Source organism: Cryobacterium levicorallinum (assembly GCF_004402405.1).
Lineage (GTDB): Bacteria > Actinomycetota > Actinomycetes > Actinomycetales > Microbacteriaceae > Cryobacterium > Cryobacterium levicorallinum.
Map to the genome: position 1 here is coordinate 56,764 of NZ_SOFE01000003.1, position 53,135 is coordinate 109,898.

Genomic DNA, 53,135 nt, shown 5'->3' on the forward strand with positions numbered 1-53,135 from the left:
GCTTGATCACGATCAGGTCGAGGTTCACGTGTGCCGGGCGCTCAACGCTCGACACGATGGTCTCCGCGATGTCCTCCGCCGATAGCGGATCTGGCACGTTGTCGTAGGCCGCGAACGCCTTGTCGGCGTCACCGTTGAAACGAACCAGACCGAACTCATCCGTTTTGACCATGCCTGGCGCGATCTCGATCACCCGAATCGGCTCACCGGAGAGCTCGAGGCGCAGCACCTCGGTCATGGCGTGGGCAGCGAACTTGGCCGCGTTGTAGCCGCCGCCACCGAGATAGGCCACGTGCCCGGCGATCGAAGTGATGGTGACGATGTCGGCCGACCCGGCCCCGGAGTCGATGCCGGAGCGCAGCAGCGGCAGAATCGCCGTGGTGACCCGCTTGACGGCGAGCACGTTGATCTCGAACATCCAGGCCCAGTCCTCGATACTCCCGGCCTCCACAGTGTCGAGGCCTTTGGCGCCGCCGGCATTGTTGACCAGGGCGTGCACCGGGCCGGTGGCGGCGAGATAGTCGCGGAGGGCGTCGACATCCGCTTGCAGCGTCAGGTCAGCGGTGAAGACATCCGCTCCCGTGTCCGCTCGCAGCGTAGCGAGGCGGTCGGCCCGCCGCGCGACCCCGACCACATCCCAGCCTCGCAGCCGGAACAGGCGAACGGTCGCCGCTCCGATTCCCGAACTTGCTCCGGTCACAACCACTCTTCGAGTACTCATTTCTCCATTGTGGCGGGAGAATGGATTCAATGAGCGCACTTGGCACCGCCACCACTCGACCGCAGAAGCGTCGCTTACCCCTCTGGGACAACGCGCGCTGGATCGCGGTCACCCTCGTGGTGATCGGCCACGCCATTCTCAAACTCATCGGCGAAGCGGATGTCGCATATACGCTGTACCTGTTCATCTACGCATTCCACGTGCCGGTGTTCGTTGCCGTGAGCGGCTATTTTGCCAAATCGGGGCCTCCCGACGCGCGACAGATGCAGCGGCTGCTCACCGACATCGTTTTTCCGTACCTCATCTTCGAAACCATCTGGACCGGGCTGCGCTGGATCCTCGGCGGCAAATTTCTGCTGGATTACTCCAGTGCCAGCTGGACCCTCTGGTTCCTGCTCGCCCTGCTGATCTGGCGGATCGCATTGCCCTACCTGGTCTTGCTGCGCTATCCCCTCACCATCAGCATTGTGATCTCCATCGGCGCCGGCTACATCTCGTCGATCGATGGCACCTTCACCCTCGCCCGCACCCTCGGGCTGCTCCCGTTCTTCGTGTTCGGCTGGAAACTGCGGCAGTGGCTGCTGACGGACACCTGGCTCGAACTGCGCGCGGGGCTGGTCTGGCGCTGGCGGGCCGGGGCGCTCGGGCTGTTTGGCGGGCTGTACCTGCTGATCACCCTCAATATCGAGACCCTGCGCGAGCTGCAGGTGCGCCGTTTTCTGCTCTACGACGAGTCGTACGCGACGTTTGATTACTCCTCATGGTGGGCCGGCGGCATCCGTTTGGCCGTCATACTGCTCGCCTTCGCGCTGATCGTGGCGTTCCTGATGCTGATCCCCCGGCGCACGACCTGGTTCAGTGAGCTCGGAGCAGCCACGATGTATATCTATCTGCTGCACACCTTTCTGCTCTACCCGCTGCGTGAAACCGGTGTACTCGACGGGCCGCAGCCGGGCTGGGTGCTTCCGGCGATGATCGTGCTGAGCGTGGCCATCTCGATCGTGCTCTCGCTGCCGATCGTGCGGAGGGTAATGCGGCCCCTGGTCGAGCCGAAAGCCCGGTGGCTGTTTCGCCCGGGCGCTGCGACACCGACGGGCACGATTGTGCTGCCGCATCGCGACCGAAAGTAGCATCCGGCAGAAGATGACGCCGTGTTGCGGCATCCGTTGCAGGGTTCACACCGGCTCCATATGCTCGTGGCCAGAGCGCCGGACAATCCGCGCCGAGTGATCCGGAGGCTATCGTGACCGACAATTCTTCATCGTGGAAGTTTGAGACCAAGCAGGTTCACACCGGAGCACACCCGGACCCGACCACCAACGCTCGGGCGACGCCGATCTACCAGACCACCTCGTATGTCTTCAACAGCGCAGAGCACGCCCAGAACCTGTTCGCGCTGGCCGAATTCGGCAATATCTACACCCGCATCCAGAACCCCACCCAGGCCGTCGTCGAGGAGCGCGTGGCCGCACTCGAGGGGGGCACCGCGGCGCTGCTGCTGTCCAGCGGACAGTCGGCGTCCACTTTTGCGGTGTTGAACATCGCCCAGGCCGGCGACCACATTGTCTCGTCCAGCTCGATCTATGGCGGCACCTACAACCTGTTCAAGTACACCCTGGCCAAGCTCGGCATCGAAACCACCTTCGTGGAAGACCAGGATGACGCGGCCGAGTGGGCCCGTGCGGTGCGCCCCAACACCAAGCTGTTCTTCGCCGAGACCATCGGAAACCCGCGCATCAACGTGCTCGACATAACTCTGGTAGCGGATGTCGCCCACGCCGCCGGCATTCCGCTGATCGTCGATAACACGATCGCGACGCCGTACCTGATTCGCCCGTTCGAGCACGGCGCCGACATCATCGTGCACTCGGCCACGAAATTCCTCGGCGGCCACGGCGCCGTCATCGGCGGGGTTCTCGTCGACGGTGGCAAGTTCGAGTGGTCGAAGAATGTGGAAAAGTTCCCCGGACTGACCGAACCCGACCCCTCCTACCACGGCGCGAGCTACACCACCGCGGTCGGTGACGGCATCGCCTACGTCATCAAGGCTCGCGTGCAGCTGCTGCGTGACCTCGGAAGCGCCATCGCCCCGGCGAGCGCCTGGCAGCTCATCCAAGGCATCGAGACGCTCAGTCTGCGCATCGAACGCCACGTGCAGAATGCCCAGGAAATCGCCGAGTGGCTCGACAACCACGACGACATCGCCTCGGTGAACTACGCCGGCCTGCCCTCGAGCCCCTGGTACGCCAACGCCAACAAGTACGCCCCGCTCGGCGTCGGAGCGGTGCTCTCCTTCGAACTCAAGGGCGGAGTCGCCGCCGGCCGCGCCCTCGTCGACAATCTGAGCTTGTTCAGCCACCTCGCCAACATCGGCGACGTGCGTTCCCTGGTCATTCACCCGGCCTCGACCACGCACGCCCAGCTCACCCCGGAGCAGCAGCTCACCGCCGGCGTCACCCCGGGCCTGGTGCGGCTCTCGGTCGGCATCGAAAACGTGGCCGACCTGAAAGCCGACCTCGAGGCTGGCCTCGCCGCGGCCCGCGCCGTCGTCAAGCGCGACCGCGCCGACGCCTGACCGGGTCGCTGGGCCCGGGCGCACAACGTAACATGCGCCCGGGCCGTCCATTCGGCCGACAGAATGGACGGATATGGAATGGCAATCATCAGCAGACACGGTCCCGTCGAGCTTCATCACCGAAGCCCAGGCGCGCTCGGTCCTCGGCAAGCCTCCGGCGACCGGTGCCTGGCGTGACGGTGACCCGGTGGGAAACCGGCAATTCGCCACTCTCGGCCCGCTGAGCTTTGAGGCCGGCGGCAGCCTCCCCATGGTGCGGCTCGCCTACGAGACCTGGGGCACCCTCAATCCGGCCGGCGACAATGCCGTGCTCGTGCTGCACGCGCTCACCGGCGACAGCCACCTGGCCGGTGCCCCCGGCCCCGGCCAGGAGACCGGCGGCTGGTGGGACGGCATCGTCGGACCGGGCCTCGCCATCGACACCGACCGGTGGTTCGTCGTGGCGCCGAACATGCTCGGCGGCTGCCAGGGCAGCACCGGGCCGGCGTCGCTGGCTCCGGACGGTCTGGAGTGGGGCATCCGTTTTCCCTATCTCACGATTCGCGACCAGGTCAGCGCGCAGCGCGTTTTCAGCGACCGACTCGGCATCGACCGCTGGGCTGCCGTCATCGGCGGGTCAATGGGCGGCATGCACGCCTTGGAATGGGCGATCATCACCCCCGAGCGGGTCGAGCGCCTGATCATTTTGGCCGCGCCGCCAATCACCACGGCCGATCAGATCGCCGTCAACTCAGTTCAGATCGAGGCGATTCGCACCGACCCGGCCTTTCGGGCCGGCGATTATTACGATGAAGCAGATGGTGACGGACCGACGCGCGGGCTGGCCCTCGCCCGCCGCATGGCCCTGTTGAACTACCGCAGCCCAGCCGAACTCAACGCACGCTTCGCGCGGGGCTGGCAGAGCGATATCAGTCCGCTCGGCGCCAACGGTCGCTTCGCCGTGGAATCGTATCTTGACTTTCACGGGAATAAATTCACCAGGCGCTTCGACGCCAACAGCTACATCGTGTTGGTCGAAGCCATGAATTCCCACGATGTCGGGCGCGGCCGCGGCGGCGTGGCGACCGCCCTCGGCCGGGTCACCGCCCGGTCCGTTGTCGTCGGTATCGACAGTGACCGACTGTTCCCGGTCGACGGCCAGCGCACCATCGCCGCCCACCTGCCGAACAATATCGATGGCCCCACCGCTGTGGTGCTGGAATCCGGGTATGGTCACGATGGCTTCCTCATCGAGAACGAAGCGATCGGCGCCCAAATACGGCGGGTGTTGGACTAGGGAGAACTCTCCGGCGTCCCGCCCGGTATGGTGCAGATAGACATGTTCATCTCCCACCAGACAGGCACCCATGCAACGCATCCTCAAGGAGCGAGACCGGCTCCTTCGCAGAGCGGTGCAGGCGGCCGGGCTGACCGGCTCGGCCACGACGCTGGCGTGCTTGTTCGTACCCGGTGGCCTTGCCGGAGACGCGCGCATTGCGGCGGTGGCGCTCATCCTGCTGCTGGCGGCCGCGCAGTACCTGCTCGGCAGCACGGGCGCCCTGCGCTGGGCGGTGCTTATCGTGCTCTGCGGAGAAGGAACGATCCTGGTCGTGGGCTTCGCGAGCCACCCCGGAGTTTCTCCCAACCCAATCGAGGAAAGCGTGATCGGCATGGTGGCGACCGCGCCGATGTGCGCGGTCGCGGCAGTACTGATCACGAGCGCACGTCGGCTGCTGATGCTCGGCTCCTTCTTCGTGCTGACCGTCGCGACTGTTGCCGTCGTTACAGTAGGCGCCCCCAACCAAGTCATTCTGCTCACCCTGACGGTGGCCATGTGGTTTTCCTTCACCCTCGCCTCCTGGTTTATCGCGCAGAGCGTCCCTCGGGTAATGCACCGCATTGCCGCGATCGGGCGTGCCTACCGCGCCGAACGGCACGCCAGCGAACTCGAGGCGCAACGCCGACAGGACGCCCGGTTGCTGCACGATACCGTGCTCGCCACGCTGACCCTGCTGGCCCATTCCGGGGTCGGAGTGAGCCCAGCAGCCCTGCAGAAGCAGGCTGGCGACGACGCCCGGCTACTGCGTCAATTGCGGCTCGGCGGCCTGCCGATGCCGAGCCGTTCCGGCGGGTATACCCTCGAACCAGCCTCGCTGCTGACCCTCGGCGACACGCTCGACGAAGTGCGTCAGCGCTTCGAACGGGTCGGTCTGACCGTCAACTGGCACGGCAGCGGGCAGGTGCAGTTGCCCAGCAACGTGCTCGATTCCTTTCTGCTCGCCCTCTCTGAGTGCCTCGAAAACGTGCGCCGTCACTCCGGGGTCGATCATGCCGACGTAACAATAACGGATGACGACGCCACCATTCGCGCGATGGTCACGGACACCGGGGTCGGCTTCGACCTCGGACAGGTCGGTTCGGAACGACTCGGCGTCGCCGAGTCGGTCGTTGCCCGGCTGCGTGACGCGGGGGGCAACGCTCGTCTGTTTTCCTCGCCGGGTGCCGGAACGACGGTTGTTCTTGAGGTTCCCAAATGAGTCCGCTGAGCGACACCGCACCCATTGATACCGTTCGCACGCGCGGTGTGGGTGCGCGCCTGCTGGGCGGGCCGGACGAGCGAAGCTGGCCGACATCATCCGCTGGCCAAACGACCCGGGCCGCACTGTCGCCGCTGCGGTTTCCGCGATCGAGCCTGCGTGGTGACGGTCATTTCACCGTTTTCCGCTCGGACCAAAACGGTTTAGGCGCCCGCCACCTCGGTATCGGTATGAGCATCAGTGCGGCCGTCATCGCCGTTTTTCTGGCTGTGCGGCTGGTGGTCGAGTGGGACCAGGCCCCCACGCCCACACTGAGTATTGTGGCCTGGCTGTTACTCGCCGCGATCGCGGTCGGGGTGAACCTGGCGGTCCACGAACTCTCCTCACGCATGCCCATGTGGCTGTTTCTACTAGCCCTCGGCCTCTGCGCGATCGTGGTCGCCCTCGACCTGGCCGGATCCATGGGAATTCCGGGAACGGCGGCCTTTCCCACCGCGGCTCCAGCCGTTGGCGCCTTTCTGCTGACGATTGCGACCCTGCGGGAATCTCGCGATATCACCCTGGCAGCGCTCGCCCTCGGTGTCATCATGGGCGCTGCAACCCTGCTCGAAGCCCGCAGCGACGTGCTGACGCTGGGACCAGATATTCTCGGGGTCACCCTCGCGGTGGTACCGCCGGTGGTCGGCGCGAGCATTGTGCAAGCGTTTCGGCGCATGGTTCAGCGCGAGCTCGACCTCGTGCTCGTGCAGAGCACCGTGTCCCAGCCACGGTTTGCGGTCGGCATGCTCGCCTCGGAACAGCTGGCTCGGCTCGACCTCGATGCGGAGACCTTGCTCGACGATGTGGCCCAGGGACGCACAGCGCTTCCGTTGGCCGCGTCGACGGCCACGACCGCTGCGTCGCTCGCCACCCAGTTGCGCGTGCACCTGATCGAGGGCCGCACCGAGACCTGGCTGCACCACGCGATCACGGAGAGCGAGTTTCTTGGCCCCGTCGTAGCCCTGAGCGACCCGGCTGGGCTCGCCGGGCTGTTGTCGCCGACCCAACGTGAGGGGCTGCTCCTGACGATTTGGCTGCTGATCGGGGATACCCAGCGATCGGGAGCATCCGTTTCACTGCGGTTCGGACCGATTGCCCCCACACGTGGGGTGGGGCTGCAGCACCAGGTGCGTTTTCCGATTCAATTGACCACAACTGGGGTATCGCGGCGGCGTGTCGATCCCGAAACCTGGCAGGCGATTTGTGCGGTTGGTCCGCACATGGATTCCAATTGGGCCGGAAGCTTGCGGGTAGACATCGAGTGCAGTGTGGACAATCCAGCTGATGCCTAGTATTGGGGATATAGACGATAAGGTGCACTCAGTAGGAGGCAACACATGACGACGACACCCCGGCCCATCCGCTTGGCCCTTGTTGACGACCACAGGATGCTCTTGGGGGCGCTCACCGAGTGGATTCGAAGCGCCGCTGACGACATCGAGATGGTCGCGGCGGTGACGACCTGGCCCGAGTTGCTGACCCACCGCGAGTTTCCGGTGGACGTCGTGCTGCTCGACCTCGATCTCAAGGACAACATTCCGGTGTCCCTGAAGATTGCTACGCTCAAGACGACCGGAGTGAAGACGGTGCTCATGAGCACCTACTCCGAGCCGGCTCTCGTGCGCGAAGCCCTCGCCGCCGGCGCCCTCGGCTACCTCGTGAAGAGCGAGGAAGCGAGCATGATTGTCGATGCCATTCGTGCTGCCTACAACGGCAAGTCCTACATCTCCGCTGAGCTCGACTACGCGCTCAACTCGACCGAGAACGTTGAAGGTCCCCGCCTCAGCGCCCAGGAACGCCGCGTCATGGCGCTCTACGGCGCCGGTGAGCCGGTGAAGGCCGTCGCCTACCAACTCGGCATCTCCGAGGAGACCGCCAAGAGCTACCTGAAGCGCATTCGCGAGAAGTACCGCTTAGCCGGGTACGACGTGGGTACCAAGGTCGCGCTGCGCAAACGTGCCATCCACGACGGCATCCTGCTGCAAACGGACTGACCTTCGTGTTGCCAACCGGCCCCATTTTTCGTAATGCGGGCCGGTTCGTTCGTTAACGCGGCTTCGATTGAGTGGATGCCGACGGGCACGCGCCGACATTAGCCCTTGCGAACGACGGGGATCAGCTGCGTGCCGTAGGGCACATGCTGGCCGCGCAAGCGGCGCCGACGGTCGATGATGAAGGTGAGCAGGGTCAGCAGCACGCCGAGCGCGCTCAGGGCAACGCCGATCCAGACCGGGGCGAGGTAGCCGAGCCCAGCGGCGATAGCCACGCCGCCGAGGGCCGCGCCGAGGGCGTTACCGACGTTGAGCGAGGAATGATTGAGAGCTGCCGCGAGCGACTGGCTTTCGTGCGCGACGTCCATCAGTCGGGCCTGAATGGTCGGCGAGAGAGCGGATGCCGCTGCACCGATAAAGAACATGCCGATCACCAAACCGACGAGCGACTGCGCCGACAGGCCGAGTGTGACGAGCGCTGCGATGAGCACGCCGAACGAGATGTACATGGTGCGGCGCACGCTCCAGTCGGCCAGCGCTCCCCCGGCGAAGTTGCCGACTGTCATGCCGAGGCCGATGACGACCAGAATAAGCGGTACCGTTGCGGCCGTGAGCCCGGTGATTTCGATCACCAGCGGGGCGACATAGGTGTAGACCGCGAACAGGCCGCCGAAGCCGATCGCACCGATCGAGAGCGTGATCCAGACCTGCAATTGGCTGAATGCTCGCAGCTCGGCGCGCATGGTGGCCTTGGGGTTGCCAGCCTGGAACGGCACGAACATAGCGACGGCCACGAAGGTGAGCGCGAAGATCGCGGCGACGACGAGGTAGGCGATTCGCCATCCGCTCACCTGACCGATCCAGGTGATCGTGGGCACCCCGATGACGTTGGAGATGGTCAGCCCGGAGAGCACGATTGCGATACCGCGAGCCCGTTTGCCGGGGCCCATCAGGCGGGCGGCGACGAGCGAGGCGATGCCGAAGTAGGCGCCGTGCGGCAGCCCGGCCACAAAGCGGGCAACGAGAACGGTCTCAAAGGTCGGCAACAGGGCCGAGGCGATCGTGCCGAGCGTGAACGCGGTCAGCAGGGCCAGGAGCAGTTGTTTGCGCGGCCAGCGGGCCGCAGCGGCCGCGATCGTGGGCGCGCCAACGACAACACCGAGGGCATAAGCCGAGATCAGCCAGCCGACCTGCGCGTTGGCGGCATCCGGCGCCGCAGCATAGAGACCGGGCAGCAGGTCGGCGGCCAGGTTCGGCAGCAGACCCATGGCAACGAATTCGGTCGCGCCGATGCCGAATCCGCCCAGGGCCAGGGCGAGCAGGGCAAGACGAATACGGGTCGACGACAGCTGCGTCGACCCGTCAGGAGTGAGGGGCATGCAACAAGCCTAAACCCAGGCCAGCTGGAGCGGACGATTCACTCGGAGAGGGCGGTCTCCAGGCGCTCGAGCTTGCCGGTCAGTTCGCCGGTGTGGCCGGGGCGGATGTCCGCCTTCAGCACGAGGGAAACACGCGGCCCGAAGGCGCCCACCGCCTCGGTCGCCGTCTTGATCACGGCGAAGACTTCATCCCAGTCGCCCTCGATGGTGGTGAACATGGAGTCGGTGTGATTCGGCAGTCCGGATTCGCGGACGATGCGCACCGCGGCGGCAACCGCATCGTGCACGGACCCCTGCGAGTCGGCGGCGACGGACGGTGCGACGGAGAATGCTACAAGCATGGTGGGCTCCCTAGATGAGTGGTTTGGTGGTGAGTGGTTTGGTGGTGAGTGGTTTCGTGGTGAGTGGTTTCGTGGTGAGTGGTTTCGTGGTGAGTGGTTTCGTGGTGAGTGGTTTCGTGGTGAAACGGTCGCGGGCGGGCCGGCCTGACCTGCCCAGCCGGTGCAGCGTGAAGAGCGCCCAGCCGAGCAGCACGAATTCGAGTAGGTTGCGCACGGTCAGCACCAGAATCATGAGGGGATGGGCCACCAGCAGCCAGTCGTACAGGTACGGGTAGACCAGCTGGGTGAGGGCGGCGAGCGCGAGCGCGAGCAGCGCCGGCGTGCGCCAGGCGCGCCCGTTCAGCACGAGCCCGAGAATGATCGGTGCGGCCAGCCAACTGATGAACTGCGGCGACCCCACCTTATTGACGGCGATGAGGGTCACGGTCAGGGCGAGGGTCAGCGGCGGAAAGACCGCCAACCAGCCGACTCCCCGCCGCTGGGCCCGCACTCCGAGCAGCAGCACGGCGGCGGCGACGAGCGCAAGCAACGGAGTCATCACGGCGCTTGCGGCGGCGGTGCCAGCGCCGGCCACTTGAAAGGTGAGGATCTGCTGGTCGTAGTAGATGAAGCTGCCGGGCACGTTGAGCACGGCCTGCCACAGCCACGGCACAGCGATGGGTGATTCAATCTGGATCCCCCGGCCCGCCTGCTCGCCCACGAAACTCAGTACGTGGATGCCACTGCCTCGAGCCAGGCTGAGCGCCCCGGCCGCGGCGACGACCGCCGCGGTGACGGCTGCGGCGACCCCGAGCATCCGCCAGCGCAGTTTGGACGCCACAAACAGGGCGGCGAGGGCGGCCACCGGCCAGATCTTGATCCAGGCCGCAATGGTCAGTAGCACCGTGCCCCAGAGCGGAAGGCGCCGCAGGCCCAGCAGGGCGATGATGCAGAGCGGCACCGTGACCGCATCGATGCGCAGCAGCGCAATCGGGCCAAGCAACGCCAGGAATGCCAGCCACCACCACGCCGCGGGTCGGTGCGTGCGCAGGAGTACGAAGAATGCCCCGGCGTTGAGCACGGTGATTAGCCCAAACCAGGTGCCGAGATAGGCCGGGCCGCCGAGGGCGAGCGCGCCGACGACGGGTACGAGCGCGAGCAACGGGTAGACGAAATTCTCGGTGACGCCGACGATATTGCCGGCCGCGGCGCCCTCCGCCCATCCGCGATACACCACTTCGACATCGCCGAGCGGATACCCCGGCCCGAACAAAGCCAGAGTGATCAGCAGCAGGTGCACGAGCACGAAGGCCGACCATAGCGCGGCGAGCGGATGCCGCAGCACCGGCCGCGCAGGCCGCGCGCCGGTTGCCCCGCGGGGCTCGTCGTGAATTCGCACGCTTTACCTTCGCACAGGCGGCGGCCCAGGGACACCGCCCGCGCAGCTCACCCGGGAGTTTCTCGCCCGCGTTCCGCTCTGGCGCGCCGGAAGGGCATCGCGACTGCGCGCCGCGCAAACGTCAGCACGCCGAGCGAGCTCGGCGCTGGGGAAAGGCGCGCGTCAGCGCGCCGGACGAGCCCCCGGCGCGATGCCATAGTCCAGAAACGCGGCGACGGCCCGCGGTACGGCGTCGGCCACGTCCAGGGCCGCGATCGGACCGCCGGCGGAGGCGAAGTTCGCCGCTTCGGCGTGGATGAGCGCTGCAGTGGCGGCGAGCGGGGCGAGGGACGCGGCATCCGCTTCGAGCTGGTCGGAGTGGGTCGCCAGCAGCGCCCCGAGGATGCCGCCGAGCACGTCGCCGGACCCCGCCGTCGCGAGCCAGGCCGGTCCGGTCGACACGATCAGGCGGGCGCCGGCCGGTGAGGCAATGTGGGTGACTGCTCCCTTGAGCAGCACCGTGACGTCAAACAGCCGGGCGGCGCGAATGGCCCATTCCCCCGGATTCGCTGCGATCTGCGAGGCTGAGCCCGGCTTGGCCTCGCCCTCGAGCATCGCAGCCAGTTCGCCGGCGTGCGGTGTGATGACTGTCGGTCCGATTGCGTGCGAGACCAGGTCAAGGGCGCCGGCGTCGATGACGGTGGGCAGGCCCTCGGCGAGCGCTTCGTCGAGGGCAGCGCTGACGGCATCCGTTCTCGTGGCGGCGTTGATGCCGGAGCCGAGCAGCCAGGCCTGTACCCGCCCGGGCAGGGTCACGATCTCGGGGCGGCGCTGCAGGACCAGGTCCTGAGCGCGGCGCGGCCCGAGGTAGCGCACCATGCCGACGCCGGTGCGCACGGCCGCGTCGACGCCGAGCACCGCTGCGCCCGGGTAGTCCTTGGAACCGGTGCGCACTCCGAGCACACCACGGGAGTATTTGTCATCTCCGGCCTGGGGCCGCGCGATCCAGTCGCGGGCCTGTTCGGCCTCCCATTCGAGCCAGCCGCGCGGTTTCACCATGCCTCCACGATAGGTCGTTTCGGTTCAGCACGATCACACCAACGGATGCCGCGAGCGGCTGCCTTCCGGACACGCCCGGTCGGTTGGAGCACCCCGGGAGACCACGACCGGTCGACTTTGCACGGGCGGATCGAAAACCCAGTAGTTCTTCCGGCAATCACAGTGTCCACCGAGAGAAGACGTGGGTAACACCCGAAGTAGGCTCAAAATTCGGCGCATGCCGGAACCCTCTGACGTCCACGCCCACCGGCGGCCGAGACGTCACGGTCCCCTACTTGGAGGTCTCAGTGTCTGTAGCTTTTTCTCTTTCGCGAGGAGCGTCGAAGCGGATGCTGGCGGCATCCGTTGTCGGCCTGCTGGTCGCCAGCTCGATAGCGCTGATCGCCGCTCCGGCGCAGGCCGCGACGTCGGGCTTTACCGCTGCAAACGGCATCCGATACGGTGCCAGCGCCGTCGACGGAACGATTACCGCCATTGGCTATGACGGGTCGGCATTGACCGTTGAGATTCCCGACACGGTCACAGAAGCGGGCGCGGAGTACACGGTCACTGCCATCGGGGCCGAGGCCTTTAAATATTGGGGCCTTACCGGGGTCATCATTGGCCAGAACGTGAAAACCATTGGCCAGATGGCCTTCAGCAGGAACTCCGTGACCGGGCCTATTATCATTCCGGCGTCCGTGCAGACGATCGAAGACGATGCGTTCAGCTCAAGCGGTATTCTAACGTCACTGGACATTCCAGCGTCAGTGACACACATCGGCGAGGCAGCTTTCGGCGACACTGGCCTGACGTCGGTCACTCTGCATGAGGGGCTCGAAAGCATTGATCAATACGCCTTCTGGGGAAACCCGATGACGGCAATCACCATTCCGGCGTCAGTGCAGACCATTGGCGCGAACCTCTTCTGGCACGGCCACGTCGTAGCGGTGACTTTCGCCGGCGCAGCGCCGACACTCTGGAGCACTGACGCCATCAATCCGGACTCGGGCCACGTCGAGCCGTCGCTGGGCGACGCTGCGGGCTTGACGGTGCACTATCTGTCGACGTTCGGAGTTGACGGAGGGCGTGCCAATGGGTTTACGACGCCGACCTGGATGGGCTACAACACCGTGATTGACCCGATCGTGTCGTTTGACGTCACCGGGCACGACGCGATTGCGGCGCAGCGCTTGGTTGCAGGCGAGCTGGCCACGGCTCCTACTGTTACGGATGCAGGCTTCGATGGCTGGTTCACCACGGCAGACTTCACGACGCCGTTTGATTTTTCGGTCGCTCCGACCGACGATGTGACCGTGTACGCGAAGTGGCCCGTGGCCGCGGTGGTTATTGGAGAGCCGGTTGTTGAGCCGGTCGCGCCGTCGTCGCCGACCCTGACTCTTGACCTCGGCCTGGCTGTTGGCGACGTTGTCGCCGGTGCTCCGGTGACGGTGTCGGGCGCGGGGCTCAAAGCCGGCTCCGATTACACCGTCATTTTGCGCTCCACCCCGGTACTGCTGGCCGGCGGAACGATCGACAGCTCCGGAGCGTTCACAGCCAGCGCTGTTCTGCCGACCGGACTGTCGGCCGGACAGCACACCGTGACCCTGACGGGCACGGCCACTGACGGCTCTTCCCTGTCTCGCGTTGCCTTCCTGACGGTCAGCGCGACCGGGACGGTCACTTATCTCTCCTACACCGCAGCGGATGCTGCCACCGCAGCGCTCGCGGCAACCGGATTCACGGCCGCGCCGCTCGGCTTCGCCGCGCTGCTGCTGCTCCTGGCCGGAGCCGCGCTCGTCGCGGCCCGACGTCGGAGCGTCGCGTAACGCATCCACTGAAGTCGGCCGTCACCGCGTGAATCATGCGGGTGACGGCCGTCTTGTGCGGTCGGAGCGCTGCGACCCGCCGCGAGCGCGCCCGATCTGGGTGCTCGCTACGGTAACGGGCGTAGCGGCCAGCCGAATCGGGCGCGGCCATCCGCTGATCCCTTTTGCTGGAACAGAAGCACCCATCCCAGTAGTTCGTAACGAAATCCCAGCACTCCCACTCTGGGCAAATGGGGGGGGGTGCTCGAAGTAGGCTCAAAATTCGGCGTGTGTCGAAACCCTCTGACGACCACGCCCGCCGGTGGCCGAGTCGTCACGTTCATCTATCTGGAGGTCGCAGTGTCTGTAGGTTTTTCCCTTTCGCGAGGGGCGTCGAAACGGATGCTAGCGGCATCCGTCGTCGGTTTACTCGTGGCCAGCTCGATCGCACTGATCGCCGGACCGGCACAGGCCACGACGGCAGGCTTCACCGCCGCGAACGGCATTGTCTACGGACCGAGCGCTGGTGACGGAACGATTACCGCCATTGGCTATACCGGGTCGGACACGACCGTTGTGATTCCTGCCACGGTCCTAAAGGACAGCACGAGCTTCCCGGTCACCGCCATTGATGAGTACGCATTTTATGGGAAGAACCTGAGCTCTATCACCCTCTCCGAGGGGCTCGTTAGCATTAGCAGTCATGCCCTCGGTGGAAACCTGATGACGGCTATCACCATTCCGGCGTCAGTGAAGAACATTGGTCAGGACATCTTCTATGAGGGCGCAGTCGTATCGGTGACTTTCGCCGGCCTCGCGCCGACACTCGATGACTCTAATGCCACCTATCCGCCGCTGGGTTGGGGTTCTAGGTATGACGGTGTCGTGGTTACGCCTGTGACGGTGCACTATCTGTCGCAGTTCGCAGTTGACGGAGGGTTTACGTCGGGAGCGTGGACGGACTACCTCACCGTGATCGACCCGATCGTGTCGTTTGACCTGACCGAGCACGGCGGCTCGATTGATTCGCAGCGCTTGATCGCGGGCGAGCTGGCCGTGCCTCCTACTTTGACGGATACCGAGGTCGGTTGCTGGACCAGCGATGCAGAGAGGATGACGAAGTTTGATTTTTCGGTCGCCCCGACCACGGATGTTACCCTGTACGCGAAGTGGGCCTCGTGTACGGCGTTCACCGCCGCAAACGGCATCACGTATGACACGAGCGCTGGCGACGGAACGGCGACCGCCGTTAGCCTTACTGATGCGGCGTCGAGGATCGTTGAGATTCCCGACACGGTCGAAGATATGAGCACGACCTATACGGTCACCGCCATCGGAAACAGCGCCTTTGCCTATAAGAGCATCACGGAAATCACCATTGGCAACAACGTGACCACCCTTGGCTCTTCGGCCTTTAAATCCAACTTGTTGACATCGATTAGCATTCCGGCGTCCGTGAAGACCATCGGCGGCAGCGCGTTCCACACGAACAGTTTCCTTTCGCCACTCGACATTCCAGGGTCAGTGGAAAGCATCGGCGCCGCGGCATTCGCAAACGACGGCCTGACCTCGGTCACCCTGCACGAGGGGCTCCAGTTCATTGGAGGGTATGCTTTCGCAAACAACGCAAGGCTGACGGCGATCAGCATTCCGGCGTCCGTGAAGACCATCGAAGCGAATATCTTCTATGGGGCCCCCGTCGTGTCAGTGGCTTTCGCCGGCGCAGCGCCAACGACAGTCCTCGGCGCCGACGACCTCGAGCCGTCGCTGGGTACGGCTGAGGGCTTGAAGGTGCACTATCTTTCGAAGTTCGGAGTTGACGGAGGGTTTACGACGCCGACATGGATGGGCTACACCACTGTGATTGACCCGATCGTGTCGTTTGACGTCACCGGGCACGACCCGATTGCTGAGCAGCGCTTGGTGGCGGGCGAGCTGGCCGTCGATCCTGAGCCGACGGACGCAGACTTCGATGGCTGGTACACCACGGCAGACTTCACAACGGCGTTTGATTTTTCGGTCGCCCCGACCGATGACGTGACCGTGTACGCGAAGTGGGCCACGGCTGATGTGGTTACGTCTACCTCACCGACCCTCACGCTCGACCTTGGCCTGGCCGTTGGCGACGTCGTCGCCGGCGCCCCGGTAACCGTGTCCGGCGCCGGACTGGCCGTCGGCTCGGACTACACCGTCATTCTGCGCTCCACCCCGGTACTGCTGGCCGGCGGAACGATCGACTCCACTGGCGCGTTCACGGCCAGCGCGATTCTGCCGACCGGAGTGACGGCCGGACAGCACACCGTGACCCTGACGGGCACAGCCACTGACGGCTCGGTCATCTCTCGCGTCGCCTACCTCACGGTCAGCGCAACCGGGACGGTCACCTACCTCTCCTACACCGCAGCGGATGCCGCCACGACCGTCACCGCGGCGCTCGCGGCGACCGGGTTCACCGCCGCGCCGCTCGGCTTCGCCGCCCTGCTGCTGCTTCTGGCCGGAGCCACGCTCGTCGCCGCCCGACGTCGGAGCGTCGCGTAACGCATCCACTGAAGACGGCCCTCACCACGCGAATCACGCGGGTGACGGCCGTCCTTCGCGTACTCCGCACGCTCGGGCCACTCGCCGATCGAGGCGCGAGCTTGCGAGCGATCAAGATCCCCGAGCTGCGCGGGCTACTCGCGGCGGGTGGCGTCTTGCACTTCGCCGACGAGCTCCTCGATGATGTCCTCGAGAAAGAGCACCCCGGTGGTTTCGCCTTCTGCGGTGAACGAGCGCGCGAGGTGCGCGCCAGAGCGACGCATGGTGGCGAGGGCATCTTCGAGGTCGGTGTCTTCAAAGATTGAAATCAGGGCACGGATGCGCTTGGCCGGGATCCGCCCCGAGTAGCTGTCCGGTTCCGCGAGAGTTGCTTCCCCGGCCGATGCGATATCGAGGTCGAGAACGTCCTTCAGGTGCACGTATCCGGTGAGATAGCCCTCGGCATCGGCCAGCACATACCGGGAGAACCCGTGGCGAGTGACGGCCTTCTCCACGTCGGCCGGAGTGGCCGACTCGGGCAGGCTGACCAGCTTGGACAGACCAACAGCCACGTCGCGCACCTTAAGGTTGGTGAACTCGAAAGCCGCGGTCAGGGCGCCGGTCCCGTCGCTCAGCACACCCTCTTTGGTGGACTGCGTGACGATCGTGGCGACCTCGTCGAGCGTGTACGCGCTCGTCGCCTCATTCTTCGGCTGCACGCCAAACAGTCGCAGCACACCATTCGCGCAGGCGTTGAGCGTGACGATCACCGGACGAAAGACGCGGGCGACGAACACGAGGGGCGGGGCAAGCAGCAACACGGCCTGGTCGGGGACCGAGAAAGACAGGTTTTTCGGTACCATCTCGCCGAACACCACGTGCAGGTACGAGACCAGCAGCAGTGCGACGATGAAGGCGATCGTGCCGATCAGAGCCTCCGGCAGGCCGGTCAGGGCCAGCGGCACCTCGAGCAGGTGGTGGATCGCCGGTTCGGAGACATTCAAAATGAGCAGCGAACAGACCGTGATGCCCAGCTGCGAGGTCGCGAGCATGAGCGTTGCGTGTTCCATCGCCCAGAGCGCGGTCTTGGCGCTGCGTTTTCCTGCCTCGGCGAGCGGCTCAATCTGGGAACGACGCGCCGAGATGACGGCGAATTCCGCTCCGACGAAGAAGGCGTTGGCGGCGAGCAGCACGACCAACCAGGCAAGTCCGGCCCAGTCGCTCATTTGTCGCTCACCTTCTTTCGATCAGTCTTGGGCCCGGGCGGAACCGCCGGCTCCGGCGCCACCTCCGGGGTGAAACGCAGCCGGTCGATGCGACGCCCTTCCAGGCGCTCAACGGTGAGGAATCCGCCCGGCACCGGTACGCGGTCGCCGGTGACCGGCAACCGCCCCAGCTCGCTCATCACAAAGCCGGCCACGGTCTCGTAGGGGCCCTGTTCCGGCACGACGACACCGGTACGATCGAGCAGTTCATCCGGTCGCAGCATTCCGGGAAAGGTCAGCGAGTCGGGCGAGCGCACGACGCCGGCCCTGGCTCGGTCGTGCTCGTCGGCGACCTCGCCGACCAGTTCCTCGACCAGGTCCTCCAGGGTGACGACGCCGGCGGTTCCACCATATTCGTCGACGACGATCGCCATCTGGTAGCCACGACCGCGCAACTCGCCGAGCAGGTCGTCGAGTTTCATCGTTTCGGGCACGCGAACCGGGTCGGTCTGCAGGGCCGACACCGGCACATCCGCTCGCCGATTGCGCGGCACGGCCACCGCCTGCTTGACGTGCACGACACCCGCGACGTCGTCGACGCTCTCGTCGACGACCGGGAACCGGGAAAAACCGGTGGAACGCGCGAGGTCGATGATGTCCTGCGCCGAATCGGTGCGGTGGATACTCGCGACCCGCGGGCGCGGAGTCATGACATCGGAGGCGATGTGTCCGGAGAACATCAACGTGCGGCGCAGCAGGGTCGCGGTGTCCTTCTCGAGCAGCCCGGCGCTGGCCGAGCGGCGTACGAGCGAGGAGAGCTCTTCAGCGGTGCGGGCACCCGAGAGCTCCTCCTTGGGTTCGATGCCGAACGCGCGCAACAGGCCGTTGGCGCTGTTGTTGAGCACGAGCACGGCCGGTTTAAACATGGCGGTGAACGCGGTCTGAAACGGAATGACCAGCCGAGCGGTCGGAATCGGCAACGCAAGCGCAAAATTCTTCGGGACCAGTTCGCCGATGACCATCGACACGAGGGTCGCCGAGACGATGGCGATCGTGGTGCCGAAGACGGGAACCAGGTCAACCGGCAGCCCGGCCGCGGTGAGCGGGCTGCGCAGCAGGGACGAGAGGGCCGGTTCGATCGTGTACCCGGTCAGCAGCGTGGTCAGGGTGATGCCCAGTTGCGCACTCGACAGGTGGGTCGAGGTGATTTTCAGCGCCGCGATGGTCATGGCGAGACGGGTTTCCCCGCGATCGCGGCGCACTTCAAGGTCGGCGCGATCGAGATTCACCAGGGCGAACTCACTGGCGACGAAGATGCCCGTTCCCACCGTGAGGATGAGGCCGAACCCGAGCATGATCAGCTCAGACAAGGATTTCACCGCCGGCAGTCACGGGCGAGGGTTTGTCAGGCGAGGGTTCAGCGGTGGGAGGGTCATCCATTATTTCTCCGAGTATACCGGGCGCACCTGCCTGCGCGCCCGACCACACCCACCAGCGCAGCACGAGAACCGTCCGGCAGCGCCCGCCCACATCTACCAGGAGACCGGCAGAGCCTTGCCCTCTTCGTACCCGGCCGCCGACTGAATGCCCACGAGCGCTTTCTCGTGAAAGTCGGCGACGGTGGTGGCGCCGGCGTAGGTGAACGACGAGCGCACGCCAGAGGTGATCATGTCGAGCAGGTCCTCGATCGACGGCCGCAGCGGGTCGAGGTAGATCTTCGAGCTCGAGATCCCCTCGGCGAACAGGGTCTTGCGGGCGAGGTCGTAGGCGTCGAGGCGCTCGAAGCGTGCCTGAACGGCCTTGGTCGAGGCCATTCCCCAGCTTTCCTTGTACAGCGCGCCGCGGGCATCCGTATTCAGCGTTCCTGGCGCCTCGGTCGTGCCGGCAAACCAGGAACCAATCATGACGGATGCCGCCCCAGCGGCCAGCGCGAGGGCCACGTCCCGCGGGTAGCGCACTCCCCCGTCGGCCCAGACGTGCGCGCCGAGCTCACGGGCCGCGGTGGCAGTTTCGAGCACGGCCGAGAACTGGGGCCGACCGACGGCGGTCATCATGCGGGTGGTGCACATGGCGCCCGGACCGACTCCCACCTTGACGATCGTGGCGCCGGCACCGACCAGGTCGCGCACGGCGTCCTTGGTGACGACGTTACCGGCCACGATCGGCAGCCCGAGGTTCAGATCGGCGACGATGCCGAGGGCACGCAGCATGCCGTCTTGGTGGCCGTGCGCGGTGTCGATCACCAGAATGTCGACGCCGGCGGCGGCGAGGGCGCGGGCCTTGGCGGCGACGTCGCCGTTGATGCCGATCGCGGCAGCGACCTTGAGCCGACCGCGGGCGTCCAGTGTCGGCTGGTACAGGGTGGAGCGCAGGGCGCTCTTGCGGCTGAGCGTTCCGACGACGGTGCCGTGGTGCAGCACCGGCGCGAAATCGATGTCAGCCTCCGTCATCAGGTCGAAGGCGCGGCGCGGCCCCTCGACGTCGTCGGCGTCGAGCGCGGCGAGTTCACCGTGCAGCAGATCGCCGAGGCGCGCATCGGGTAGCGCGGTCGCCAGCCGGCTGGCGACGATGCAGCCCAGGTAGTCTCCGCTGGTGGAGTGGATGACGATTCCCTGGCCGGGCGAGGCCGGAACCTGCCGCAACGCCATCTCGACGGTATCGTCCGGGGCAAAGGTGAACGGCGTGTCGAAACGAACCGATTGGGCTTTGACCCAGCGGATAGCGGCATCGAGGTCCTGCAACGGCATGTCCTGCGGCAGCACTCCGAGCCCTCCGCGGCGGGCCAGCGAGGCAGCCAGGCGTGGACCGGTGACCGAGTTCATATTCGCCGACACGATCGGAATCGTCGCATCCGTACCGTCATTCGGTGCCAGGGAGACATCCAACCGGCTAGTGACAGCCGATTGTCCGGGCACCAAAAACACGTCGGAGTAAGTCAAATCATGGCTGGGCGTCGTTCCATAGAACTGCATACCAAGAACGCTAGCCGTTCGACAGGGTGTTAGTGGTCGCGTGGGATGGGATTAGGCTGGACAGTAAGACTGACCTGGCGGTCACGATCGTCAGCGACAGGCTCAATGAAAGCGCAGAATGACCCGGCAACGGACCTTGCCGAGGGCATCCAAATTCAAAGCAGAGAGTGGGCGATCCCACGGTGTCAAGCCAGGTAACCGGTGGAGCTTCTGACGAGACAACGTCAGGCGAATTCGGAGCAAACGAGTGGCTCGTTGACGAATTGTATGAGCGATTCCTGATCGACAAGAACTTGGTTGATGAGTCGTGGTGGCCGGTGTTGGAGAGCTACAACCAGACCGCGAACACTCCCATTCCAGCGGATGCTGCCCCCGCAGCAGCGCCAGCAGCATCCGTTTCACCGGCGCCGGCCGCACCCGCCGCAGCCGCACCCGCCGCCGTCCCGGCCGTACCGGCAGCGCCAGCTCAGGTGGCTGAGAACCAGCCGACGGCCCGCACCACCTCGAGCGCGCCGAAGCCGGCCCCGGTTCCCGCCGACGCTCCCGTCACCAGCCCGCAGACCGTCGTCACCGACGAGTCAGCGCCGGTCAAGCAGGACAAGGTCGTTCCGCTGCGCGGTATGGCGAAGTCACTCGCGACCAACATGGTTACGAGCCTGACCGTGCCGACCGCGACCAGCGTGCGCACCATCCCGGCCAAGCTGCTCATCGACAACCGCATCGTCATGAACAACCACATGAAGCGGGCACGCGGCGGCAAGGTCAGTTTCACCCACCTGATCGGCTGGGCGCTGATTCGCGCGCTCAAGATGTTCCCGAGCCAGAACGTCTACTACGACGAGGTCGACGGCAAGCCCTCCGTGGTCGCTCCCGCCCACGTCGGCATGGGCCTGGCCATCGACATGCCCAAGCCCGACGGCACCCGCGCCCTGCTGGTTCCGGCGATCAAGCGTGCCGACACGATGACCTTCGGCGAATACCTCGCCGCCTACGAAGACCTCGTCACTCGCGCCCGCCAAAACAAGCTCACGGCCGACGACTTCGCCGGAGCGACCCTGTCGCTGACCAATCCGGGCGGCATCGGCACCGTGCACTCGGTGCCCCGCCTGATGAAGGGCCAGGGCTGTATCATCGGCGCCGGCGCCCTCGACTACCCGGCCGAATTCCAGGGCTCGAGCGTCAAGACGCTCACCGGCCTGGCCATCTCAAAGACCATCACCCTCACCAGCACCTACGACCACCGCGTCATCCAGGGTGCAGGGTCGGGCGAGTTCCTCAAAATCGTGCACGAGCTTTTGATCGGCCAGCACAACTTCTACGAAGAGATCTTCTCCGCCCTGCGCATCCCGTACGACCCGATCCACTGGGCCCCGGACATCAGCGTCGACCTCGCGAGCGCCGTCGACAAGACCGCGCGGGTGCAGGAACTGATCAACTCGTTCCGCGTGCGCGGCCACCTGATGGCCGACATCGACCCGCTCGAGTACTCACAGCGCAGCCACCCCGACCTCGACATCGCCACCCACGGGCTCACCTTCTGGGACCTCGACCGGTCCTTCGTGACCGGCGGTTTCGGAGCGAAGCGCCAGATGCTGCTGCGCGACATTCTCGGTGTGCTGCGTGACTCGTACTGCCGCACCACCGGCATCGAGTACATGCACATTCAGGACCCGGCCCAGCGCAAGTGGGTGCAGGAGAAAATCGAGAAGTCGTACGTCAAGCCCACCCACCACGAGCAGATGCGTATTCTGGCCAAGCTCAACGAGGCCGAAGCCTTCGAAACGTTTCTGCAGACCAAGTACGTCGGTCAGAAGCGCTTCAGCCTCGAGGGCGGCGAGTGCACCATTCCGCTACTGGACACCATTTTGCAGGGCGCCGCCGAGCAGGGTCTCGACGAGGTCGCGATCGGGATGGCCCACCGTGGCCGCCTGAACGTTCTCACCAACATCGCCGGCAAGACCTACGGCGAGATCTTCCGCGAGTTCGAGGGCACGCAGGACCCACGCACCGTACACGGCTCCGGCGACGTGAAGTACCACCTCGGTACCACGGGCATGTTCCGCGGTGAAGACGGCGCCGAGATTCCGGTGTCGCTGGCAGCGAACCCCTCGCACCTCGAGGCCGGCGACGGCGTGCTCGAGGGCATCGTGCGCGCCAAGCAGGACCGCAAGCCGATCGGCACCTTCTCCACCCTGCCGATCCTCATCCACGGCGACGCCGCGATGGCCGGCCAGGGCGTCGTACTCGAAACCCTGCAGATGTCCCAGCTGCGCGGCTACCGCACCGGCGGAACCGTACACATCGTGGTCAACAACCAGCTCGGGTTCACCACCCTGCCGCAGGATGCCCGCACCAGCGTTTACGCCACCGACGTCGCCAAGACCATCCAGGCGCCGATCTTCCACGTCAACGGGGATGACCCGGAGGCCGTGGTACGCGCCGGCGAACTAGCCTTCGCCTACCGCCAGGAATTCAAGAAGGATGTCGTCGTCGACCTCATCTGCTACCGCCGTCGGGGCCACAACGAGGGCGACGACCCCTCGATGACGCAGCCGCTGATGTACAACCTGGTCGAGGCCAAGCGCAGCGTGCGCAAGCTGTACACCGAGGCGCTCGTCGGCCGTGGTGACATCACCGAGGAAGAATACGAAGCCGCCCACCGCGACTTCCAGGATCGCCTCGAGCGCGCCTTCCTCGAGACCCACGCTGCCCAGACCGCGTCAATCCCGGTCATCACGCCGGAAATGGCCGCCACGGCCAAGGCCGAGGCTGAAGCTCAGGCCCGTGAAGACGCCGCAGGTGAGCCCGAGACCACCGGTGTCCCGGAGAGCGTCATCCAGCTCATCGGTGATGCATTCAATAACAAGCCGGCCGGTTTCACCGTGCACAACAAGCTGCAGCAACTGTTGCAGAAGCGCCTCGACATGAGCCGCAACGGCAATATCGACTGGAGCTTCGGCGAACTGCTCGCGCTCGGCTCGCTGCTGGTCGAGGGCACCCCGGTGCGTTTTGCCGGACAGGATGCCCGCCGCGGCACGTTCGTGCAGCGTCACGCGGTGCTGCACGACCGGGTGAATGGCCAGGAATGGCTGCCACTGGCCAACCTCAAGGACAACCAGGCCCGATTCTGGATCTACGACTCATTGCTGAGCGAATACGCCGCCATGGGCTTCGAGTACGGCTATTCGGTGGAACGCGCCGACGCGCTCGTGCTCTGGGAAGCCCAGTTCGGTGACTTCGCCAACGGTGCGCAGACCATCATCGACCAGTTTGTGTCCTCCGCTGAGCAGAAGTGGGGCCAGCGGTCATCCGTTGTGCTGCTGCTGCCGCACGGCTACGAGGGTCAGGGCCCTGACCACTCCTCAGCCCGCATCGAGCGATTCCTGCAGCTGTGTGCCGAGGAAAACATGACCGTGGCGCGCCCGTCGACGCCCGCGTCGTACTTTCACCTGCTGCGTCGCCAGGCCTACATGCGTCCGCGCCGTCCGCTGATCGTGTTCACGCCCAAGTCGATGCTGCGCCTGCGCGGAGCGACGAGCGCCGTGTCTGAATTGACCAGCGGCAAGTTCGAAGCGGTCATCGACGATGCACGCGTGAACGACAAGAACGCCGTCAAGCGCGTTCTGTTCATGGCCGGAAAGATCTACTACGATCTGCTGAACGAACTCGAGAAGAACCCGAACCCCGAGATTGCCCTCGTGCGCGTCGAGCAGTTCTACCCGCTGCCCGCCGTTGAGCTAAAGAACGTCGCCGCCCAGTATCCGAACGCCGAACTGGCCTGGGTGCAGGACGAACCGGAGAACCAGGGAGCCTGGCCGTTCTTCTACCTGGAGACCAACAAGCTCGGCCCGCGAGCCATCCGGCTGTTCTCCCGTCCCGCGTCGGCCTCGCCGGCGGCAGGTTCGGCCAAGCGCCACGCGGTCGAGCAGGCCAAGCTGCAGCGCGAGGCGCTCACGCTGTAACCGCACATGAAAATGGAGGGTGACCCCGGGGTCACCCTCCATTGGTGTTCCTGCGCGGCGGCGGGCGCGGCCTGGCGGCCCGTGCCTGGCCGGTTGCAACCGGGGCGGGTGCGACGAACACGTGCCCTCAGCGGATGCGCGCGGTCACGCCGCCGCTCGCGGCCCTGGTACCGCTCGTGGCACCCCGCGCTAGAGTGCCACGATCCATGACGAGTGCCACGAGGCTGCGGCGTGGCCGGCCCGCGTGCGAGCGCGGTGGCATCCGTTTGCCTGCCAGCGAACAGCGACAGGCGATTGAACGTGCGCGCTCAGCTAGTGCGAGGCCTGGAGGGCGCGCAGCTTGAGCAGGACCTGGTCGCGCAGAACTTCGGGCGCGGTTTCCTTGCAGGCGCGCTGCATCACCTCGGTCATGGTGCGTCCGATCAGGTGTTCGGCGCTGCAGTCGGTGCAGGTCGCGAGGTGCTCCTGAATGTCGGCCGCATCGTCTTTGCGGAGTTCGTTGTGCAGGTATTCTTCGAGTTCGGCCTTGGCCTTCTCGCAACCACAATCGGTCATTTGCTTGCGCTCCCGGATGTTTTCTGTCCCTGGCCTAGTCCGCGCTCGGCCGCGTAACCGGCCAAGAGCTCACGAAGGAGTCGCCGGCCACGGTGCAGGCGGCTCATCACGGTGCCAATGGGTGTTTTCATGATTTCGGCGATCTCCTGGTAGGAGAAGCCTTCGACGTCGGCGAAGTACACGGCGAGTCGGAAGTCTTCGGGAATGGACTGCAGTGCTTCTTTAACGGCGCTGTCCGGCAGATGGTCGATGGCCTCGGCCTCGGCCGACCGTCCTGACATGGCGGTCGTCGACTCGGCGCCGCCCAGCTGCCAGTCTTCGAGCTCATCGATGGTGCCCTGATAGGGCTCACGCTGCTTTTTGCGGTACTGGTTGATGAAGGTGTTGGTGAGGATGCGGTAGAGCCAGGCCTTGAGGTTGGTGCCCTGCTCGTACTGCGCGAACGCGGCGAAGGCCTTGACAAAGGTCTCCTGCACGAGGTCCTGGGCATCGGACGGGTTGCGGGTCATGCGCATGGCGGCAGCGTACAACTGGTCGAGGAACGGCAGGGCCTGTTCTTCGAACAGTCCGCGGGTCTGCTCGCGCAGCTCGGCCTTGGTCGGTGCAACCAGTTCTGTGTCGTCAACCGGAATAGATTCCGAATTGACGGGCGTGTCTGAAGTCATCACGGGCAATTCTAGGCCGTTCCCCACAGCCAGGGGTCGTTCTAACAGCATTGACACCGTCACGGGCCTCCCTCAGATTGTTATCACCGACTATTCTGATAACCGATGTTGATCTCGAGATATTCCAAGCCGGAGTTTGATCCGTACGGCGACAATTCACCGACCGAAGTGGATGTCTGGTGGCCGGCGCCGAGCATTGGCGCGCCATTGCAGGCGGTGCTGGCTCTGCCGGGCTCGAAATCCCTGACCAACCGGGAGCTCGTCGCATCCGCTCTCGCCAGTGAACCGTCTCTGCTGCGCGCGCCGCTGCACTCGCGCGACAGCGATCTCATGGTCGATGCCCTGCGGCAGCTCGGCGCCACGATCGAGGCCGTTGCGGGCGACGGGGCGTTCGGAACGGACCTGCTGGTGACCCCGCCCGAGGAATTGCTTGGCTCCACCACGATCGATTGCGGCCTGGCCGGCACGGTCATGCGTTTTCTGCCCCCGCTCGCAGCCCTCGCGCTCGGCCCGACCACGTTCGACGGCGATTCCGGTGCGCGACGCCGCCCGATGGGTCCCATCATCGGCGCTCTGCGCGACCTCGGCGGCGATATCAACGACGATGGCAAGCACGCCCTGCCCTTCACCGTGCACGGCCGCGGAGCGGTCACCGGCGGAGCGGTCACCATCGACGCCGGCAGCTCAAGCCAGTTCGTGTCGGGGTTACTGCTGGCCGGCGCACGCTTCGAGCACGGGCTGCACCTCACCCACTCCGGCGAACGGCTGCCGAGCCTGCCACACATCGAGATGACCATCGAGGTGCTGCGCGCGCGCGGCGTCGACGTGTCTACGCCGAACGTCGGCGAGTGGATCGTCGCACCCGGCCTGCTCGCCGGTCGCACGGTCGACATCGAACCCGATTTATCAAACGCGGCACCGTTTCTGTGCGCCGCGCTCGTGGCCGGCGGCAGTGTCACCATCACCGGCTGGCCGGAGACGACGACGCAGGTCGGGGCCGACCTCGCCCAGCTGCTGCCGTTGTTCGGCGCCGTCGTCACGCGCGCCGGTGACCGGCTCACCGTCACCGGGGGCGAGCACATCGTCGGCGTCGACCTGGATCTCTCCGCTGGCGGGGAACTCGCCTGCACCCTCGTCGCTCTGGCCGCCTTGGCCTCGACGCCGAGCACGATCACCGGCATCGGGCACATTCGCCACCACGAGACCGACCGTCTCGCCGCACTGGCGACCGAGATCAATCGGCTGGGCGGCAAGGTCACCGAGCTGTCCGACGGCCTCCGGATCGAACCGGCGCCCCTGCACGGCGGCCAGTGGCTCAGCTACGACGACCACCGCATGGCCACGGCCGGTGCGCTGATCGGCCTCGCCGTGCCCGGCGTCGAGGTCGAGAACATCGGTACGACCGCGAAGACGCTCCCCCAGTTTCCCGAGCTGTGGCACGCGATGATCTCCGAAGCGGCGCTGTAGATGCCCGTGGCGCCGCCCGCTGACGGTTCTGAGGGTCTTGCCGAGGACCTGGCCGGCGATCCCGGCGACACCTGGTGGGCCTCCGCCGCCGACGACGAACCGGAGTTCGACGAGTCGAGCGTGCGGGTGCGCCCCGGCCGCAAGGGCAGTAAACCGCGCTCCAAGACCAGGCCGAGCCATCAGGATGCGCTGACCGGGCGCATCCTCTCGGTAGATCGCGGTCGCTACACCGTCATGCTCGACGAGAATCTGCCCACCGAGCGTCGAATCACAACCGCGCGGGCCAGCGAGCTGCGCAAAAAGGCCGTCGTCAACGGCGACCGGGTCGACATCGTCGGCGACACCACCGGAGCCGAGGGCAGCCTGGCCCGCATCGTGCGCATCGTGCCGCGCGACACCCTGCTGAGGAGGAGCGCCGACGACACCGACGCCGTCGAGCGGGTGATCGTGGCCAACGCCGACCAGATGCTGATCGTGGTCGCCGCGGCCAACCCGGAGCCGCGCATCCGCTTGGTGGATCGCTATTTGGTCGCGGCCTATGACGCCGGCGTGAAACCCATTCTCTGCATCACCAAGACCGACCTCGCCGACCCCGCCGCGTTCCTGGCCAACTTCGCCGGCCTCGACCTGCCCGTGTTTCAAAGCGGGGAGGGCGGGATGCCGATCGAGGAGATCTCTGCGGCGCTGGTCGGCCACGACACGGTCTTCGTCGGGCACTCCGGCGTCGGCAAGTCCACGCTCGTGAATGCGCTCGTCCCCGGCACCAACCGGGCCATCGGCGTCGTCAACACCGTCACCGGGCGCGGGCGCCACACCTCGTCGTCGACGGTGTCACTGCGCCTCGAAACGGATGCCGGCCGCGGGTGGGTTATCGACACCCCCGGCGTTCGCTCCTTCGGCCTCGGTCACATCAACACCGACAATATTCTCAAGGCCTTCACCGACCTCGCGACGATCGCGGAGCGCTGCCCACGCGGCTGCACTCACCTGCCCGATTCGCCGGACTGCGCGATCATCGACGCGGTTGAGGCCGGCGAGCTTGGCGACACCGGCCAGGTGCGCCTCGACTCGCTGCAACGGCTGCTCGCCACGTTTGCGCCCGCCCGCTGAGTCTGCTCTCGATACGATGGAACCATGACGGATTCAGCGCGCCTTGCAGTCGGCGATACGGCCCCCCAGTTCACCCTGACCGACCAGGATGGGGCATCCGTTTCGCTTAGCCGTTTCGCGGGCAGCAAGGTGGTCGTGTATTTCTACCCGGCGGCGATGACCCCCGGCTGCACGACCCAGGCCTGTGACTTTCGCGACAACCTCGGGTCGCTCAAGTCCGCGGGCTACCAGGTGCTCGGCCTGTCGAAGGATGCCCCGGCCAAGCTCAAGACGTTCCAGCAGCATGATGCGGTTAACTTTCCGCTGCTGAGCGACAGCGCACTCGACGTGCACCGCGCCTACGGCGCCTGGGGCGAGAAGAACCTCTACGGCAAGATCGTGACCGGCGTGCTGCGGTCGACGTTCGTGCTGGACGAAGCCGGCGTCATCACCCACGCCCTGTACAACGTCAAGGCCACCGGCCACGTCGCCAGCCTGCGCAAGAAGCTCGGCATCGACGCCTGACCGTCTAGCGGTCATGCGGCCGTGGTCAGTCGGCGTCCGGCTTCGGTTCGTGACTGGTCGCGGCGACGACCTTCGGAGTGAAGACCAGCACGAGCACCACGATCGAGGGGGCGAGCAGCGCCCAGCCGACGTCGGGGCGGGCGTAGATGCCCTGGAAGCAACCGACGGCGATCATGATCTGTACGAGCTGCCAGGTGACTGCGGCTCCGCGAATCCACGGACGCCCGCGCAGGGCGCCGACCGTGATTGCGCTCACCCACACGGCCGCGACGGCCGTCAGTGCCAGCAGGGCAAGCGCGCCACCCATCGAGGTCGGTGTATCGATGAGCAGTTCGAGCACCCACCAGGCCGTGAGCGCCCACAGTGCGAGCGCCTCCAGAGCTACGAGCCCTACAAGCACACCCAGAAGGGGGGCACGACGAAGCGCCCGGAGGTCGATCCGAGCTGGGCGCCGCGCACCAGAGTCGCTGTTCACAGCGAAAAGCCATACAAAACTATTGATTTGATACCTCTATTATGGGACGATATTTGAGGCCCGGTTGACGCTCACAGGGACGTGAGCTGTTTCAACGCGGTTATCGCGCAGATCCCACTTTCCTGCAACCGGCCATCACCCTGCAACTCTGGCCAATCGGCCGTGCACCCATGTAATAAAAGGAGCATCCCTATGGACTGGCGCGATAAAGCTGCCTGCCTCACCGCTGACCCGGAACTTTTCTTCCCGGTCGGTAACACTGGACCCGCTGTGGACCAGATCGAGAAGGCAAAATCGGTGTGCGCTCGCTGCAACGTCACGGAGGTCTGCCTCCAGTACGCACTCGAGACCGGTCAGGACTCTGGGGTCTGGGGCGGCCTGAGCGAGGACGAGCGGCGTGCGCTCAAGCGTCGCGCCGCACGCGCCCGTCGCGCTTCCTAGCAAAGCCGGCACCGCTACAGAACGCGAGCCTACGGCCGTCCGGTATTCCCGGAGGCCGCGGGCTCGTTTTTTTGTGCTCTGCGCGCAGCCGGGCCGCGCGACCGCGCGGAATCGGCATCCGCTCCCCGGGCCCACCGTATGTCCCTGGTCCCAGTTTCTAACCTGGGCCCGGGGACGGGGCCCAGGCCCCGTCCCGAAAGGGCTAGGACTCCTGCATGAAGCGGAGGGGGATCTCGATCGTGACCTCGGTGCCGCTGCCCATCATGGTGTGCCAGTCGATGGTGCCGCCGAGCTCGCCCTGAATGAGCGTGCGCACGATCTGAGTGCCGAGCCCCGAACCGACCTTGCCTTCCGGTAATCCGGCACCGGTGTCTCGCACCATGACGGTCAGCGTCTCCTCGCTGCGCTGCGCCTCGATCGACACCTCGCCCTCGCGCCCGGCGAGGCCGTGCTCCACAGCATTGGTGACCAGTTCGGTCAAAACCAGCGCGAGCGGCGTCGCATAGGCGCTGGGCAGGGTGCCGAAGCTACCCGACGACTTGGGATGCACGGTCGTATTGTGAGCGGATGCGACCTCCACCGTGAGCAGCAGCACCCGCTCGAAAACGGCGTCGAAGTCGACGATCTGGCTGAGTCCCTCGGACAGGGTGTCGTGCACGACGGCAATCGCAGCGACCCGCCGCATCGCCTGGGTCAGCGCCTCGCGCGCCCGGTCGGACTGGGTACGCCGAGCCTGGATCCGCAGCAGCGAGGCAACGGTCTGCAGGTTGTTCTTGACCCGGTGGTGAATCTCCCGGATGGTGGCATCCTTGGTGATCAGCTCACGTTCCTGGTGCCGCAGTTCGGTAACGTCCCGCGACAACACGATCGCGCCGACGCGTTCGCCGCGGTTGCGAATGGGAATCGCCCGGAGCGACACCGTCACGCCGCGCGCTTCAATGTCGGTGCGCCACGGTGCCCGCCCGGTGACCACCAGGGGCAGCGACTCGTCCACGACGGCGGTGCCGGTAAGCAGGCCGGTCGTCACCTCGGCGAGCGATTCCCCCTCGAGTTCCTCGATGAAACCCATGCGGTTGAACGCCGAGAGCGCGTTGGGGCTGGCAAAAGTGGTCAGTCCGTCGACATCGAGCCGGAGCAGCCCGTCGGAGGCGCGTGGCGCGCCGCGGCGCGGACCGGTCGGAGCGCCGAGGTCGGGAAAGTCCCCGGACGCGATCATGGCGAACAGATCGTTGGCGCAATCGTTGAAGGTCAGCTCCTGGCGTCCCGGCGTGCGTGCCTCGCTCAGGTTGCTGTGGCAGGTCAGCACCGCCACCGGGGCATCCGTTACCGCAGCACCGGTCGTGCTCAGCCGGCGCAGCACCGGGATAGCCCGCACCCGGGTCGGCGTCTCCTCATACCAGTCGGGAGCGGTGGCGTCGACGATCCTGGCGGTCTCGAACGCCTCGGTAACCTGATTGCGCCACTCGACCTTGATCTGCTGCCCGACGAAGTCGCGATAGAACAGCGTGGCGGCACTCGACGGCCGGGCATGCGCGACGGCGACGAAGCCGCCAGACTGCGCCGGAACCCATACGACAATATCGGCGAAAGCGAGGTCGGCCAGCAGCTGGCCGTCGGCAACGAGCATGTGCAGCCAGTCCACGTCTTCCGCGCTGCTGCGGCCCTGGGCAAGAACGAGATCACTGAGAGTCGACACGCTCACTAGCCTAGATCCCCGCGCGCTCCCCCCGGCACCCGCTGTGGTGATGCCACACCATTGGGTCCATGATGAGAACATGCACACACTGGCGGGCACTAAAGATCGCACCTTGATCGTCATCCTCGGCACTATCGTCGCCCTGGTGCTCGTCGCCCTCGTGGTGGTCTTCACCCGCGGCGCACCGGAACTGCTCGACCCAAACACCCCGGAAGGCGTGGTGCAGGCCTATTCTGCGGCCGTCATCGCCGGTGACGAAGATGCGGCCGAAAAGCTGCTCACCGCAGAGGCCCTGGTGGGCTGTGGGCCCGTCGAACACGGTCCAACCAACAGCCTTCGCGTCGTACTGGTGTCAACGACGGTTCGCCCCAAATCAGCCGATGTCGTCGTGTCCCTGGTCACGTCCTACGACGACGGCCCGTTCGGCGCCTCCGAGTATGAGTTCGAGAGCAATTTCGACCTGGTCAGGGCGGACGGTGCCTGGCTGATCGAGACAGCTCCCTGGGAGCTCTCCATCTGCCCGAACCCGATGGTAACGAAGTAATGTCCATCGTGGTCCTCCTCGTCCTCGTCGCCGTGCTGGGCGTGGGCATGACCGGCATCGTCATCGCTGTGCGCCGATCTCCTAGACAGCCCGGTAGCACATCAACCCCGACGGCACGCCGAGTGGTCGTGTACATCTTGTTGTTCGCGCTCGTGGTCATCGCCGCGATCGGCCTGAGCGGCCTCCTGGGGCGCGCCCTCGATACCGGCACCAACCTGGCCGGTATCGATGTGACCGGACTCGCGCGGTCCCTCGCCTTCACCCTGATCGCCGGCCCGTTCGCCGCGCTGCTCTGGTGGGTGCTGTGGCGGCGGATGGCGAGCGCGGAGCGGGCGTCGATCTCTTGGGGGCTCTACCTGGCCGGCCTGCAGACGGTCGCGATCGTGACCGCGGCTTCTGCCCTGCTCGGGACCCTGGCGGCACTGGTGCGGGGCGACTGGCAGCCGCGCACCCTCGCGGTCGCGCTGATCTGGACGCTGGTGTGGGCCTGGCACCGGTGGATGTCCCGACACCCGTCCAAGAGTCCCATGCAGTTGACGAGCGTCGCGCCCATTCTGAGCTCGATTTTTGGTTTGCTGATCGGAGCGGTCGGGGCGGTGACCGCGCTCGCATCCCTGATCAATGCGGCCGTCGACGCGCTCCAGTCCTCGATCGTCATCGGCGATCCCTGGTGGCGGCTGGCCCTGCAGGCAGGCGTCTGGTTTCTCGGCGGCACCTTGATCTGGTGGTGGCAGTGGATGCGGGAGCGCGCCCGGCTCGTGCGCGGGGTGCTGGCCGATCTTGCCCTCGTCGTCTTGGGGATCGCCGCCGCTGCTGCCGCGTCGCTGGTGGGAACGGGCACGGTGCTGTTCGTGCTGCTCCGGCTGGCCTTTGCCCGGGAGCATCCGCTGGACGATATTCTCGATCCGCTCGGCACCGCCGTGGCGACCGCTCTGGTCGGCGCTCTGGTCTGGGCCTACCACCACGGTCTGCTGCGGCAGCGAGCGCTGCCGACCCGGCTGGCCGCCACCCTCGTCGTTTCCGGCTTCGGTCTGGTGGCTGCGGCTACCGGGCTGGGAATCATCGTCAATGCCCTGCTGTCCGGCCTGGCGCCGGTCGTGGTCGGGTCGGACACGCGCTCCCTGCTGCTCGGCGGGCTTAGCGCCGCAATCGTGGGTGGCCCGGTCTGGTGGGCCGCCTGGAAGCCGCTGCGCCCGGTCGATCCGGTGTCCGCCCAGGTGACGGGCCGCCGGGTCTACCTAATTCTCATCTTCGGGATCAGCGCGATCGTGGCCATTATCACCCTGCTCGTGATCGGCTACCGCATTTTCGAATTCGTCCTCGACGACCTGAGCCGACAGAGCCTGCTCGACCGGGTGCGAGCACCGTTGGGGCTGCTCGTCGCCACCGGCCTCGCCGCCGGCTACCACTTCTCGGTCTGGCGGAGGGACCGCGCTGCGCTGGCTGAGGCCGAGCTGCCCGGCCGTGCCATCCACCGGGTCATTCTGGTCACGGCCGGCGACCCGACCGCGACCCGCGACCTCATCGCCGAGCTGACCGGCGCCGCCGTCACGGTCTGGCAGCGTGCGGCCTCCCCCGACGGCCCTGCACCGATCGACGCTGCACCGATCGACGACGTCCTGCCATCGGCCGAGCGCCTCGGCCTGGCCTTGGCCGGGGTCACCGGAGCACGCGTGCTCGTCGTCGTGGGCGTCGGCGGCAGCGTCGACGTCATCCCGCTGCAGAACTGACCAGCGCAGGCCTGATCGATCAGTACTGGTCAGATCAGATCGCCGGGGCGGCCTTGCGGCCAGGCCAACGCACTCGCCGCGGCACCCGCTCGGTTTGGCCGACGGCAACGACGATCAGCTCATCGAGCACAAATCGACGGATGCTGACGCGCGCCGGGGATTTCGGCGCCCCGTCCCGCAGGGTGTGGCCGGTCAGTACTGCGGTATCGAGCGCGACCTGGTCATGCGGCACCAGAACGGCGGAGTCGATGTTGCCGAGCAGCTTGAGGGTTCTCAGGACCTGGCCACGCGGATTGAGCCCCAGGGCGCTCGCCCGCACCTGATTGATCACAACACTCACGGCATGGCCGGTCGTGACCTCGGCGAGGTCCACCCAGGACCGCAAAAACCGCGCCATGCCGATCGGGTCGGCCAGTCCGCAGGCGACGACGTGGTCGGCCATCCGCAGCGCGGTCACCGTGGCCGCGTTGCGGCGCGGTGCCAGCAGATCGCTGCTCAATTCCTCGTCGCTCTCCAGATTGAATCCGGTGTCCAGCACCACGTAATCCACCCAGTGTCGCAGCGCATCGATCGTGCGGGTGACCCGCTCGGTCGACAGTTCCGGCCAGCGAGACGGCCGGCCGAGACCGGTCAACACCCAGAAGGCGCCCTTCGGGGAGTTGTAGCGCTGGGCGATGCGCTCGAGTTCTGACCGGTTCAGGCTGTCGCTGCCGGCCAGGCGGCAGGCGGCGGCAAAGCCGGGAGCCTCGTCGAGCATGCCGAGCCGCGGCGCGATCGACGCGCCGTAGGTGTCGACGTCGGCCAGCACCACGGTGTGGCCGGCCGCGGCAATTTCGGCTGCAATGTTAATGGCGAGCGTGGTACGCCCGGGCGCCCCGGACGGGCCCCACACCGCGATGACGGAGCCAGCACTCAGCGCGCCGCCGGTGAAGTGCCGATCCCCGACGCGCAGCGGCACCACCACGCCCGAGACGAGCAGGTCTTCGATCTCCGCCCAGTCACAGGGCAGGGCCACGGTTTCGTACAGGCCGAGCGAGCCTGCGTGCCGACGTTCCTGTTCCGATGCGGCGATGGCGACGACCCGAATGCCCCGCTCATCGCAGGCGGCGATCAGCTGGCCGGTCAGAGACTCCCGCCGACCACTGACCACGACGACGTGCGGCTGCCCGTGCGACAGCGATTCCAGAAAATCCCGGGCGGTATCCACGCGCGTCACCACACTGTGCCCGCACTCGATGATGTCGGCCAGCATGCGCTGCTCGGTCGCTCGGTCCAGCACGAGCGCGATCCGGGCCATCAGGGAACCACGGGGGTATTGACCGGTACGATCGCGAGGGCATCACCGTTCATGATCGCTTCGAGCACGTCGGCGACGTTCGCCTTGGGCACGAGCAATTCCACGGATTGACCATTGTCTGCGGCGATGATGCCGGTCGGGATCACGATCCGCACCACGACAGCCTGCGCCACGAGAATCGTCGGCGGCGCGTATTCGCCCGGCCCGGTCGCCCGCGCCGACCAGATGTCCACCACCGAACCGGACACGACCCTGGCTGCCAACCGGCCGGGAACGTCTACGACGACACTCGTCGTCAGCTCTCCGGCTGCTGCTCCGACCGCGGAGCGCGCCACGAGTTCCCCGGCCAGAATGGTCTGGGTGACCAGCAAGCCCGGCTCGACCGTGGGCGACAGATAGAGGTCGGCGGCTCCCCCCAGCCGTACCCGGGTTTCAACGAGGTCGGTCTTCGTAAGGCGATCGCCGACGGTGAGCGTGTGGCGTGCGGTGTAGACCGCCGTGGTGCGGTCGCTGCCGGCGACGATCGCGCTCACGCCAGCAATCGACGCGGCGACGAGCACGAGGCCGATGACGAATCGGGGGTCTACCCAGAAGCGGCGGCGCGTACGTGTGGAACCGGGTGACATCATCCGCTACCTCGCTTGTTTGGAAGGATTCTCTCTTATCGTGGCCCACTGTGCCGCCCGGTGAAAAAGTTCTCCACAGGGCAGCGTCATTTCAGCCGGATGACATGGATCTGCCAGATCGGCACGATGCGGTAGTGAGCGATTTCGGGGCCACGGCGCAACGTTCCGAGCGGATGCACCGCCAGATCAATGTGGTCCCGCGCCACCCGGTCGATGGTTCCGGCCACCACACCGGCCCGGGTGTCCAACTCCACGGCGCGCCGGCGACGGCACAGGTTGCGCAGGACGAACGGCAGTCCGACCCGTTCGATTCCCCGACCGGTCGCTGCCGATTCCACGGCCAACGACGCCCTGATCTGTTCCTCGTCGAGCAAGACTGCGGCGATGGCCGCGAGCGGGACCACGCACTGGCCGCGAGCGCTCTCGGAATCGAGCAGGTCGGCCGCAAGCCAGTCCCGGCCCAGCGCGGTCGGACGCAGGGCGAGCGTTTGGCCCGACACGAGCACCACGCGCAGCCGCAGGGCGCTGCCGAGGCTCGCGGACCGCACCACGTTGCTCAACCGGGTGCGCAGGGAGAGCTTCTCCAGACGCTCCCGTTCCTCGTGCAGGCACAGGTCAGCGACCTCGGCCTGCAGCTCGTAGTCGAGCTGCCCTTCCAAATCGTCAAACAAATCATCCCAGCGCACACACCGAAAGTAGCCGAACCTGGGCGTTCTCGCTCACGTTGTCCACAGGCTCTTTAAGCCCTCGACAGTGCCGGAACAATGCTGCTTAGGTTTCCGCTATTCCAGCTCGTGCTCGACCTCAGGAGGCATCATGCCGTCACCCGGTAGCAGCGAATCGAATGCGCAGGCCCTTCGGCGGGAGCGAATCGAAGACGACGAGTTCTTCGGTCCTCAGCCCAGCACCCTGGCGGAGCTCCCCGATCCGGAACCGCTGCTTCGGGCCTTGGCGATCTGCGCCTTCGAGGTCATCGCCGGAGTCCGACAGATTGAACACCTTGCGAGCTGGGTGACCGACGACGTCTATGCCCATCTGCGCGTTCGAGCGTCAATCGCGGCGCGGGCGCGCGCCGTCACCGGCCAGGTTGCTGACCGCCCCCGGCTCGCCATCGGCCACGTCACCCAGGTGAAGCGCGACGCTGGAGGCCTGGACGCCGTCGTCGTCGTGTTCGAGCGGCACCGGAGCTATGCGGTCGCGATCTGTTTGGAGGGGATGGACCGGCGGTGGCGGGCCTCGGTCCTGGTCGTGCTGTAAAGCACGGCCCAAACCGAGAGCGCCCGAAACGCTACGTTGTTTTCTTACCCTGCGAGCGACGCTCCGCCCGGTTCGCTGGGGCAGCACCCTCGGTTTTCTGACCGAAGGCTCCACGCTGGGGCGGTCCGGCCGGCTCGGTCGGCTCGTCGTCGCTCGCCGCGACGGTGGCCGTGCGTCTGGCTCGATCGGTGGCGGCCTGCTGAATCTGACCGCGCTGGTTGCGCACCTCGACTCCACCCGAATCGCTCGGGGCGGTGTAGCTGAGCTTCTCCTCGGGGGAATCGGCCGGGGACAGCCCCTTGGCCGCGACGACCGGTCCGGCGACGGCTCCGGCTCCGGCCGTCACCTCGACGTCGAGGTTGAACAGGAACCCGACCGTTTCTTCGCGAATCTGTCCCATCATCTGCTGGAACATGGCGAAGCCTTCACGCTGGTACTCGACCAAAGGGTCGCGCTGAGCCATCGCGCGCAGACCGATGCCATCCTTCAGGTAATCCATCTCGTACAGGTGGTCGCGCCAGCGTCGGTCGATGACCGACAGCACCACGCGGCGTTCGAGCTCGCGCATGGCCGGAGAACCGAGGGACTCTTCCCGGCGGGTGTAGGCGAGCTTGGCGTCGGAGAGAATCTCGCGGCGCATGAAGTCGCGGTTGATCTTGCCCTTGTCGCCGGCCTCTGATACGACCTCGTCGATGGTCAGTCCCACCGGGTAGAGCGTCTTGAGCTCGGTCCACATGGCATCGAAGTCCCAGTCGTCGCCGTTGCCTTCGCCGGCGTGTACGTCGAGCACCTCGTCGATGACGTTGGTGAGGAAGGTCTGGGTGCGCTCGTGCAGGTCGTCACCCTCAAGGATGTGCCGGCGGTCGCCGTAGATCGCCTCGCGCTGGCGGTTGAGTACGTCGTCATACTTGAGCACGTTCTTGCGAATCTCGGCGTTGCGACCCTCGACCTGCGACTGGGCGCTGCGAATGGCCCGGCTGACGACCTTAGACTCGATAGCCATATCGTCGGGCACCCCCTGGCGCCCCATCAGTGCTTCGGCGGCGCCGGCGTTGAACAGGCGCATGAGGTCGTCGGTGAGGGAGAGGTAGAAGCGGCTTTCGCCCGGGTCGCCCTGGCGACCGCTGCGTCCGCGCAGCTGGTTGTCGATGCGACGGGACTCGTGCCGTTCGGTGCCGAGCACGTAAAGGCCACCGGCGGCGATGACCTTGTCGGCCTCTTCCGCCACGTCGGCCTTTACCGCGGTGAAGACGTCATCCCAGGCGAGTTCATACTCGTCGGGGGTCTCAATCGGGCTGAGGCCCTTCGCGTTCATCTCGGCGACGGCGATGAACTCGGCGTTGCCGCCGAGCATCACGTCGGTACCACGACCGGCCATGTTGGTGGCCACGGTCACCGAACCGAGGCGACCGGCCTGCGCGACGATCGCGGCCTCACGGGCGTGGTTCTTGGCGTTGAGCACCTCGTGCCGCACGCCCTTCTTGGCGAGCAGACGCGACAGGTATTCGCTCTTTTCAACGCTCGTGGTGCCGACCAGAACTGGCTGCCCGGCCGCATGGCGTTCGACGATGTCCTCGACGACCTGACGAAACTTGGACTCTTCGTTCTTGTAGATCAGATCGGACTGGTCGAGGCGCTTCATCGGTTTGTTGGTGGGGATGGCCACCACGCCGAGCTTGTAGGTGCTCATGAACTCGGCGGCCTCGGTCTCGGCTGTTCCGGTCATGCCGGAGATCTTGGAGTAGAGGCGGAAGTAGTTCTGCAGGGTGACCGTGGCCAGGGTCTGGTTCTCGGCCTTGACCGCGACGCCCTCCTTGGCTTCGATGGCCTGGTGGATGCCCTCGTTGTAGCGACGGCCCATCAGGATTCGGCCGGTGTGCTCATCCACGATGAGTACCTCGCCGTTCATCACGACGTAGTCCTTGTCCTTCTTGAACAGGGCGTTCGCCTTGATCGCGTTGTTCAGGAACGAGATCAGCGGGGTGTTGGCCGATTCGTACAGGTTGTCGATGCCGAGGTAATCCTCGACCTTTTCAATGCCGGGTTCGAGTACACCGATGGTGCGCTTCTTCTCGTCGACCTCGAAATCTTCGTCGGGGACCAGGCGCTTGGCCAGGCTGGCGAACTCGTTGAACCAGCGGTTGGCTTCGCCGGAAGCGGGTCCGGAGATGATCAGGGGCGTGCGTGCCTCGTCGATGAGAATCGAGTCGACCTCGTCGACGATGGCGAAGTAGTGACCGCGCTGCACCATGTCGCTGGACTGCCAGGCCATATTGTCGCGCAGGTAGTCGAAACCGAATTCATTGTTGGTGCCGTAGGTGATGTCGGCGGCATACATTTCCCGACGCGCAGCCGGCGTCTGGCCGGAGACGATGCATCCGGTCGTCATGCCGAGGGCGCGGAAGACGCGGCCCATAAGCTCGCTTTGGTAGCTCGCGAGGTAGTCGTTGACCGTGATGACGTGCACGCCGCGGCTGCTGATCGCATTGAGATAGGCGGCGGTGGTGGCGACCAGGGTCTTGCCCTCACCGGTCTTCATCTCGGCGATGTTTCCGAGGTGCAGTGCTGCCCCGCCCATCAGCTGTACGTCGAAGTGACGCAACCCGAGCGTGCGGGTGCTCGCCTCGCGCACGGCGGCGAACGCCTCGGGGAGCAGGTCATCGAGCGATTCGCCGTTGGAGTACCGTTCCCGCAGGGTGACGGTCTCATTTTTGAGCTCCTCGTCGGTGAGCTCGTGGAAGTCCTCTTCCAGCGCGTTGATGGCTTTCGCGTAGTTTTCCAGGCGGCGCAAAACGCGGCCTTCACCAACACGAAGAACCTTTTCAAGAATTGACGCCACGAATGTACTCCACTAGTCAAACGGTGCAGACACGCGCTGCGGAAGCTCGATTGAACTGCTCCCGCAGCGCCTGCCTGCGCCTCTCGTCTGGCAGATGCCAGAGCGCCGACCTGGTCGGCAACTAAGGCAATGCTAGTTGGTCAGTTGGCACGCCCGCTGGCAACGGGCACAGCCTCGTGCAACTCACTGACGGCACTATCGAGTTCGATGACTCCATAGTCCCAGCCCTTGCGGCGGTAGACCACGCTCGGACGCTCGGTTTCGATATCCTGGAACAGGTAGAAGTCGTGCCCGACCAGCTCCATGAAGTAGAGTGCATCGTCGACCGACATGGGCGCAGCGGCGAAGACCTTGCGACGGATGACGACGGGGCAGTACTCTTCCTCGTCCGCGACGGCGGGGGCATCCGCTTGCACGATGGGAATCGCGCCGGTGCGCACCCGCTCGAGCGTTTCGGGGTTGGCCGGCGTGATGTCGATGACGCTGAACCCGACCGCGGACGCCTCGTGCAGCGAGGTGGGGCGGTGGGCTCCACCGCGGTGCACCTTCTTGCGGTCCTTGGCGCGGCGAACACGCTCGAGTAAACGGCCGAGCGCCACGTCGAAGGCAGCGTACTTGTCGGATCCGTCCGCTTCGGCCCGAACGAGCGGACCCTTACCGATCAGGGTGAGTTCAACCCGGTCGTTGCCGACGGCTGCACCGTTCTTCTCGTGGTGGCGGCTGACCTTGATTTCGAGTGCGAGGGCCTTATCCGCGAGGAGGGCGATTTTCTCGGCCTTCTCCGTCGCATAATCCCGGAAGCGATCAGTGATCCCAAGGTTGCGTCCGACGATGTTAGTTTCCATGACGACCTCCAGTTTGGCGGACCGCCCTCAAACCGGGCGATCATTGCGCGCCTTTGACTCCACCGTAGCCGGGGCGATGGGATAAGTCACAGTATTTGTTAACCAATTTGTGCGACGGGTCGTTATCGCGGCAGCAGACGCCGTGTCTCCGCCAATGTGGCCAGGCCAACAACGGTGCCGCCCGCAGCGAACACGGCACGGCGCGCCTCGAGGAGCGTGGCGCCGGTGGTCACGATATCGTCGACCAGGATTACAGCGACTCCGCTGAGTGGATGTCGCGCGATGAGGCTGTGGTCTTTGTTCGCGGCGCGCTCGGCACGGCCCAGACCGACCTGGTCGCTGACCACGCCGCGCTGGGCGAGCAACGGGGCCGGGTGGAGGCCAGCGCGATGCAGCAGTGCATCGACCGGATGGTAGCCGCGGGCCCGCCAGGCCCGGCGTGAGGAGGGGATGGTCACGAGCTCGATTCCGGCCGGGCCCGGCGCGACCCGGCTGAGTGCGGGCCGGCTCGGTGCGGGCCGGCTCGGTGCGGGCCGGCTCGGTGCGGCGGCGAGCGCTGCCACGATGGCTGCTCGCAGCGGTGCGGCCAGCGCCGCGGCGGCATCCGTTCGCCCATTGTCTTTGTAGGCAGCGATCACGTGGCGGGCCACACCCTCGTAGGTGAGCGCCGACCAGATGCGCACGTCGTCGCGGGTGACCGGGTGTACGGCCGGGAGCAGCGCCAGCCGGCAGGCCGCGCACAGGGCACGGTCAGCGGCTCCACAGCCGCTGCAGGAAGTGGGCAGCAGCGCCGCCCAGGCGTCCAGTGCCGCAGCGGTCAGATGATCACGCAGCCGGTGGCTCATGGCGCCAGTGTGCCCGATGCTGCGGTGCGGATGGGCGCGAGCGGGCGGGTGGCGGACAGCCGCGCCCGGACGCCGCCGGTGGAGGAGTCGGCCGGCTTCAGCGCGCGCTCAGCGGCCGAGACCCTGCTGGGTGGCGAGCAGCGTCACGTCGTCGATGCGGGCCTGCCAGCCCGCTCCGCGTTGCACCTCGAGGCTACCGGTGTCGGTGAGGGCACGCAGGTCGCGCACCGAGTTGCTGCCGACGATGAACCGGCTGCTCGCGGGCGACTCCAGGGTGGAGCTGACGCCACCGAGCTGTTGTATGACGATACGGGACTCGCCGTTCGGCAGGGCACTGAGCGAGGCGACGGTCAATTCGTCGATCCAGGTCGCATCGAGGCCGACCCCTCCGCCTCCGGCCAGCAGTACCGGCGGTCCGATGTCGGTGGGAACCGACCCGTCACGAATGATCGACGCGACCACGAATCGGGTTTCGGATCCGGTGCCGAGCAGGGCGATCAGCCGGGAGCCGTCGCGGGAGATTTTCAGGGCGGTAATCGACGTCGCCTCCGGCCAGGGTGTTGGCAACACTGTCGCTTCTCCCGTTGGGCTGTAGACGACCAGCGCGCTCGGGTCGTTCGACGGCACCGACCAGACGAAGCGGTCGTTGTCGCTGGACGGCGCGAGCAGGCCCGGGCGAGAATCGAGCAGCTCGGGGTCGTCGCCGGCGCGCACGACGTAGACTCCGTCGGCGGCGAGAACCGCAGCTGTTCCCTGGCCGGACGAGAGCGTCACCGCGGTGGGGGCCAGCTGGGCGATGGTCGCCGACAGCCCGTCGAGCGGGGTGATGCTTTGCCCGGTTGCGGCGAGAAAGCCGAATTCACCGCCGCGCAAGACGAGCGCGCGGGCGTCGACGCGCGGGTCCACCGTGGGAGCCCCCGACTGCAGGTCGTCGATGGACTGGGAGTTCTGGTCGATCGTGATGTCAACGGACAGGCCAGCTGGCAGGCTGGCCACGAGCTGCGCCTTCATGCGCTGCAGGGTTTGCCGATCGGCGTTGAGCGCCTCGCTGTTCAGATCGACCATGGCCTGGCGCCCCACAACCTGTACCGCGTCAGCGGTGAGTTTGGACCCGGCCGGGAACGCCGTGGCGACCGCGCCATCCAGCCAGGCGCTCGGCCCGCCGAGCACGGCGTTGACCAGTTTGGTGGGGGCGGATGCTCCGCGCGGAAACCAGCGCAGGTCCGGCACCAGATAGCGAAACCCTGGGTCGTAGAAGTACACCGGCTGAGCGCTGAACACATCGTTGAAGGTATTTTCGTCAATGACGGTGCCGTTGGGGGCCGCACTAATGCGCCACTGATCACCGACCTTCGCAAATTCGTAGCGCAACGGAACCGGGGTGGCGTCGACCTCGCGGTATTCGCCGGACACGTCCACCTCGGCGATCGGCGTGATGGCCACGAGCGTTGTGCCCTCGTCGACGACCGTCAGTGTGCGCCCGGAGCCATTGTCGACCGTGACTCCGACGGTGGGGTCCCAGACTGAACCGAACTGCGGAACGAGAAATTGGCGAGCAATGTCGTAGTTGTTCTCCGGGCTCGAGGAAGCATCGATGAACCCGCGCAGAATGGAATCCGTTGATGCGTCCTTCTGCGGCAGCGCCGGGAGAAAAACCGGAGCCGGATTGGCGTCGGGGACGAGGTCCGTTCCGGCGTGCACCACCCCGTCGCGGGGGATGCCGGTGCAGCCGCCCAGGCCGACGGCCAGCGCGATAGCGACGAGCCCGGCCGGTACAACGCGGCCGACCCAGCCGCGCCACGGCGAATGGTGGTTATGCATGCGGGCCTCCGCCCAGAACGGGAACGTGCCCGGACTCGCCGAGCTGGTCCGTGGCGTCGGCGGGTGGCAGCGGTAGGGGCGAGGATTCGAGCAGGCCCTGGGCGGTGCGGGGCAGGGTCAGCCGAAAGCAGGAACCCTCGCCGGGACGGGACCAGACCTGCAGCCATCCGTTGTGCACGCTCGCGTCTTCCCGCGAGATCGCCAGCCCCAGGCCGGTGCCGCCGATCGTGCGCTGACGGGACGGGTCAGCGCGCCAGAACCGGTCGAAGACGTGCGCGACTTCAGCCTGGCTCATACCCAGGCCGTAATCGCGCACGGCGAGCGCGACTGCCTTCGCGTCGCTGTCGACCGACACCATGACCGGTTTGCCCTCACCGTGCTCGATAGCGTTGCCGATGAGGTTGTGCAGCACCCGACGGATGCGTCGCGGATCGACGTCGGCGTTGAGGTACCCGCCCGGCGCCACCAGCCGCAGGTCGCTGCCCTTGGATTCGGCCAGGGATCGCAGGCTGTCGATGGCGTCCTCGGCGAGATAAACCAGGTTCGTCGGTTCGCTCTCCAGCTCAACAGAGCCGGCGTCGTAGCGGCTGATTTCGAGCAGGTCGCTCAGCAGCAGCTCAAACCGCTCCACCTGGGTGTGCAGCAGCTCGGCCGTGCGCCCGGTCGCCGGCGGAAAACTCGCCCGCTGGTCGTAGAGCACATCACCGGCCAAGCGGATGGTCGTCAGCGGCGTGCGCAGTTCGTGCGAGACATCCGAGACAAAACGTTGTTGCACCTCGGACAGGTCGGCGAGTTCACGAATCTGACTTTGCAGGCTGTCGGCCATTCCGTTGAATGATCGTGCGAGCGTGGCGATGACGTCTTCGCCCTTCTCCGGGATGCGCACCATGAGATCGCCGGAGGCCAGTTTCTGGCTGGTTTCGGCGGCGACCCGCAGCGGTGTGACGACGAAACGAACGACAATCCAGGTCACGGCCCCGATCAGCAGCACGAGGGCGACACCGGCGACGCCGAGCGTCTGCTGCACGAAGAGCAGCGTCGCTTCGGCGTCTTGCAGGCTGTACGCGATGTAGAGCTCGTAGCGGCCCGCGACCGGAACGGTGATCTGCGACCCCACGACGATGCCGGGGACGGTCGCGGTCTCGCCAGTCAGAGTGACCGATTGCCAGAATTGCTCACCGTTGTTGCCCTGGACCTGGGTGCGCAGGTCGGCGCCGATCACCCCGGTGGACTGCCCGAACGTCGAGGAGTCCTGCGGCGCAACTGTCGACGATTCCTGGCCGGGCACGCGAAGCACGGCGACCAGCCGGCTCGATGACGTCGTGGAGATGGAGGTTCGAGCGGAACTGAGCAGGTTCTGGACCTGAACCCGGTCCGTGGCATCCGACGCATCAAATAGGCTCTGCGCGGCGCTCGTCGCCCGGTTGGAATCGAGCAGCACCTGGCTGAGCCGGGACTGAAACAGGTCATTGCCGATGCTGACCGACATATAAACGCCGACGACGAGGATGGCCAGCCCGGAGAAGGCGACCGAAATGGTCACCGTACGAAACTGCAGGGAGGATCGCCACGACGAACGCAGCAGACGCGGCCAGTTGCGCGGTCTGCTCCAATAGGTCAATTGCGGCATGGGGAGCCGCACCGGTTCTGCTGTTGCCTGACGTTCATGGTGGGGCTAGCTGACGACACCGGCACGGTAGCCGACGCCGCGCACCGTCATGACAATTTTCGGATTGTCCGGGTCGTGCTCGACCTTGGCGCGCAGTCGTTGCACGTGCACGTTCACCAGCCGGGTGTCAGCCTTGTAGTGGTAACCCCAGACCTGCTCCAACAGCATCTCCCGGGTGAACACCTGTTGCGGTTTGGAGGCGAGGGCCAGCAGCAGGTCGAATTCGAGCGGGGTGAGGTTGATCGAAGCATCGCCGCGGGTGACTTCATGGCCGACCGCGTTCACGACGAGGTCGCCGATGTGCAGGCTGAGCGCACCGTCGACAGCTGGCGGACGCAGGCGGGTGCGAATACGGGCGACGAGTTCCTTGGGATTGAACGGCTTGACCATGTAGTCGTCGGCACCGGATTCGAGCCCCTTGACCACATCGGTGGTGTCGGAGCGGGCCGTGAGCATGATGATGGGCACGCCGGATTCGGCCCGGATCAGGCGGCACACTTCGATGCCGTCGAGGCCGGGCAGCATGAGGTCGAGCAGCACCAGGTCGGGCTTCTCGGTGCGAAAAATGTCGAGGGCGAGTGATCCGTCGGCGCAGTAGCCCGGGGTGAAGCCTTCGCCCTGCAAAACGATACCGATCATCTCGGACAGGGCGGTGTCGTCATCGACAACCAAAATGCGTGAGGTCATGAGTCTCCTTCCAGAACAAGGTCAGGTGTGTTCTGATGATGCGCGGGGCAGATTGCCCGATGAGTAGGACAAAGTCTGGCATAAGAGTAGCCGAGACCGCTGACAGAGTGGTCGCGCGGGCGTTTCTTCGAGCGACCTGTGCCAGCATGGAATGGTGACCGACCACTGGCAAGCCCCCGACTCCCCGGTTCCGCCCCAATACGGGGAGTTTGCCACGCCGACACCCTCCTACCAGGGCCCCCGTCCGGGACACGGCTGGGCGCCGCCGCCCAAGCCCGGGTTGATCCCGCTGCGACCGATCGGTCTCGGCACCCTGCTCGGGGCATCCTTTCAGGTGTTGCGTCGAAACCCCAAGGCGACGTTCGGCAGCGGCCTGATCATTCAGGCGGCCATCATGCTGGTCACCGTGCTGGTTGTCGGCCTGGTCACGCTGTGGGCGTTCGACCGGATCGACAGCGCCCCGCTCGACCAGCAGGACGCCGTCGCGGCCGGCTCAGTGCTGACCGGCGTCCTCTCGGCCATTATTCCGCTGGCCCTGACCGTGATCGCCTCGGCACTGTTGCAGGCCATCATTGTGGTCGAGGTGGCCCGCGCGACCCTTGGCGAAAAGCAGCGACTCAGCGCTCTGTGGCGGCGAGCGGCGACCCGCCTCTGGCCACTGGCGCTGTGGACCCTCCTCATTACCGGCGCGCTGCTGCTCGGCGTCGCCGTGGTTGCCGGCATCGTCGTGCTGCTGGTCGCCGTCGGCGGTGTCGCGGGCATCGTCGCCGGGGTTCTGGTCGGCGTCTTTGGCGGGCTGCTGCTCGCTGCGGCGAGCTTCTATTTCTATACCAAGACCAGTGTGGTGCCGAGCCTGATCGTGCTCGAAAATTTGGGCGTGCGGGCATCCGTTATTCGGTCATGGTCGCTCACTCGCGGCTATTTCTGGCGCACGCTCGGCGTGCTGCTGCTGGTCACCCTGATCGTGCAGGTCATCAGCCAGGTCGTCAGCCTTCCAGTCTCGCTCGTACTCGGCTTCGGAACCGTGCTGGTCGACCCCAACGGTGTCTTTGCCTTCGAATCGTCGATCGTGACGCTCGTGGTCACCTTGATCGTTGCCATCCCCATTGCGGCCGTGGCCGCGGTCGTGCAGTCGGCGGCCGTCGCGCTGATTTACCTCGACCTGCGCATGCGCAAAGAGGGCCTCGATTTGGAACTCGCACGCTACGTGGAGTCGGCGGCGCAGGGCTTCGACGTGCCGGACCCCTATCTGGTCACCGGGCACCCGGCGCCATGACCGTGGCCGTGGTGCTGCTCATCGGCGCGGTCGGTGTCCCGGTTGATCCCGACGCACCGGATGCCCGCAGCTGGCTGCGCGAGGAACTCGCCAAGGCACAGTACACCGCGGCCAGGCCGACCTGGTTCGATCGTGTCGCGCAGACTTTTCTGGACTGGCTGCAGTCGCTGACGTTGCCGTCCGGTGGCGGCGCCAGCTGGTTGCCGGTGCTCGCGACCCTGGTCGTGATCGCGGCGATCGTGGCCAGCTGGCTGGTGTTCGGGGCTCCGAAACTGGCTCTCCGGCGGCGGATCAGCAGCGAATTGTTCGGCGCCGTCGACCAGCGCAGCAGCGCCGAGATGCGCACGGCGGCCTCTCGAGCTGCCAGCGTGGGCGACTGGAGCCTCGCCTGTGAAGAGATTTTTCGCGCCGTGGCCCGCGGTCTCGCGGAGCGCACCGTGCTGACGGTCACCCCCGGCACGACCGCGCACGATTTCGCAGCGCAGGCCGGGCTGGCATTCCCCCAGTCCGGCGCTGCCCTCTCGAGCGCCGCTGACATTTTCGACCGCGTGCGCTACCTCGAGCAGGCCGGCACGGAGGCGGAGTATCGCGCCCTCACGGAGCTGGACGCCGAGCTCGGCGCGGCATCGCCCGCGCCGCTGGCTGGAGTGCTGTGAGCGCGCCCGTGATCGTTGGTGAAACGGATGTCGCCACTCCGACCCTGCGCGCCCAGCTGCGCCGTTCCTCATTCTGGATCATCGCCGGTGCCGGCATCATCGTGGTCGCGATCGTCGCCGTGCTCGTGTCGGGCGGCGCCAACGTCGCCGGCCGCGCGCTGGCCGGGGACAACCCCGCTCCGGCCGGTTCGATGGCCCTGGTCGAGGTGCTGCGCCAGCAGGGCGTCACCGTGACACTGGCCGATTCCCTGGCCGAGGTACGAAGCCTGGCCGAAACGGATTCAACCGTTCTGCTCTACGACGAAAGCAGCTATCTGGTCGATTCCCAGCTGGCCCAGCTGACCCGGCTGGCCGCGCGCACCGTTGTCGTGGCGCCGGACTTTCTCGCCCTGCAGTCGCTCGCTCCGACCGTCGGTTTCGGCGGGGTGTCCGGCGCGGAATCGCTCGTCGCCGACTGCACCCTACCGGCCGCTAACCGTGCCGAAGAGCTGATTCCCGGCGGCGACACGCTGTCCCTTCCGGCCGATTCCCCGCTGATGGGCTGTTTTCCGAGCGGCGACAACACATTCTCGGTGGTCGCCAACGATCGAGCCACACTGGTCGCCGACCTGCGGGTGTTCAACAACGAGAACGTGGCCGGCTACGGCAACGCGGCGTTGGCCCTCGGCCTGCTCGGCCAGAGTGACTCCCTGATCTGGTACCTGCCGACGCTCGCCGACCTGCCCCGCACCGGGCCGCCCTCGCTCGCCGCGCTGACGCCCGGCTGGGTGACCCCGGTGCTGCTGCTGTTCGGGCTCACCGCCGTGGCCGCCGCCTTCTGGCGGGGACGGCGATTTGGGCCGCTCGTGGCCGAGAATCTGCCGGTCACGGTGAAAGCGAGCGAGACCATGGAGGGTCGGGCCCGGCTCTATGCCCGCGGCAATGCCCGGCTGCGCGCCCTCGATGCGCTTCGAATCGGGGCGGTGCAGCGACTCGCCAGCACCGTCGGGCTCGGGCATGTCGCCGCGTTGGAGGAGATCATGCTCACCGTTGCCGGGATCACCGGGCGTACCCAGGCCGAGGTTCGAAGCCTGCTCGTCGAGGCTGTTCCCACCAGCGATGCCCAACTTCTGGCGTTGTCGGACGCGCTGCAGGCTCTGGAATGCGCGGCCAGCCGGGCTGTCGCTGCGGGAGTGGCGGCATCCGTTTCACAACAGTCTTTAACCGATCCAGCCGAAAGAATGGAACCATGACGATTCCCACCACGCCTACCCAACTGCCGGTCGCCGATGAGGCAGCAGCCCTGCGCGCGTCGCTCAACCGAGTGCGCGCCGAGGTCGGCAAGGCCGTCGTCGGCCAGGACGGCGCGGTGACCGGGCTGATCATCGCCCTGCTCGCCCGCGGCCATGTGCTGCTCGAGGGCGTGCCGGGGGTGGCCAAGACGCTGCTCGTGCGCACGCTCAGCCAGGCGCTGAGCCTCGATACCAAGCGCATCCAGTTCACGCCCGACCTGATGCCGGGCGATGTGACCGGGTCGCTCATCTATGACGCACGGGCCGGCGAGTTCGAGTTTCGGCAGGGGCCGGTGTTCACCAACATCATGCTCGCCGACGAAATCAACCGCACGCCGCCGAAGACCCAGTCGGCACTGCTCGAAGCGATGGAGGAACGTCAGGTCAGCGTCGACGGCGAGTCGCTCAAACTGCCGGAGCCGTTCATCGTGGCGGCAACCATGAACCCGATCGAGTACGAGGGCACGTACACGCTACCCGAGGCCCAGCTCGACCGGTTTCTGCTCAAACTCGTGCTCGACGTGCCGCAGCGCACCGAGGAGATCGAGGTGCTGCGTCGCCACGCGGCCGGATTCAACCCGCGCGATCTGGCCGGTGCCGGCGTCACGGCGGTGCTGGGTGCGGCGGAACTCGCGGCGGCGCAGGCTGCGGTTTCTCGGGTCGGCTCGAGCGCGGATGTGCTCGCCTACCTCGTCGACCTGGCCCGCGCCACGCGCGTGAGCCCCTCGGTCAAACTCGGCGTGAGCCCGCGCGGAACGACCGCGTTGCTCGCGGCGGCCAAGGCGTGGGCTTGGCTGAGCGGGTATGACGCGATCACGCCCGATCACGTGCAGGCGATGGTGTTGCCGGTCTGGCGGCACCGTGTGCAGCTTCGACCCGAGGCCGAACTCGAGGGCGTCTCGGTCGATGCGATACTGCGCGGCGTGCTGCAGCAGGTTCAGGTTCCGATCTAACGATGACGATCAGCGGACGGTTCGTTGCACTCGTCGCTCTCGGCGTGGTGCCCATCGTGCTGCTCGGAAACACGGCGCCGGTCGCTTTCGGGCTGCTTTCAGCCTGGCTGCTGCTGGTGATCGTGCTCGGCGGCATCGACCTCGCTCTCGCCGCCTCGCCGCGCGCACTGACCGTCGAACGGATGCTGCCCGCCCGCGTACGACTCGGCGAATCGGTCACGAGCGGGCTCTACCTCAGCAATTCCGGCCGTCGACGCCTGGTCGGCGTGGTGCGCGACGCCTGGCAACCGTCGGCGGGTGCCAGCACCAACCGCACCCCGATCGAAATTCCGCCGGGAGAACGGCGCCTCGTCTCGCTCGTGCTCACGCCCTTTCGCCGGGGCGAACGTCGAACCCTGCAGGTGACGGTACGCTCCCGCGGACCGCTGGGTCTCTGGAACCGTCAGGTGACCCTGAACGCGCCCGGGCGCATCCGGGTCCTACCGCCGTTTCACGCTCGCAAACACCTGCCGTCCCGCATCACCCGACTGAAGGAGCTCGACGGGCGTACCAGCGTGATGGTGCGCGGGCCGGGCACCGAATTCGACAGTCTGCGCGAATACGTGCGCGGTGACGACGTGCGCTCGATCGACTGGCGCGCCACCGCCCGGCGGAACGATGTGATGGTGCGCACCTGGCGGCCGGAACGGGATCGCCGCGTGGTCATTGTGCTCGACACCGGCCGCACCTCGGCGGCCCGGGTGAGCGACGAACCACGGCTGGACACCGCGTTCGAGGCCGCGCTGCTGCTCGCCGCCCTCGCCTCGGTCGCTGGCGACCGGGTGGACTTTCTCGCCTTCGACCGGCGGGTGCGCGGTCGGGTGCAGGGCGCCAGCGGGGCCGCGCTGCTGGCGCAGATGGTCGATTCCATGGCCCTGATCGACCCGGAACTGATCGAAATGGACTGGGCGGCGGTTCCCGCCCAGGTGCGTTCAATCACGAGCCAGCATGCCCTGATCGTGCTGCTGACCTCGATCGACGCTGCCGGCGCCTCGACCGGGCTGCTCTCGGTGCTGCCCCAGCTGACCAAACGGCACACGGTTGTGGTGGCATCCGTTCTCGACCCGGTCACCGTTCTCGCGGCCGGTGAGCGCGGTGGCCGCGACGAGATTTACCGGGCTGCGGCAGCTGAGCGGGCCTTGCTCGACGTGGCCCGCGTGTCGGCCGCGATCCGTCAGCTGGGAGCGGATGTTGTCACCGACTCACCCGCGCAGCTTCCGCCGGCCCTGGCCGACCGGTACATCGCGCTGAAGGCCGCCGGGCGGCTCTAACTCAGGCGCTGTAGATTCGGGTGCTTCCGGCTTCGAATTCGCCGAGGTCGCCGGTCTCGCCGGCCCGGAAGGCACGGCCACCGACGACGATCATATACGCCAGAAAGGCACCCAGAGCGACCGCTCCGATGCCAATCTTGACCGGCCACGGCCACGGCTGCGAGGTGACGAAGCCCTCAATAATGCCGGACACCAGCAGCACGAAAGCCAGACCAATGGCCACCGTGAATAGCGCCCGCCCGTCTTCGGCGAGGGCTTGCCCGCGGGTGCGTGCGCCGGGAGCGATCCAGGCCCAGAAGATCAGTAGCCCCCCGGCCGCCGCCACAAAAATCGCAGTGAGTTCGAGCAGACCGTGCGGAGCGATATACAGAAAGAACACGTCACCCTTGTCATAGGCGAACATCACGGCCGCCGTGGTCCCGAGGTTCATCGCGTTCTGCAGAATAATGAACGGCACGTACACTCCGACGATGCCAAAAGCGATGCATTGCGCGGCGATCCAGGCGTTGTTGGTCCAGACCAACCCGGTAAAGGATGCCGCCGGGTTCGCCGAGTAATATCCCACGAAATCCTCATTCGCGATCTGCGCGAGTTGGGCATCCGTTCCCAGGTTGGCCAGCACCTGCGGATCGTTGAACGCCCACACGGCGTAAAGCGCGGCGACCGCGAACGTCACGACGGCAACGGCGAGGGTGAGCCAGCGCAGCCGGTACAGGGCCGCGGGAAGCTGAGCCAGGAAGAACCGGGGGATCTGCGCCAAAACATTGGCACTCACGCCGGTGAACCTCAGCCGCGCCCGCGACAGACCGACCGACAGCCGATCCCCCTCGAGGGTCGACCCGGCGGTGGACTTGATGGCGGAGAGTTGGGTGGCTCCAGCCTGATAACGCTCGATCAGCTCGTCCGCCTGGGTACCGGTCAGACGCCGACTGGCCCCGAGCTCGGTCAGGCGGTCCCAGTCGGCGCGATGCGCTGCCGTGTATGCGTCGAGATCCATCTGGTTCAATAGTAGACATGAAGGAGACCGCGCGTCCGTCTGATCGTGCCGAACATGACGATTTGGCGCGCGATGACGAGCTCGTGACCGGCGAGGCGGTTGCGCTCGACGTGCGGCCGGCCAGCGTCATTCTGCGCGCTGCCGGCTCGATCATCGACACGATCGCCTACGCAGCCCTGTATTTGCTCATTCTGCTGGCTTTCTTTGTGGCCTTCGGGGACAGCACCGACCCGGCGCTCACCCAGGCTGTCGTGATCGCCGCGCTGGTCTTCTCTATTCTGGTCGTGCCCGTGCTAGTCGAAACTCTCACCCAGGGCCGTTCGCTCGGCAAACTCGCCATTGGCGCCCGCATTGTGCGCGACGACGGCGGAGCGATCTCACTGCGGCACGCCTTCATCCGTTCCCTCACCGGCGTGCTTGAGATTGTGATGACCGTCGGCGGACTGGCCGCAACCGTGGCCCTCCTCAATGGCCGCTCCAAGCGGCTCGGCGACCTGCTTGCCGGCACCTACAGCCAGCACGAGCGCGTGCCGCGCAACCGCGAGGTCGTGCGACCACTCCCCTCAGAACTCCTGGTCTGGTCCCAGACCGTCGACATCGCCCGGCTGCCCGACCGCCTGTCCCGCCGCGTCGCCCAATACCTGCGCCAGTCACCACACCTCACTCCGCTCACGCGCGAGCACCTGGCTCAATCCCTGGCCGCCGAGGTCACTCCGTTCGTCTCGCCATTGCCTGAAACTTCCGCCGAGGACCTACTCGCTGGAGTCGCCGCAGTGCGCCGCGAACGCGAGTACACCGCGCTCCTCCTCGAACGTGAGCGTCTCGCCCGCCTGGCCCCGGTCTTGACCGGCCTCCCCCACGGCTTCCCCAACCGCTAGAGAACCACAGTGGCTGGTTTTCGAAGACCGCCTCGCACTGGTCCTGGCCATCCCAGCCGCAGACGAGTGGATCGGCGAGAAGGTCGCCATCCTCGCGCCGATTGGGCGCGTCGCAGCTGGACAAGCGCAGGAGACCCGCATCAGCGAAAAGCAACGGGCCACCCGCGTAGACGAATAGTCCTGGTAACGCACGTTAACGCAAAAAGGCCACCCTTTCGGGTGGCCTTTTTGTTTGTTTCTAAGTTAAGTCCGGCGGTGTCTTACTCTCCCACAGGGTCCCCCCTGCAGTACCATCAGCGC

44 protein-coding genes (1 of these 44 running past the window's edge) are annotated in these 53,135 nt (G+C 66.2%); 22 read left to right on the plus strand and 22 right to left on the minus strand.

Translation table 11 applies throughout. The features are described from left to right. Positions 1-721: the 5' portion of an SDR family NAD(P)-dependent oxidoreductase gene (locus tag E3O11_RS01990; protein WP_170851578.1), read on the minus strand. It extends 62 nt beyond the left edge of the window; only the first 721 of its 783 coding nucleotides appear in the window; its start codon is at positions 719-721; its stop codon lies off the left edge, out of view. 29 nt (positions 722-750) lie between these two features. Between E3O11_RS01990 and E3O11_RS01995 the strand changes: the two genes are divergently transcribed. The 6 genes from E3O11_RS01995 to E3O11_RS02020 all read left to right on the plus strand — a co-directional run bounded on the left by E3O11_RS01995 (position 751) and on the right by E3O11_RS02020 (position 7,845). Next, on the plus strand, positions 751-1,851 hold the full coding sequence (locus E3O11_RS01995; RefSeq protein ID WP_241994616.1) for an acyltransferase family protein: 1,101 nt from the start codon (positions 751-753) through the stop codon (positions 1,849-1,851). A gap of 113 nt (positions 1,852-1,964) precedes the next feature. Then, positions 1,965-3,296 (plus strand): bifunctional o-acetylhomoserine/o-acetylserine sulfhydrylase, encoded by a 1,332-nt coding sequence (locus tag E3O11_RS02000; RefSeq protein WP_092451304.1) that lies wholly within the window; start codon positions 1,965-1,967, stop codon positions 3,294-3,296. Between the two features lie 73 nt (positions 3,297-3,369). Next, complete coding sequence (gene metX, locus E3O11_RS02005) at positions 3,370-4,572, plus strand: homoserine O-acetyltransferase MetX (RefSeq protein ID WP_092451306.1); 1,203 nt, start codon at positions 3,370-3,372, stop codon at positions 4,570-4,572. Positions 4,573-4,642: 70 nt separating this feature from the next. Further along, the gene (locus E3O11_RS02010; RefSeq protein ID WP_092451308.1) at positions 4,643-5,812 is read left to right on the plus strand and encodes a sensor histidine kinase; all 1,170 of its coding nucleotides are present in this window, start codon (positions 4,643-4,645) and stop codon (positions 5,810-5,812) included. Next, complete coding sequence (locus tag E3O11_RS02015; protein ID WP_092451310.1) at positions 5,809-7,143, plus strand: hypothetical protein; 1,335 nt, start codon at positions 5,809-5,811, stop codon at positions 7,141-7,143. The genes E3O11_RS02010 and E3O11_RS02015 overlap by 4 nt, the downstream gene beginning before the upstream one ends. Positions 7,144-7,188: 45 nt before the next feature. Next, positions 7,189-7,845 (plus strand): response regulator transcription factor, encoded by a 657-nt coding sequence (locus E3O11_RS02020; RefSeq protein ID WP_092451312.1) that lies wholly within the window; start codon positions 7,189-7,191, stop codon positions 7,843-7,845. A gap of 98 nt (positions 7,846-7,943) precedes the next feature. On the opposite strand, the gene E3O11_RS02025 is transcribed toward E3O11_RS02020, so the two are convergent. The 4 genes from E3O11_RS02025 to E3O11_RS02040 form a co-directional block, all read right to left on the minus strand. After that, positions 7,944-9,221, minus strand: coding sequence for an MFS transporter (locus E3O11_RS02025; RefSeq protein ID WP_092451314.1), 1,278 nt, complete (start codon positions 9,219-9,221; stop codon positions 7,944-7,946). Between the two features lie 38 nt (positions 9,222-9,259). Next, positions 9,260-9,562 carry a thiamine-binding protein gene (locus tag E3O11_RS02030; RefSeq protein ID WP_092451317.1) on the minus strand — a complete coding sequence of 101 codons (303 nt, stop codon included), beginning with the start codon at positions 9,560-9,562 and terminating at the stop codon, positions 9,260-9,262. Between the two features lie 10 nt (positions 9,563-9,572). Continuing rightward, entirely contained in the window at positions 9,573-10,940 is a 1,368-nt protein-coding gene (locus E3O11_RS02035) for a hypothetical protein (protein WP_241994617.1), read from the minus strand. A 162-nt stretch (positions 10,941-11,102) separates the two neighbouring features. Further along, a complete protein-coding gene (locus E3O11_RS02040) occupies positions 11,103-11,978 on the minus strand; it encodes an ADP-dependent NAD(P)H-hydrate dehydratase (RefSeq protein ID WP_092451319.1) in 876 nt (291 codons plus the stop codon). 287 nt (positions 11,979-12,265) lie between these two features. On the opposite strand from E3O11_RS02040, the gene E3O11_RS02045 reads away from it, so the two are divergent. Together E3O11_RS02045 and E3O11_RS02050 are read left to right on the plus strand one after the other, a co-directional pair. Then, positions 12,266-13,786 (plus strand): leucine-rich repeat protein, encoded by a 1,521-nt coding sequence (locus tag E3O11_RS02045; RefSeq protein WP_134479454.1) that lies wholly within the window; start codon positions 12,266-12,268, stop codon positions 13,784-13,786. A gap of 381 nt (positions 13,787-14,167) precedes the next feature. Beyond that, positions 14,168-16,303, plus strand: a complete 2,136-nt coding sequence (locus tag E3O11_RS02050) for a leucine-rich repeat protein (protein ID WP_092451324.1) — start codon at positions 14,168-14,170, stop codon at positions 16,301-16,303. 134 nt (positions 16,304-16,437) lie between these two features. Here E3O11_RS02050 and E3O11_RS02055 read toward each other — a convergent pair whose 3' ends face one another. From E3O11_RS02055 to guaB1, 3 genes are all read right to left on the minus strand, one after another. Further along, a complete protein-coding gene (locus tag E3O11_RS02055) occupies positions 16,438-17,508 on the minus strand; it encodes a hemolysin family protein (protein ID WP_092451326.1) in 1,071 nt (356 codons plus the stop codon). After that, positions 17,505-18,842: a hemolysin family protein gene (locus E3O11_RS02060; RefSeq protein WP_092451385.1), complete on the minus strand. Its 1,338-nt coding sequence runs from the start codon at positions 18,840-18,842 to the stop codon at positions 17,505-17,507. Before E3O11_RS02060 ends, E3O11_RS02055 begins: the two co-directional genes overlap by 4 nt. A 177-nt stretch (positions 18,843-19,019) precedes the next feature. Next, on the minus strand, positions 19,020-20,459 hold the full coding sequence (guaB1, locus tag E3O11_RS02065) for a GMP reductase (RefSeq protein ID WP_092451328.1): 1,440 nt from the start codon (positions 20,457-20,459) through the stop codon (positions 19,020-19,022). A 182-nt stretch (positions 20,460-20,641) separates the two neighbouring features. Between guaB1 and E3O11_RS02070 the strand changes: the two genes are divergently transcribed. Next, entirely contained in the window at positions 20,642-24,421 is a 3,780-nt protein-coding gene (locus E3O11_RS02070; protein ID WP_092451387.1) for a multifunctional oxoglutarate decarboxylase/oxoglutarate dehydrogenase thiamine pyrophosphate-binding subunit/dihydrolipoyllysine-residue succinyltransferase subunit, read from the plus strand. Positions 24,422-24,733: 312 nt separating this feature from the next. Here E3O11_RS02070 and E3O11_RS02075 read toward each other — a convergent pair whose 3' ends face one another. Together E3O11_RS02075 and E3O11_RS02080 are read right to left on the minus strand one after the other, a co-directional pair. Continuing rightward, positions 24,734-24,976, minus strand: a complete 243-nt coding sequence (locus E3O11_RS02075; RefSeq protein ID WP_092451330.1) for a zf-HC2 domain-containing protein — start codon at positions 24,974-24,976, stop codon at positions 24,734-24,736. Beyond that, positions 24,973-25,641 carry a sigma-70 family RNA polymerase sigma factor gene (locus tag E3O11_RS02080; protein ID WP_092451332.1) on the minus strand — a complete coding sequence of 223 codons (669 nt, stop codon included), beginning with the start codon at positions 25,639-25,641 and terminating at the stop codon, positions 24,973-24,975. The genes E3O11_RS02075 and E3O11_RS02080 overlap by 4 nt, the downstream gene beginning before the upstream one ends. 105 nt (positions 25,642-25,746) lie before the next feature. Between E3O11_RS02080 and aroA the strand changes: the two genes are divergently transcribed. The 3 genes from aroA to bcp are packed head-to-tail and all read left to right on the plus strand — an operon-like array spanning position 25,747 to position 28,722. Further along, positions 25,747-27,108: a 3-phosphoshikimate 1-carboxyvinyltransferase gene (aroA, locus tag E3O11_RS02085; RefSeq protein WP_092451334.1), complete on the plus strand. Its 1,362-nt coding sequence runs from the start codon at positions 25,747-25,749 to the stop codon at positions 27,106-27,108. Beyond that, complete coding sequence (gene rsgA / locus E3O11_RS02090) at positions 27,109-28,218, plus strand: ribosome small subunit-dependent GTPase A (RefSeq protein ID WP_092451336.1); 1,110 nt, start codon at positions 27,109-27,111, stop codon at positions 28,216-28,218. Positions 28,219-28,242: 24 nt separating this feature from the next. Continuing rightward, positions 28,243-28,722, plus strand: a complete 480-nt coding sequence (bcp, locus tag E3O11_RS02095; RefSeq protein ID WP_092451338.1) for a thioredoxin-dependent thiol peroxidase — start codon at positions 28,243-28,245, stop codon at positions 28,720-28,722. 25 nt (positions 28,723-28,747) lie between these two features. Here bcp and E3O11_RS02100 read toward each other — a convergent pair whose 3' ends face one another. Continuing rightward, positions 28,748-29,122: a hypothetical protein gene (locus tag E3O11_RS02100; RefSeq protein WP_233195373.1), complete on the minus strand. Its 375-nt coding sequence runs from the start codon at positions 29,120-29,122 to the stop codon at positions 28,748-28,750. Between the two features lie 267 nt (positions 29,123-29,389). Between E3O11_RS02100 and E3O11_RS02105 the strand changes: the two genes are divergently transcribed. Continuing rightward, positions 29,390-29,638: a WhiB family transcriptional regulator gene (locus tag E3O11_RS02105; protein WP_035837005.1), complete on the plus strand. Its 249-nt coding sequence runs from the start codon at positions 29,390-29,392 to the stop codon at positions 29,636-29,638. A gap of 202 nt (positions 29,639-29,840) precedes the next feature. On the opposite strand, the gene E3O11_RS02110 is transcribed toward E3O11_RS02105, so the two are convergent. Further along, positions 29,841-31,334 carry a sensor histidine kinase gene (locus tag E3O11_RS02110; RefSeq protein ID WP_092451340.1) on the minus strand — a complete coding sequence of 498 codons (1,494 nt, stop codon included), beginning with the start codon at positions 31,332-31,334 and terminating at the stop codon, positions 29,841-29,843. Positions 31,335-31,413: 79 nt separating this feature from the next. Here E3O11_RS02110 and E3O11_RS02115 point away from each other — a divergent pair, with 79 nt between their 5' ends. Continuing rightward, positions 31,414-31,878, plus strand: a complete 465-nt coding sequence (locus E3O11_RS02115; protein WP_092451342.1) for an LpqB family beta-propeller domain-containing protein — start codon at positions 31,414-31,416, stop codon at positions 31,876-31,878. Then, a complete protein-coding gene (locus tag E3O11_RS02120) occupies positions 31,878-33,608 on the plus strand; it encodes a DUF5671 domain-containing protein (protein ID WP_241991223.1) in 1,731 nt (576 codons plus the stop codon). Before E3O11_RS02115 ends, E3O11_RS02120 begins: the two co-directional genes overlap by 1 nt. Before the next feature lie 34 nt (positions 33,609-33,642). Here the strand turns inward: E3O11_RS02120 and E3O11_RS02125 are convergent, their stop codons facing one another. The 3 genes from E3O11_RS02125 to E3O11_RS02135 all read right to left on the minus strand — a co-directional run bounded on the left by E3O11_RS02125 (position 33,643) and on the right by E3O11_RS02135 (position 36,217). Continuing rightward, positions 33,643-34,905, minus strand: coding sequence for a CpaE/TadZ family protein (locus E3O11_RS02125; protein WP_092451344.1), 1,263 nt, complete (start codon positions 34,903-34,905; stop codon positions 33,643-33,645). Continuing rightward, a complete protein-coding gene (locus tag E3O11_RS02130; protein WP_092451345.1) occupies positions 34,905-35,534 on the minus strand; it encodes a hypothetical protein in 630 nt (209 codons plus the stop codon). Before E3O11_RS02130 ends, E3O11_RS02125 begins: the two co-directional genes overlap by 1 nt. 83 nt (positions 35,535-35,617) lie before the next feature. Next, positions 35,618-36,217, minus strand: coding sequence for a hypothetical protein (locus E3O11_RS02135; protein ID WP_092451347.1), 600 nt, complete (start codon positions 36,215-36,217; stop codon positions 35,618-35,620). A 130-nt stretch (positions 36,218-36,347) separates the two neighbouring features. On the opposite strand from E3O11_RS02135, the gene E3O11_RS02140 reads away from it, so the two are divergent. Then, positions 36,348-36,788 (plus strand): Rv3235 family protein, encoded by a 441-nt coding sequence (locus tag E3O11_RS02140; RefSeq protein ID WP_092451349.1) that lies wholly within the window; start codon positions 36,348-36,350, stop codon positions 36,786-36,788. Between the two features lie 31 nt (positions 36,789-36,819). Here E3O11_RS02140 and secA read toward each other — a convergent pair whose 3' ends face one another. The 6 genes from secA to mtrA form a co-directional block, all read right to left on the minus strand. Beyond that, positions 36,820-39,627 carry a preprotein translocase subunit SecA gene (gene secA, locus E3O11_RS02145; RefSeq protein WP_092451351.1) on the minus strand — a complete coding sequence of 936 codons (2,808 nt, stop codon included), beginning with the start codon at positions 39,625-39,627 and terminating at the stop codon, positions 36,820-36,822. A gap of 140 nt (positions 39,628-39,767) precedes the next feature. Continuing rightward, the gene (gene hpf, locus E3O11_RS02150) at positions 39,768-40,472 is read right to left on the minus strand and encodes a ribosome hibernation-promoting factor, HPF/YfiA family (protein ID WP_092451353.1); all 705 of its coding nucleotides are present in this window, start codon (positions 40,470-40,472) and stop codon (positions 39,768-39,770) included. A 122-nt stretch (positions 40,473-40,594) separates the two neighbouring features. Further along, on the minus strand, positions 40,595-41,317 hold the full coding sequence (locus E3O11_RS02155; protein WP_092451355.1) for a ComF family protein: 723 nt from the start codon (positions 41,315-41,317) through the stop codon (positions 40,595-40,597). 108 nt (positions 41,318-41,425) lie between these two features. After that, complete coding sequence (locus tag E3O11_RS02160) at positions 41,426-43,138, minus strand: LpqB family beta-propeller domain-containing protein (RefSeq protein ID WP_092451357.1); 1,713 nt, start codon at positions 43,136-43,138, stop codon at positions 41,426-41,428. Continuing rightward, a complete protein-coding gene (gene mtrB, locus E3O11_RS02165; RefSeq protein ID WP_092451359.1) occupies positions 43,131-44,768 on the minus strand; it encodes an MtrAB system histidine kinase MtrB in 1,638 nt (545 codons plus the stop codon). Before mtrB ends, E3O11_RS02160 begins: the two co-directional genes overlap by 8 nt. A 45-nt stretch (positions 44,769-44,813) precedes the next feature. Further along, positions 44,814-45,494 (minus strand): MtrAB system response regulator MtrA, encoded by a 681-nt coding sequence (gene mtrA / locus E3O11_RS02170; RefSeq protein WP_092451361.1) that lies wholly within the window; start codon positions 45,492-45,494, stop codon positions 44,814-44,816. Positions 45,495-45,648: 154 nt separating this feature from the next. Here mtrA and E3O11_RS17445 point away from each other — a divergent pair, with 154 nt between their 5' ends. From E3O11_RS17445 to E3O11_RS02190, 5 genes are read left to right on the plus strand one after another with little or no spacing between them, the layout of a single operon-like run. After that, on the plus strand, positions 45,649-46,770 hold the full coding sequence (locus tag E3O11_RS17445) for a hypothetical protein (protein WP_134479458.1): 1,122 nt from the start codon (positions 45,649-45,651) through the stop codon (positions 46,768-46,770). Next, a complete protein-coding gene (locus E3O11_RS17450) occupies positions 46,767-47,426 on the plus strand; it encodes a DUF4129 domain-containing protein (protein ID WP_166787457.1) in 660 nt (219 codons plus the stop codon). The genes E3O11_RS17445 and E3O11_RS17450 overlap by 4 nt, the downstream gene beginning before the upstream one ends. After that, positions 47,423-48,658 (plus strand): DUF4350 domain-containing protein, encoded by a 1,236-nt coding sequence (locus tag E3O11_RS02180; RefSeq protein WP_092451363.1) that lies wholly within the window; start codon positions 47,423-47,425, stop codon positions 48,656-48,658. Before E3O11_RS17450 ends, E3O11_RS02180 begins: the two co-directional genes overlap by 4 nt. After that, positions 48,655-49,650, plus strand: a complete 996-nt coding sequence (locus E3O11_RS02185) for an AAA family ATPase (RefSeq protein ID WP_092451365.1) — start codon at positions 48,655-48,657, stop codon at positions 49,648-49,650. The genes E3O11_RS02180 and E3O11_RS02185 overlap by 4 nt, the downstream gene beginning before the upstream one ends. A gap of 2 nt (positions 49,651-49,652) precedes the next feature. After that, complete coding sequence (locus E3O11_RS02190) at positions 49,653-50,960, plus strand: DUF58 domain-containing protein (protein ID WP_092451367.1); 1,308 nt, start codon at positions 49,653-49,655, stop codon at positions 50,958-50,960. 1 nt (position 50,961) lies between these two features. Here E3O11_RS02190 and E3O11_RS02195 read toward each other — a convergent pair whose 3' ends face one another. After that, positions 50,962-51,957 (minus strand): stage II sporulation protein M, encoded by a 996-nt coding sequence (locus E3O11_RS02195; RefSeq protein WP_092451369.1) that lies wholly within the window; start codon positions 51,955-51,957, stop codon positions 50,962-50,964. A gap of 17 nt (positions 51,958-51,974) precedes the next feature. Here E3O11_RS02195 and E3O11_RS02200 point away from each other — a divergent pair, with 17 nt between their 5' ends. Next, positions 51,975-52,835 carry an RDD family protein gene (locus tag E3O11_RS02200; RefSeq protein WP_092451371.1) on the plus strand — a complete coding sequence of 287 codons (861 nt, stop codon included), beginning with the start codon at positions 51,975-51,977 and terminating at the stop codon, positions 52,833-52,835. Positions 52,836-53,135: the final 300 nt, after the last annotated feature.

Coding starts and splice junctions, on each gene's coding strand:
- E3O11_RS01995 (WP_241994616.1), top strand. CDS start 751: ATGAGCGCACTTGGCACCGCCACCACTCGACCGCAGAAGCGTCGCTTA.
- metX (WP_092451306.1), top strand. CDS start 3,370: ATGGAATGGCAATCATCAGCAGACACGGTCCCGTCGAGCTTCATCACC.
- E3O11_RS02010 (WP_092451308.1), top strand. CDS start 4,643: ATGCAACGCATCCTCAAGGAGCGAGACCGGCTCCTTCGCAGAGCGGTG.
- E3O11_RS02015 (WP_092451310.1), top strand. CDS start 5,809: ATGAGTCCGCTGAGCGACACCGCACCCATTGATACCGTTCGCACGCGC.
- E3O11_RS02020 (WP_092451312.1), top strand. CDS start 7,189: ATGACGACGACACCCCGGCCCATCCGCTTGGCCCTTGTTGACGACCAC.
- E3O11_RS02025 (WP_092451314.1), bottom strand. CDS start 9,221: ATGCCCCTCACTCCTGACGGGTCGACGCAGCTGTCGTCGACCCGTATT.
- E3O11_RS02030 (WP_092451317.1), bottom strand. CDS start 9,562: ATGCTTGTAGCATTCTCCGTCGCACCGTCCGTCGCCGCCGACTCGCAG.
- E3O11_RS02040 (WP_092451319.1), bottom strand. CDS start 11,978: ATGGTGAAACCGCGCGGCTGGCTCGAATGGGAGGCCGAACAGGCCCGC.
- E3O11_RS02050 (WP_092451324.1), top strand. CDS start 14,168: ATGCTAGCGGCATCCGTCGTCGGTTTACTCGTGGCCAGCTCGATCGCA.
- E3O11_RS02055 (WP_092451326.1), bottom strand. CDS start 17,508: ATGAGCGACTGGGCCGGACTTGCCTGGTTGGTCGTGCTGCTCGCCGCC.
- E3O11_RS02060 (WP_092451385.1), bottom strand. CDS start 18,842: ATGCTCGGGTTCGGCCTCATCCTCACGGTGGGAACGGGCATCTTCGTC.
- guaB1 (WP_092451328.1), bottom strand. CDS start 20,459: ATGCAGTTCTATGGAACGACGCCCAGCCATGATTTGACTTACTCCGAC.
- E3O11_RS02075 (WP_092451330.1), bottom strand. CDS start 24,976: ATGACCGATTGTGGTTGCGAGAAGGCCAAGGCCGAACTCGAAGAATAC.
- E3O11_RS02080 (WP_092451332.1), bottom strand. CDS start 25,641: ATGACTTCAGACACGCCCGTCAATTCGGAATCTATTCCGGTTGACGAC.
- aroA (WP_092451334.1), top strand. CDS start 25,747: ATGTTGATCTCGAGATATTCCAAGCCGGAGTTTGATCCGTACGGCGAC.
- rsgA (WP_092451336.1), top strand. CDS start 27,109: ATGCCCGTGGCGCCGCCCGCTGACGGTTCTGAGGGTCTTGCCGAGGAC.
- bcp (WP_092451338.1), top strand. CDS start 28,243: ATGACGGATTCAGCGCGCCTTGCAGTCGGCGATACGGCCCCCCAGTTC.
- E3O11_RS02105 (WP_035837005.1), top strand. CDS start 29,390: ATGGACTGGCGCGATAAAGCTGCCTGCCTCACCGCTGACCCGGAACTT.
- E3O11_RS02115 (WP_092451342.1), top strand. CDS start 31,414: ATGCACACACTGGCGGGCACTAAAGATCGCACCTTGATCGTCATCCTC.
- E3O11_RS02120 (WP_241991223.1), top strand. CDS start 31,878: ATGTCCATCGTGGTCCTCCTCGTCCTCGTCGCCGTGCTGGGCGTGGGC.
- E3O11_RS02125 (WP_092451344.1), bottom strand. CDS start 34,905: ATGGCCCGGATCGCGCTCGTGCTGGACCGAGCGACCGAGCAGCGCATG.
- E3O11_RS02130 (WP_092451345.1), bottom strand. CDS start 35,534: ATGATGTCACCCGGTTCCACACGTACGCGCCGCCGCTTCTGGGTAGAC.
- E3O11_RS02140 (WP_092451349.1), top strand. CDS start 36,348: ATGCCGTCACCCGGTAGCAGCGAATCGAATGCGCAGGCCCTTCGGCGG.
- hpf (WP_092451353.1), bottom strand. CDS start 40,472: ATGGAAACTAACATCGTCGGACGCAACCTTGGGATCACTGATCGCTTC.
- E3O11_RS02155 (WP_092451355.1), bottom strand. CDS start 41,317: ATGAGCCACCGGCTGCGTGATCATCTGACCGCTGCGGCACTGGACGCC.
- E3O11_RS02160 (WP_092451357.1), bottom strand. CDS start 43,138: ATGCATAACCACCATTCGCCGTGGCGCGGCTGGGTCGGCCGCGTTGTA.
- mtrB (WP_092451359.1), bottom strand. CDS start 44,768: ATGCCGCAATTGACCTATTGGAGCAGACCGCGCAACTGGCCGCGTCTG.
- mtrA (WP_092451361.1), bottom strand. CDS start 45,494: ATGACCTCACGCATTTTGGTTGTCGATGACGACACCGCCCTGTCCGAG.
- E3O11_RS17450 (WP_166787457.1), top strand. CDS start 46,767: ATGACCGTGGCCGTGGTGCTGCTCATCGGCGCGGTCGGTGTCCCGGTT.
- E3O11_RS02185 (WP_092451365.1), top strand. CDS start 48,655: ATGACGATTCCCACCACGCCTACCCAACTGCCGGTCGCCGATGAGGCA.
- E3O11_RS02190 (WP_092451367.1), top strand. CDS start 49,653: ATGACGATCAGCGGACGGTTCGTTGCACTCGTCGCTCTCGGCGTGGTG.
- E3O11_RS02195 (WP_092451369.1), bottom strand. CDS start 51,957: ATGGATCTCGACGCATACACGGCAGCGCATCGCGCCGACTGGGACCGC.
- E3O11_RS02200 (WP_092451371.1), top strand. CDS start 51,975: ATGAAGGAGACCGCGCGTCCGTCTGATCGTGCCGAACATGACGATTTG.